Annotated in this window: 63 protein-coding genes, 3 tRNA genes, 2 pseudogenes and 1 other annotated feature (1 of these 69 cut by a window edge); of the genes and pseudogenes, 8 read left to right on the plus strand and 60 right to left on the minus strand. The window is 48.8% G+C overall.

Going from position 1 to position 54,781, the window contains the following annotated elements:
- The first annotated feature begins 182 nt into the window (after window positions 1–182).
- The gene (locus B5E77_RS04925; protein ID WP_087164272.1) at window positions 183–845 is read left to right on the plus strand and encodes a sigma-70 family RNA polymerase sigma factor; all 663 of its coding nucleotides are present in this window, start codon (window positions 183–185) and stop codon (window positions 843–845) included.
- A 28-nt stretch (window positions 846–873) separates the two neighbouring features.
- Here B5E77_RS04925 and B5E77_RS17610 read toward each other — a convergent pair.
- The 3 genes and pseudogenes from B5E77_RS17610 to B5E77_RS04940 form a co-directional block, all read right to left on the minus strand.
- Window positions 874–1,047 (minus strand): annotated as a pseudogene (locus B5E77_RS17610) (sigma-70 family RNA polymerase sigma factor); the annotation flags it as partial.
- A 102-nt stretch (window positions 1,048–1,149) separates the two neighbouring features.
- Window positions 1,150–2,520, minus strand: coding sequence for an MATE family efflux transporter (locus B5E77_RS04935; RefSeq protein WP_087164273.1), 1,371 nt, complete (start codon window positions 2,518–2,520; stop codon window positions 1,150–1,152).
- Window positions 2,513–2,962 (minus strand): MarR family winged helix-turn-helix transcriptional regulator, encoded by a 450-nt coding sequence (locus B5E77_RS04940; protein WP_008980718.1) that lies wholly within the window; start codon window positions 2,960–2,962, stop codon window positions 2,513–2,515. Before B5E77_RS04940 ends, B5E77_RS04935 begins: the two co-directional genes overlap by 8 nt.
- Before the next feature lie 427 nt (window positions 2,963–3,389).
- Here B5E77_RS04940 and B5E77_RS04945 point away from each other — a divergent pair, with 427 nt between their 5' ends.
- Window positions 3,390–4,142, plus strand: coding sequence for a hypothetical protein (locus tag B5E77_RS04945; RefSeq protein WP_204248020.1), 753 nt, complete (start codon window positions 3,390–3,392; stop codon window positions 4,140–4,142).
- Window positions 4,143–4,941: 799 nt separating this feature from the next.
- Here the strand turns inward: B5E77_RS04945 and B5E77_RS04955 are convergent.
- The 25 genes and pseudogenes from B5E77_RS04955 to B5E77_RS05060 all read right to left on the minus strand — a co-directional run bounded on the left by B5E77_RS04955 (window position 4,942) and on the right by B5E77_RS05060 (window position 19,560).
- Window positions 4,942–5,337 (minus strand): class I SAM-dependent methyltransferase, encoded by a 396-nt coding sequence (locus B5E77_RS04955; RefSeq protein WP_087308378.1) that lies wholly within the window; start codon window positions 5,335–5,337, stop codon window positions 4,942–4,944.
- Window positions 5,312–5,965, minus strand: coding sequence for an ABC-2 transporter permease (locus B5E77_RS04960; protein ID WP_087164275.1), 654 nt, complete (start codon window positions 5,963–5,965; stop codon window positions 5,312–5,314). Before B5E77_RS04960 ends, B5E77_RS04955 begins: the two co-directional genes overlap by 26 nt.
- Entirely contained in the window at window positions 5,962–6,681 is a 720-nt protein-coding gene (locus B5E77_RS04965) for an ABC transporter ATP-binding protein (protein ID WP_087164276.1), read from the minus strand. The genes B5E77_RS04960 and B5E77_RS04965 overlap by 4 nt, the downstream gene beginning before the upstream one ends.
- On the minus strand, window positions 6,682–6,897 hold the full coding sequence (locus B5E77_RS04970; RefSeq protein WP_087164277.1) for an AbrB/MazE/SpoVT family DNA-binding domain-containing protein: 216 nt from the start codon (window positions 6,895–6,897) through the stop codon (window positions 6,682–6,684).
- 154 nt (window positions 6,898–7,051) lie between these two features.
- Window positions 7,052–7,264, minus strand: a pseudogene (locus tag B5E77_RS04975) (23S rRNA (uracil-5-)-methyltransferase RumA); the annotation flags it as partial.
- An 821-nt stretch (window positions 7,265–8,085) separates the two neighbouring features.
- Window positions 8,086–8,394: a hypothetical protein gene (locus tag B5E77_RS04980; protein ID WP_087164279.1), complete on the minus strand. Its 309-nt coding sequence runs from the start codon at window positions 8,392–8,394 to the stop codon at window positions 8,086–8,088.
- An 18-nt stretch (window positions 8,395–8,412) separates the two neighbouring features.
- Window positions 8,413–11,151, minus strand: coding sequence for a hypothetical protein (locus B5E77_RS04985; RefSeq protein WP_242963619.1), 2,739 nt, complete (start codon window positions 11,149–11,151; stop codon window positions 8,413–8,415).
- Between the two features lie 88 nt (window positions 11,152–11,239).
- The gene (locus B5E77_RS17395) at window positions 11,240–11,374 is read right to left on the minus strand and encodes a hypothetical protein (protein ID WP_275532752.1); all 135 of its coding nucleotides are present in this window, start codon (window positions 11,372–11,374) and stop codon (window positions 11,240–11,242) included.
- Complete coding sequence (locus B5E77_RS04990) at window positions 11,371–11,880, minus strand: hypothetical protein (RefSeq protein ID WP_087164280.1); 510 nt, start codon at window positions 11,878–11,880, stop codon at window positions 11,371–11,373. The genes B5E77_RS17395 and B5E77_RS04990 overlap by 4 nt, the downstream gene beginning before the upstream one ends.
- Window positions 11,867–12,079 (minus strand): hypothetical protein, encoded by a 213-nt coding sequence (locus B5E77_RS04995; protein WP_087164281.1) that lies wholly within the window; start codon window positions 12,077–12,079, stop codon window positions 11,867–11,869. The genes B5E77_RS04990 and B5E77_RS04995 overlap by 14 nt, the downstream gene beginning before the upstream one ends.
- A gap of 88 nt (window positions 12,080–12,167) precedes the next feature.
- Window positions 12,168–13,064: a hypothetical protein gene (locus tag B5E77_RS05000; RefSeq protein ID WP_087164282.1), complete on the minus strand. Its 897-nt coding sequence runs from the start codon at window positions 13,062–13,064 to the stop codon at window positions 12,168–12,170.
- Entirely contained in the window at window positions 13,061–13,273 is a 213-nt protein-coding gene (locus B5E77_RS05005) for a hypothetical protein (RefSeq protein ID WP_087164283.1), read from the minus strand. The genes B5E77_RS05000 and B5E77_RS05005 overlap by 4 nt, the downstream gene beginning before the upstream one ends.
- 10 nt (window positions 13,274–13,283) lie before the next feature.
- Window positions 13,284–13,727: a hypothetical protein gene (locus tag B5E77_RS05010; RefSeq protein ID WP_087164284.1), complete on the minus strand. Its 444-nt coding sequence runs from the start codon at window positions 13,725–13,727 to the stop codon at window positions 13,284–13,286.
- Complete coding sequence (locus B5E77_RS05015) at window positions 13,724–13,975, minus strand: hypothetical protein (protein ID WP_087164285.1); 252 nt, start codon at window positions 13,973–13,975, stop codon at window positions 13,724–13,726. The genes B5E77_RS05010 and B5E77_RS05015 overlap by 4 nt, the downstream gene beginning before the upstream one ends.
- Before the next feature lie 23 nt (window positions 13,976–13,998).
- Window positions 13,999–14,367 carry a hypothetical protein gene (locus B5E77_RS05020; protein ID WP_087164286.1) on the minus strand — a complete coding sequence of 123 codons (369 nt, stop codon included), beginning with the start codon at window positions 14,365–14,367 and terminating at the stop codon, window positions 13,999–14,001.
- 4 nt (window positions 14,368–14,371) lie between these two features.
- Window positions 14,372–14,545 (minus strand): DUF1492 domain-containing protein, encoded by a 174-nt coding sequence (locus B5E77_RS16975; RefSeq protein ID WP_162609647.1) that lies wholly within the window; start codon window positions 14,543–14,545, stop codon window positions 14,372–14,374.
- A 381-nt stretch (window positions 14,546–14,926) separates the two neighbouring features.
- A complete protein-coding gene (locus B5E77_RS05025) occupies window positions 14,927–15,742 on the minus strand; it encodes a hypothetical protein (protein ID WP_087164287.1) in 816 nt (271 codons plus the stop codon).
- A gap of 24 nt (window positions 15,743–15,766) precedes the next feature.
- Window positions 15,767–16,012, minus strand: coding sequence for a hypothetical protein (locus tag B5E77_RS05030; RefSeq protein WP_087164288.1), 246 nt, complete (start codon window positions 16,010–16,012; stop codon window positions 15,767–15,769).
- Entirely contained in the window at window positions 16,009–16,170 is a 162-nt protein-coding gene (locus B5E77_RS16980) for a hypothetical protein (protein ID WP_162609648.1), read from the minus strand. Before B5E77_RS16980 ends, B5E77_RS05030 begins: the two co-directional genes overlap by 4 nt.
- Window positions 16,171–16,278: 108 nt before the next feature.
- Window positions 16,279–16,518, minus strand: a complete 240-nt coding sequence (locus tag B5E77_RS05035; protein ID WP_087164289.1) for a hypothetical protein — start codon at window positions 16,516–16,518, stop codon at window positions 16,279–16,281.
- A gap of 34 nt (window positions 16,519–16,552) precedes the next feature.
- Window positions 16,553–16,774, minus strand: a complete 222-nt coding sequence (locus B5E77_RS05040; RefSeq protein WP_087164290.1) for a hypothetical protein — start codon at window positions 16,772–16,774, stop codon at window positions 16,553–16,555.
- A gap of 209 nt (window positions 16,775–16,983) precedes the next feature.
- The gene (locus tag B5E77_RS05045) at window positions 16,984–18,846 is read right to left on the minus strand and encodes a bifunctional DNA primase/polymerase (protein WP_087164291.1); all 1,863 of its coding nucleotides are present in this window, start codon (window positions 18,844–18,846) and stop codon (window positions 16,984–16,986) included.
- Between the two features lie 2 nt (window positions 18,847–18,848).
- The gene (locus tag B5E77_RS05050) at window positions 18,849–19,061 is read right to left on the minus strand and encodes a helix-turn-helix domain-containing protein (protein WP_087164292.1); all 213 of its coding nucleotides are present in this window, start codon (window positions 19,059–19,061) and stop codon (window positions 18,849–18,851) included.
- Window positions 19,062–19,093: 32 nt separating this feature from the next.
- Window positions 19,094–19,300, minus strand: coding sequence for a hypothetical protein (locus B5E77_RS05055; protein WP_143468582.1), 207 nt, complete (start codon window positions 19,298–19,300; stop codon window positions 19,094–19,096).
- 65 nt (window positions 19,301–19,365) lie between these two features.
- Window positions 19,366–19,560, minus strand: a complete 195-nt coding sequence (locus tag B5E77_RS05060) for a helix-turn-helix transcriptional regulator (RefSeq protein ID WP_087164294.1) — start codon at window positions 19,558–19,560, stop codon at window positions 19,366–19,368.
- 158 nt (window positions 19,561–19,718) lie between these two features.
- Here B5E77_RS05060 and B5E77_RS05065 point away from each other — a divergent pair, with 158 nt between their 5' ends.
- From B5E77_RS05065 to B5E77_RS05075, 3 genes are all read left to right on the plus strand, one after another.
- Window positions 19,719–20,213 (plus strand): helix-turn-helix domain-containing protein, encoded by a 495-nt coding sequence (locus tag B5E77_RS05065; protein WP_087164295.1) that lies wholly within the window; start codon window positions 19,719–19,721, stop codon window positions 20,211–20,213.
- Window positions 20,214–20,304: 91 nt separating this feature from the next.
- Window positions 20,305–21,156: a hypothetical protein gene (locus tag B5E77_RS05070; protein ID WP_087164296.1), complete on the plus strand. Its 852-nt coding sequence runs from the start codon at window positions 20,305–20,307 to the stop codon at window positions 21,154–21,156.
- Window positions 21,157–21,276: 120 nt separating this feature from the next.
- A complete protein-coding gene (locus tag B5E77_RS05075; RefSeq protein ID WP_087164297.1) occupies window positions 21,277–22,485 on the plus strand; it encodes a tyrosine-type recombinase/integrase in 1,209 nt (402 codons plus the stop codon).
- Between the two features lie 79 nt (window positions 22,486–22,564).
- Here B5E77_RS05075 and rlmD read toward each other — a convergent pair whose 3' ends face one another.
- The 7 genes from rlmD to B5E77_RS05110 form a co-directional block, all read right to left on the minus strand.
- Complete coding sequence (rlmD, locus tag B5E77_RS17230) at window positions 22,565–24,064, minus strand: 23S rRNA (uracil(1939)-C(5))-methyltransferase RlmD (RefSeq protein ID WP_242963620.1); 1,500 nt, start codon at window positions 24,062–24,064, stop codon at window positions 22,565–22,567.
- Between the two features lie 33 nt (window positions 24,065–24,097).
- Window positions 24,098–24,490, minus strand: coding sequence for a hypothetical protein (locus B5E77_RS05085; protein WP_087164298.1), 393 nt, complete (start codon window positions 24,488–24,490; stop codon window positions 24,098–24,100).
- Window positions 24,491–24,604: 114 nt separating this feature from the next.
- On the minus strand, window positions 24,605–24,850 hold the full coding sequence (locus tag B5E77_RS05090) for a DUF4366 domain-containing protein (protein ID WP_087164299.1): 246 nt from the start codon (window positions 24,848–24,850) through the stop codon (window positions 24,605–24,607).
- An 89-nt stretch (window positions 24,851–24,939) separates the two neighbouring features.
- Window positions 24,940–27,180, minus strand: coding sequence for a DNA helicase PcrA (pcrA, locus tag B5E77_RS05095; RefSeq protein ID WP_087164300.1), 2,241 nt, complete (start codon window positions 27,178–27,180; stop codon window positions 24,940–24,942).
- A 54-nt stretch (window positions 27,181–27,234) separates the two neighbouring features.
- Window positions 27,235–28,218, minus strand: a complete 984-nt coding sequence (locus B5E77_RS05100; protein ID WP_087164301.1) for an SPFH domain-containing protein — start codon at window positions 28,216–28,218, stop codon at window positions 27,235–27,237.
- Window positions 28,185–29,354, minus strand: a complete 1,170-nt coding sequence (locus tag B5E77_RS05105; RefSeq protein WP_204248021.1) for a hypothetical protein — start codon at window positions 29,352–29,354, stop codon at window positions 28,185–28,187. Before B5E77_RS05105 ends, B5E77_RS05100 begins: the two co-directional genes overlap by 34 nt.
- A 28-nt stretch (window positions 29,355–29,382) precedes the next feature.
- Window positions 29,383–30,063, minus strand: a complete 681-nt coding sequence (locus B5E77_RS05110) for a PspA/IM30 family protein (RefSeq protein WP_087164302.1) — start codon at window positions 30,061–30,063, stop codon at window positions 29,383–29,385.
- Between the two features lie 292 nt (window positions 30,064–30,355).
- Between B5E77_RS05110 and B5E77_RS05115 the strand changes: the two genes are divergently transcribed.
- A complete protein-coding gene (locus B5E77_RS05115; RefSeq protein WP_087164303.1) occupies window positions 30,356–30,988 on the plus strand; it encodes a DUF1836 domain-containing protein in 633 nt (210 codons plus the stop codon).
- A 163-nt stretch (window positions 30,989–31,151) separates the two neighbouring features.
- On the opposite strand, the gene B5E77_RS05120 is transcribed toward B5E77_RS05115, so the two are convergent.
- A complete protein-coding gene (locus B5E77_RS05120) occupies window positions 31,152–32,240 on the minus strand; it encodes a PucR family transcriptional regulator (protein ID WP_087164304.1) in 1,089 nt (362 codons plus the stop codon).
- A gap of 233 nt (window positions 32,241–32,473) precedes the next feature.
- On the opposite strand from B5E77_RS05120, the gene B5E77_RS05125 reads away from it, so the two are divergent.
- Window positions 32,474–32,965, plus strand: coding sequence for a dual specificity protein phosphatase family protein (locus tag B5E77_RS05125; RefSeq protein ID WP_087164305.1), 492 nt, complete (start codon window positions 32,474–32,476; stop codon window positions 32,963–32,965).
- A gap of 75 nt (window positions 32,966–33,040) precedes the next feature.
- Here B5E77_RS05125 and B5E77_RS05130 read toward each other — a convergent pair.
- Both B5E77_RS05130 and B5E77_RS05135 read right to left on the minus strand, forming a co-directional pair.
- Window positions 33,041–33,113, minus strand: a tRNA-Thr gene (locus B5E77_RS05130).
- An 89-nt stretch (window positions 33,114–33,202) separates the two neighbouring features.
- On the minus strand, window positions 33,203–34,417 hold the full coding sequence (locus B5E77_RS05135) for a S1C family serine protease (protein WP_242963621.1): 1,215 nt from the start codon (window positions 34,415–34,417) through the stop codon (window positions 33,203–33,205).
- Window positions 34,418–34,585: 168 nt separating this feature from the next.
- On the opposite strand from B5E77_RS05135, the gene B5E77_RS05140 reads away from it, so the two are divergent.
- The gene (locus B5E77_RS05140; RefSeq protein ID WP_242963623.1) at window positions 34,586–34,822 is read left to right on the plus strand and encodes a hypothetical protein; all 237 of its coding nucleotides are present in this window, start codon (window positions 34,586–34,588) and stop codon (window positions 34,820–34,822) included.
- Window positions 34,823–34,963: 141 nt separating this feature from the next.
- On the opposite strand, the gene B5E77_RS05145 is transcribed toward B5E77_RS05140, so the two are convergent.
- The 22 genes from B5E77_RS05145 to B5E77_RS05250 all read right to left on the minus strand — a co-directional run.
- The gene (locus B5E77_RS05145) at window positions 34,964–36,601 is read right to left on the minus strand and encodes a VanZ family protein (protein ID WP_162609649.1); all 1,638 of its coding nucleotides are present in this window, start codon (window positions 36,599–36,601) and stop codon (window positions 34,964–34,966) included.
- An 87-nt stretch (window positions 36,602–36,688) separates the two neighbouring features.
- Window positions 36,689–37,270, minus strand: coding sequence for an RNA polymerase sporulation sigma factor SigH (sigH, locus tag B5E77_RS05150; protein ID WP_087164308.1), 582 nt, complete (start codon window positions 37,268–37,270; stop codon window positions 36,689–36,691).
- The gene (gene rlmB, locus B5E77_RS05155; RefSeq protein WP_087164309.1) at window positions 37,263–38,021 is read right to left on the minus strand and encodes a 23S rRNA (guanosine(2251)-2'-O)-methyltransferase RlmB; all 759 of its coding nucleotides are present in this window, start codon (window positions 38,019–38,021) and stop codon (window positions 37,263–37,265) included. Before rlmB ends, sigH begins: the two co-directional genes overlap by 8 nt.
- A 55-nt stretch (window positions 38,022–38,076) precedes the next feature.
- Window positions 38,077–38,517 (minus strand): Mini-ribonuclease 3, encoded by a 441-nt coding sequence (locus B5E77_RS05160; protein WP_087164310.1) that lies wholly within the window; start codon window positions 38,515–38,517, stop codon window positions 38,077–38,079.
- Window positions 38,502–39,908, minus strand: a complete 1,407-nt coding sequence (gene cysS, locus B5E77_RS05165; protein WP_087164311.1) for a cysteine--tRNA ligase — start codon at window positions 39,906–39,908, stop codon at window positions 38,502–38,504. The genes B5E77_RS05160 and cysS overlap by 16 nt, the downstream gene beginning before the upstream one ends.
- Window positions 39,895–40,611, minus strand: coding sequence for a serine O-acetyltransferase EpsC (gene epsC, locus B5E77_RS05170; RefSeq protein WP_087164312.1), 717 nt, complete (start codon window positions 40,609–40,611; stop codon window positions 39,895–39,897). Before epsC ends, cysS begins: the two co-directional genes overlap by 14 nt.
- 102 nt (window positions 40,612–40,713) lie before the next feature.
- Window positions 40,714–40,940, minus strand: a binding site (T-box leader).
- A 67-nt stretch (window positions 40,941–41,007) separates the two neighbouring features.
- Window positions 41,008–41,853 (minus strand): GNAT family N-acetyltransferase, encoded by an 846-nt coding sequence (locus tag B5E77_RS05175; protein WP_087164313.1) that lies wholly within the window; start codon window positions 41,851–41,853, stop codon window positions 41,008–41,010.
- Between the two features lie 12 nt (window positions 41,854–41,865).
- Window positions 41,866–42,420, minus strand: coding sequence for a 2-C-methyl-D-erythritol 2,4-cyclodiphosphate synthase (ispF, locus tag B5E77_RS05180; protein WP_087164314.1), 555 nt, complete (start codon window positions 42,418–42,420; stop codon window positions 41,866–41,868).
- 94 nt (window positions 42,421–42,514) lie between these two features.
- Entirely contained in the window at window positions 42,515–43,009 is a 495-nt protein-coding gene (locus B5E77_RS05185) for a DNA-deoxyinosine glycosylase (protein ID WP_087164315.1), read from the minus strand.
- Window positions 43,010–43,227: 218 nt separating this feature from the next.
- Window positions 43,228–43,301: transfer RNA gene (locus B5E77_RS05190), tRNA-Met, on the minus strand.
- Between the two features lie 4 nt (window positions 43,302–43,305).
- Window positions 43,306–43,378: transfer RNA gene (locus B5E77_RS05195), tRNA-Val, on the minus strand.
- Window positions 43,379–43,528: 150 nt separating this feature from the next.
- A complete protein-coding gene (nudC, locus tag B5E77_RS05200) occupies window positions 43,529–44,368 on the minus strand; it encodes an NAD(+) diphosphatase (RefSeq protein ID WP_087164316.1) in 840 nt (279 codons plus the stop codon).
- 114 nt (window positions 44,369–44,482) lie between these two features.
- Entirely contained in the window at window positions 44,483–45,544 is a 1,062-nt protein-coding gene (gene hydE / locus B5E77_RS05205) for a [FeFe] hydrogenase H-cluster radical SAM maturase HydE (RefSeq protein ID WP_087164317.1), read from the minus strand.
- A gap of 87 nt (window positions 45,545–45,631) precedes the next feature.
- Complete coding sequence (locus tag B5E77_RS05210) at window positions 45,632–46,045, minus strand: VOC family protein (protein ID WP_087164318.1); 414 nt, start codon at window positions 46,043–46,045, stop codon at window positions 45,632–45,634.
- 3 nt (window positions 46,046–46,048) lie between these two features.
- Window positions 46,049–47,956, minus strand: a complete 1,908-nt coding sequence (gene thrS / locus B5E77_RS05215; protein WP_087164319.1) for a threonine--tRNA ligase — start codon at window positions 47,954–47,956, stop codon at window positions 46,049–46,051.
- Window positions 47,953–48,156 carry a hypothetical protein gene (locus B5E77_RS05220; protein ID WP_087164320.1) on the minus strand — a complete coding sequence of 68 codons (204 nt, stop codon included), beginning with the start codon at window positions 48,154–48,156 and terminating at the stop codon, window positions 47,953–47,955. Before B5E77_RS05220 ends, thrS begins: the two co-directional genes overlap by 4 nt.
- Before the next feature lie 388 nt (window positions 48,157–48,544).
- Entirely contained in the window at window positions 48,545–49,336 is a 792-nt protein-coding gene (locus tag B5E77_RS05225) for a nitroreductase family protein (protein ID WP_087164449.1), read from the minus strand.
- A 201-nt stretch (window positions 49,337–49,537) separates the two neighbouring features.
- The gene (gene ppdK, locus B5E77_RS05230; protein WP_087164321.1) at window positions 49,538–52,162 is read right to left on the minus strand and encodes a pyruvate, phosphate dikinase; all 2,625 of its coding nucleotides are present in this window, start codon (window positions 52,160–52,162) and stop codon (window positions 49,538–49,540) included.
- A gap of 399 nt (window positions 52,163–52,561) precedes the next feature.
- Window positions 52,562–52,786, minus strand: coding sequence for a hypothetical protein (locus B5E77_RS05235; protein ID WP_087164322.1), 225 nt, complete (start codon window positions 52,784–52,786; stop codon window positions 52,562–52,564).
- Between the two features lie 41 nt (window positions 52,787–52,827).
- The gene (locus tag B5E77_RS05240; protein WP_087164323.1) at window positions 52,828–53,505 is read right to left on the minus strand and encodes an ATP-binding cassette domain-containing protein; all 678 of its coding nucleotides are present in this window, start codon (window positions 53,503–53,505) and stop codon (window positions 52,828–52,830) included.
- Window positions 53,493–54,158, minus strand: a complete 666-nt coding sequence (locus B5E77_RS05245; RefSeq protein ID WP_087164324.1) for a hypothetical protein — start codon at window positions 54,156–54,158, stop codon at window positions 53,493–53,495. Before B5E77_RS05245 ends, B5E77_RS05240 begins: the two co-directional genes overlap by 13 nt.
- A 7-nt stretch (window positions 54,159–54,165) precedes the next feature.
- On the minus strand, window positions 54,166–54,781 hold the 3' portion of the coding sequence (locus B5E77_RS05250) for a hypothetical protein (protein ID WP_087164325.1). 233 nt of this gene lie beyond the right edge of the window; the window shows 616 of its 849 coding nt (coding positions 234–849); the start codon falls outside the window, past its right edge — the gene reads right to left on this strand; the stop codon is at window positions 54,166–54,168.

Genomic DNA, 54,781 nt, shown 5'->3' on the forward strand with positions numbered 1-54,781 from the left:
GATGAACAGCTGGCAGAGCTGGCACCTTGGAGTGAAAAACTCCAATCTATCAAAAATCGCATGTGAATTATAGTGAATTACTCCAACTCGCAAAGGGCTGGGGTAATTTTAAATTTTACCGCGGTATTATTTGGCGGTTACGATATATGGTATAGCACAGGGGGCAAAACAGGAGAACAAGAATGAAGACCCGGAGCAATGAGCGGCTTTGCGCTCAGGCTCAAAAAGGGGACGAAAATGCCCGCAGCCTTCTTCTGGAAAAGAATTATGGATTTATTCGGCAGACTGCCGCTGAACTCTATCAGAGCATGAATCTGGGAGAAAGTGACCTTGGAATTGAGATGGATGATCTGACGCAGGAGGGCTGCATCGGCCTGCTGGATGCCATCTCACGCTTTGACAGCAGCAAGGGCATTAAGTTTCTGACCTATGCTGCGCCCTCCATCAAAAACACCATGACTGACCTGGTGCGCTCTGCCTTTGCACAGTATGAACAGCGAATGACCGACAAGAAAAACGGGCCGGGACTTCAGAAAGTCCTGCTGGATGAAATCCTGCCTGACGATGAACGGATGCTGCGGATTGAAGCCATTGCCAATCCCACAGCCAAATCCCCGGAGCAGATTTATCTTGACTGGGAGACAATGCGGGAGCTATATGAGGGATTGGAAAAGCTATCTGAGCGGGAGCAGACATATCTTCTGTATCGCTATGGCTTTACAGACGATACAGAGCATACGCTGATTGGGACGGCAATCCATTTCAGTCTCCGGGAGAGCCGGGCAAAGAAGCTGGAGGAAGAAGCCATGGACAATCTCTGGCTGGAGCTGCCGTGGTGGTTTTAGGGCGTGACGCTGTGGCGGGACAAGGTGCTGATGTACTGAATGGGTAAAATTTTTCTTCTGTGAGGTATTCAAAGGATATTTCCCTTTGCCGCCGCCTGCTCCGTTCCCGCCATGCGTTGATAGCCGCATAGCGTATCACGACTTTGCAAAAGCCGTTAAAAGTATACATGATGTGTTCCTTGTATGCTTTTGTGTAAGCCATAGAAAACTCCTCCTTTCTCCCACAAAGAGCATTGTGACTGGTTGATATTGCCTAAAAGCAAAGACAGGCGGGGCTGTCAATAGCGGACGTAGCCCGTTCATTTTACTGTGGACTAATATGTGTTGCATTTTTTTGCTTTCTTAATTCTGTTCCCACTAACACAATAGATAGCACAAACGCTGAAAAATCAGCAACAGGCCCCGCTAGCAATACTCCCATAATTCCGAAACGGAGCGGGAGCAGCAGGGTAAGCGGAATCAAGAAAAAGGTCTGCCTTGTTAATGCCAACAGAGCACCTTTTAACGCTTTTCCTATTGCGGTAAAAAAGCTGGAAGAAAGCAACTGCACACCATTTACCAACACCATGAAAAGATAGGTACGCATGAACAAAACAGCAAATTCAAAATACAGCTCGTCCCCGTCTCCGAATAGTGAAATGATAGATTGCGGGAAAAATTGAAATGCGATAAAAGCAATAATGGAAACAACGAGATTCCACTTTACTGCAAGCAGGTAAGCCTCCCGTACCCGATGATATTGCCTTGCTCCATAGTTGAAACCGATAATCGGCTGTGTCCCTTGCGAGATTCCTACAACAATCGCAAGGATTATGGCATTTGTTTTCATAACAATTCCGCAAGCTGCCAAGGGAATATCCGTTCCATATTTTGTTAATGCGCCGTAATAAGTCAACGAATTGTACTGAATGATTTGAATCACGGTAACTGCAATCTGATTTGAGCTGCTGCTTATCCCCATGCTGCAAATTTTCAGGCTTTCTTTAATGTCCAATAAAAACGACTCTTTTTCAAAATGGATTGTTTGGAAACGCCATAGATAACGGAGTGCGAGTATGAAAGAAAAAATTTGCCCAATAACCGTTGCCCAAGCTCCGCCGGCAATTCCCCAATCGCAAACAAAAATAAAAATGGGGTCAAGAATGGTATTGATAATAGCTCCCGCAACCATGCAGACCATTGAATACTTTGGTTTTCCATCTGCTCGAATCAAATTGCTCATACCATTCGTTACAATGAGAAACGGCATTCCAATCAATGTTATGCTGGCATACTGCTTTGCATATGGAAATACATCTGTCGTTGCCCCAAATGCCTTTAGGAGCAAAGACAGAAAAGTTTCTCCAACCAGCAAATAAATAATTCCGAAAATTCCCATCAGAACAATACCATTTCCCGCTGCTTTGGCGGCAGCTTTCGGCTCTTTGCGTCCAAGACAGAGGGAAACACGGGAAGCACTGCCAATTCCGACCAGTAGTGCAATGGCAAGGCAGATGGTAGAAAACGGGTAGGCAACATTGGTTGCTGCATTTCCCAAATAACCGACCCCTTGACCAATAAAAATCTGATCCACAATATTGTAGATTGAGCCGACAAGAGACGCCACAATACTGGGAACAGCAAAATTTTTCAACAGCTTTGAAATTTTTTCATAGCCTAGCGGATTTTCAGTCATTGAACTCCTCCCCCTTTCTCTCTATATGGAGTTCCGATGTGATATTTTTGCCCGCCTGTATTAAGAAATCCATAAAAAGATTCTGATCGGATTCGCTCATGCCCTGCAATAAAAGAGCTTCTGTCTTTTCGCATATCGTCTGTATCTCGTCAATAATAGACAATGCTCTTTCTGTAGGATACAATTTACATGTCCGCTTATCCTTATCATTGGGAGAGCGTGTAATCATTCCCTGCTTTTCCAATGTCGCAACCGTCCGTACAATATTGCTTGGATGAACATAGAACATATTCAACAAAGAATCTTGTAGAATACCGGGCGAACGACAGATTTTGATTAAGAACATATATTGACTGTTGTTGATTCCATAGGGGGCAAGCTGTTTGTCCAAATAGATTTTGTAAAATCGGTCTGTTACGGAAAGCCATTTTAATAGTTGCATAGATATATACCTCCAATCAGAAAGCATTATAGATCAATATGCTTGCGCACGCAAGTATTTTTTGAAAGTGCAAATATCAATACTTTTTCGGTCAACAAATATTTCCAAATTAAGGTATTGAATCCTTATCATGTTTTTGCAGATAAGTATGAGAGGGATTCCGCAGTAGTCGGCATTGTGGGAATGTGTATAACTGGCTGGCTTATGGAGTTGTGGGTAACTCTGTTTGCAGAATGTGGGAAAGCTGCACTTTAGCTTTTCCATGTTCTGTGAACAGAGTTATCCATGACGGAATAGCCTGTTATGCACATTTCCATAATGCTTTTCTTTTGGTCTTGCTCTTTGATTCTTTTGTTCGGAATAGTGTGGTGCTGGCGGTCTATCTCTTATTTTCGATTTCTTGCTTCTTTACCGTACATGAGCACTGGTGCTGGGCACAAAACAGCAGAAAACCACTGAACAGGGGCTTTATGACAAAGGCGAGCGCCCCAATGCCCTCATCGACTGGCCGGTGGATGCCCTGGACTACGAGCTGGTGGACATCTTCAACTGGCAGGAAGAAGCCGCCGGAATGATCTCCCAGATGGAGTTTGTCCGCCGGGTGGATGTGCAGACAGAGACCATCGAGCGGTATGTCCGGGACGGAATGCTGGTGCCCGATCTGGTGGTGCCCATGAGTGAGCACCGGACCTTCAAGTATTTCAAGGAGGAAACTTTACAGAAGTATGCGGAACAGTACGGCTGGACGCTGATCGACGACTCCAACCGCAAGGATTTGTTTTTGGATATGGTGCGGCAGATGGATATGAGCTACTCCTACAAACCGGTACTCCTCAAGGCGGTGCTGCTGTTTGCCGATGACAAGGGCCGGGTAAAACTCAGCGACATTGTCACCTACTTCCGGGAGTTCTACGAGGCCCGTCGGGCTGCTGGTCTGGTGGTGGAGAAGGCCAACAGCATCTACGCCAAGGGCAGCTACACCGATGCCCAGGCTCAGCGGAATATCCTGTCCAACCCTTTCAAGCGGTTTGAGGATATGCAGATGCTCCATCACACCAAGACCCTGGGCGTGATCCAGGTGGACGAGTCCGTCTGGAAGAAGCTGACCCGGGAGGAAAAGCAGGAGATTGAGCGGATCTGCGATGAGAAGCTGGAAGACTATTACCGGCGGTTTGAGTAATGCAAAGAGAGGGAATGAGCGATGAATGTCATCTGCTATGTATGGCGACTCCTTCACCTACGGCTATGACCCACGGAGCTATTTCGGTGGACGCTATGATGCAGACAGCCGGTGGGATGACATCTTGGCTACGAAAATCAGCTGGATAATCTACCGAGAGGGAAGATTCCGCCCATCTCTCCCGCCTTTCTTACCGGTACAGATCTGCTGATTGCACGGCAGCCGATAATCCGGGATATACACATGGTCAGCCGCCATCTCAATTTTTGGGTGTTGAGATGGCGGCCTTTTTGTGCCGAGAGATTTGGTTGTTATTGCAAAGCTATGTTTTAGTGAGCAGATTATATATCCCTTTTGCTCCCTCCGGCGGCACGAGAAAATCCTGCGCTTCACTTCGGATTTCCTCTCACCGCCTACATACGGACAGGCAGATTTCGCTCATGCTTCATTCAGCTTTTGCGTATTCAATTCGGCAAAATCCGCCTGTCCTGCTGTCACTGGAAAGTGTCTGTGCGGCCACAAACGCAGCCCCTTTCCAGCGCCAGCGGGAGCAAAAGGTATAACACACTAGACTTTCCGTGGAAAGTCGTGTGCCAACAGGGATGCTCTCGCCCCTATTGGAAACCCAGAGCCAAAGGAGCTGCGCCCCTCTGGACACCCGCATATTTTCCTCGCAAATGGTACCCAAACTGTAAAAATGCAGTTTGACGCCCTTGCTCAGAAAATACAAAACCGCTGCAACTTCATCCTGCATGGGGATGAAATTGCAGCGGTTTTTCTTTGTTGCAGATATCACTTCTTAATATTCACTGCAACATTTTCTGTAATACCTTCTTCGCCGGGCGATGACCTCCGGAAAATCCAGATCATACCAGAGCACACCAGATGCCCCGACACGATGTACACGGCTGTCCAGGCCGCACTCAATATGCAATACGAGAACCTCGGAATCCATTGCAATCAGCTTTCTGACCCATTCGTCAAAAACCCTTGCCCGCATTGCCATAAAGTAAGCCAGCCATTTTGACTTTGATTTTCTTCCCAACTGTACCGCATTTTCCGCCCATATCTTTTCAGCAGTCCTATCCTCAAGAATAATCCCCATTTGGCTGACCTTTGCCTTGCCGTACAGCGGAATATATAAAGTTTTATTTACATGATCCATATTGTCACAGGTTAATCCTTTCAAAATCACGCATTGCCCTCTGCATGGACATCAAGGTAAGTGCGGCATACAAACTCGCTCCAAGCAAAAGAACGCATATCTGCAAGTCAATATATGCAAATCCGAACGCATTCAGAGCCTCCATCCCTGGAATATGAAACAGCGTCTCTGCAATTCCTACAACCAAAAAGGCCGCAACAATAAAGATAACAAAGGGCTTTGCCAGTCGATAGGCGGTTTTGAAAAAGCCTCCAACAAAAATCCCGTTGAACAGCCCCAGAATCAGCAGCACGAAGCCAAGGTAAACTAGATTGGCATTCATCAGCGGATTGCTCCTGTAAACCGCCGCTTCAGATAGTACAGTCATACGAATCAGAGTGACAGCGGCAGTCAGCGCAAAATAGCAAAGTTGGACAAATCCGCAAAAGAGGTATTTCGCTCTGACCACATCTGCCTTGGCCACTGGCAGGAGCGCCGTATAAGTGATATCGTTTGCTTCTCTCGCCGCCTGGAAAGACTGGAACAGGCCGAGGCATAGGAAAAAGGCGCTGACCAGGATGGGATAACCAGGAACAAACGCCATCAAGCCAAAGATAATAAAAAGATAGGAAAGCGGCGAAGCTGCCAGCTTCATTTCTTTCTTCAACAGTCGTATCATACGCTGGCACCCCTTTCCATTCGCAAAATCGCTTGCTCTATGGTTTCGCCTGCTTCACAGCAGTTTTTCCGAAAATCCTCTTTTGGGTAGTTGGCTACAAGTTTTCCATCCCGAATATACAGAATATCGTCAGCACATTTCTCAATATCCGAGGTAATATGGGTGGAAAACAGGATAGAAACGCCCCGCTTTTTTAATTCTTCAAATATGTCAAGCAACTCATCACGGGAGAAAGGGTCAAGGCCGCTGGTTGGCTCATCCAAAATGAGAATCTCCGATTTATGAGATAGCGCCAGCAGCAGATTAAACTTCACCCGCATCCCTTCGGAGAGCTCAGCGGGCATCTTGTTCTCGTCCAGCGCAAACAAGGAGAGATATTCCCGATAGGTTTCTTCGTTCCATGTGTCAAAGAACATCCTTGTAACAGCAACGATGTCTTTTATTTTTCTCTTTGGATAGTAGTTGACTGCTCCCGTAGAATACCCGATCTGCTGCTTGATCTGCTTCTCGTGCCGGGCAAATGGCAGCCCGAAGTAACGAATCTCGCCGCCATCCGGATGGACAAGGCCCAGCATAGATTTGATGGTTGTGGTCTTACCGGCTCCATTTCGGCCAATGAATCCCACAATCCGTCCAGCATTCAACTGAAAAGACAGGTCAGACAGGGTAAAAGAAGGATAGGTTTTTCTCAGATTATTGATCTCACACAGAGGCATCTAATCTACCTCCTGTTCCGTTTCAAATACGGCTGTGGCAAATTGTGAAAACATGGTTTTTGGAGGGATGGCAATCCCCCGTTTTTCATCCCCCAGAAGCACCAGTGTATCTCCCGGATGAATATCAAATACTTCTCGTGCCTGTTTCGGTATCACAATCTGCCCCTTTTCTCCCACTGTGGCCGTCCAGGCGTATTTTCCTTTTGGCTTACCCATTATATTTCCTCCTCAAAAGTATGATTTGTATAACAAATTATACTTTACAGTCATGGCAGTGTCAACAGGCAACATAGCGTTTTCTCCACATGACAGAGAGGGCGAAGACACCTCACAAAGCGTCTTCACCCTCTCTGTCATAATATTCATATTCTCAAATCATCCCAAAATGCTTTAGCGCATCCATAATCGCCGCTTCCTTTTCCGGCGGACATTTTGGCACTTTGCCGTTTTCTTTCTTTGACAGGTTATAGTTCTGCCCCACATCCAGCCCGCATTTCCGCTTGACCTGGGAGATGTATAGGGAAGATACCTTCAGACCGGTATGCTCCAGCACATACGTCTTAATTTGCTCATAAGTCGCACCTTTCTGGAACCCGGACATATCCATATCTTCCAGAGAGAACTCTACACGAACCTTCTTCGAGTCGATTTCTCCCTTGGAAAGCAAGACAACCGTCTCCACATGCCCCGTTTCCAGGATGAATTTTTGTAGACATATCTACTTTTCCTTGGTAATCACACAGAATACAAGAAATAAAGGCTTTCCTGTGGTTTATATGCAGAAATTATATCATATTTTCACTCAGATTCCTATATATTATCCTATCCACGGTTGACAAATGGTTGACAGCGTCTACTCCTCTTACAATGTGTCACCCAGTTGGCAGCTACTCCCGGCCATTCGTCTTACATGCTGAACCGGCTGACAGTCCAATATTAGAAGGATTGGAAGGTCAGGTGACGAAATTCTTTCATCAGGTAAGGCGCAGATGCAAAGGCCGAGTGCTCAAAGTTGAGCCGTCCACTTCTAAAAATCGAGGAATCCCCCTTGCACCCCACCGCCAGATGTGCTATATTGATAATAGAAAAGGGAAAGCCAGAGACACACGGCCTACCCTCAAATAATTACGACAACTGTTTTACACAGCCGTTCACTATTGCGAGTAGTGGGCGGCTATTTTCTTCCCTTGAATATCTGATAAAGCAGACTTACAAGGGCTACAATGAATATTCCAATCTGAACCAAGTCCTGATATGTAACATACATTGGCTTGCCCTCCTTTCTTTCGTCTGGAGGGTTAGCCCCTCCGAAAATGGGAGGGTAGGCCGCCTTTATGCGCTCTGACTTTCCGTATTGCCAGTATAGCACATCTGTTCGGACTTCTCAATCATATTATTGGATTTTTACACTCCTGCAGTTCTTTCTGCTTCCCGGCCCTTCAGCAACAGTTTAAAGATATACAATGCCCTGCGACGGTAAGCATAGAAATCATCTTCTTTTATCGGAATATATCTGCCTTTCTTCATCATCCCTCTGTATCCGTATCCTGTTGTGAGAGAGGTAAATAACGCATCAGACAGGCCAGGATTGCTTTCTTCTGCGGAAAGCCTCACCAAGGCTGCGTTATCCGGATCGCCTGCCAGCTCTATCAATCTATCTGCTTCCTCTTTGGTAATGCCATAATCAAGCAACTTTAGACTTCTGGTACTCATATTATATCCCTCCTGTTTCTATGTTGTGCCTCCCGTCACAAGCCGGACGCCCACTCGCTTTTCTTCTGACTGCATATAAGGCAATGCCAATCGTGCAAATGTCTTTCCGTCAATCTGAAGATATACGTCACCAGAAGAACCGCTGTTTCCTGTCATTCCAGCTTCCAGAAGGGCTTCTTTCAACGCCTGCTTCATTGTAGACAGCGGCGAAACAATCTCTGTTTCCCGGTTATTGTCACCCAGGATTGCCGCAAATTCTCCGGCACGTGGAGGAACTACGGTTCCGGTTGCAAGGCGCGGTATGCTGTATGTCACGGCAGAGTAAGCAGCAGGTGGATAGGATACGGAATATACATTGCTGATATTTCTTTGCTGTGATGAGGTGCTGAACTTTGTTCCAAAAATGGAATCTATCGTTTTCTTTATTCCTTCAACAATATCCTCGATTATATTTACCGCTCCTTCTATAACCGAAACAATGCTTTCCCATATCCCTGAGAAAATATCTTTTACTCCTGTCCACGCCTTTTCCCAGTTTCCTGTGAAAACACCTGTAATAAAATCAATAAGCCCACTTAAAATATCAAACACTGTCCCGATAATCTCTGCTATAGTACCAAAAACATCCAAAAATATATTGCCTATTGTTTCTAAAACCGGAGCCACCACGGGATATACTTTTTCTGCTATCCATGACAGAAACGGCTGAAGGACTTCTTCCCACAATAATTTTATCGCATCAACCACCTTGCCGATGAACCTTAATGCCTTGTCAATCATTTCCCCAATCGGCCCGTTCATGACCTCTTTAAATTGATTGGCCAGCCTATCAAACACAGGTACGATATATTCATTATAACCATCCAGCAGCTTTTCCAAGATTTCAGTAAGCCCATTTTTTATAGATTCATATAACGGATGTATATGTTCATCATAAAGCTGAACAAAGCCATCCACTACCTTTCTTACTGTATCTGCAATGCTATCAATGACTGTTTTCACAGAACTGAGAAGATTGCTGATAATCAGCTTGATTCTGTCTGCATTCTCTGTAAAAGGTGTCAAAATCACTGCTAAAATATCTCTGGTATACTTTGCTGTCAGCTCAACAATGCCTCCGAAGACATCCATAAATATTTGTATAATTGAGCCTGTAATATCCTGAGCTGTTTGGGAAGAAAACACACTGAATACATCTGCAAAAGCAGCAAAGAACTTACCAAGTATATTGTTAATTTCATCCCCAATATCAAACATCCGGGACAGCCATGTTTTCAAACGCTCAGCATTGTTAGACAGGTAGCTTTCCATTCCTCCAACAAGATTTGCCGCTATCGTCAGCCCTATACTGGCTATTGAACCAGTCAGCTTTCCCATCATTTCAGCAAACGAATCAACAAACCGATTAGCAGAAGCCAGCACATCGGCATCTGTAAAAATGTCTTTGAAATGTGCCCCAATGCTTTGAAGATCCCGCGCCAGTTCATCCAAAACAGGCTTATAATTCCCCATTCCTTCCCAAAATCCTGTCTTAAAGATTTCTCCTATTTCAACAAGGCGATTTTTAATGTCATCTAAAGTTTCAGCGACATTATTCAATAGCGGGGATTCCGTCTTTCCTTCTTCCTGAAATACGCCAGATGAAACTCCACCACTCTCCGCTATAGCATTCGCGTTTTCCTCAGTCTCAAACTGAAGCACATTCAGCTCATCAAATGGAGCCAGAGCCCCTTTTACCTCTTTATTTGCATTTTTTACGCTATCTGCAAATTCCTCAGCGCCTTCTGCCGCTCCCTCATATCCCGCCTGAACGTTTGAAAGCTCCTCTGTATTTTGGAGGATACCCACATCGGCAGGCTTTTGCACACTTGCTCCCGCAGACTTTTTCCCCATAATCAATTCCGTAAAATCTTTAAAAGCCGTTGTCGCCACAGAGAGTTTTTCAAGAAATACATTGATAGCTTTAATAATAGGCGTAAACAAATTTATAAGGCCTTGTCCTATTGTAGCCTTCAGTGACTGGATCCTTAGCTCAAATATTCTCGTCTGATTGGCCCAGGAATCTGATGTTCTGGCAAAATCCCCGCTGGCTGCTGAAAGCTGATCCTGCACAAACCGAAAACGCAGAGCCACTTTCTCCTGCTCCGTCATCTCATCTGTAGTTTTTCCGATTCCATTGGCCAAAGCATATTGATCCAGAGCAGCCTGCGTCATAACAACGCCCAGGTCCTTTAAAGTTTCTGTTTCCCCAGTAAATACGCTTTTTAACTTGGTGTAAGCTTCTTCCTGCGATAAATTATAAAAAGATGCCACATCTCCCGTCAGGCCCGTTAAAGCTGTTGCCATATCATAGGCAGCTTCTTCTGAATATCCAAAGGATTTTGCCATACTTCCAAATGTACCAACGTATCTCTTTGCCATTGTTTCAGACAACCCAAAGGAATCCGCCGCTTTCCTTGCAAACTCCTCAATCTGCTTGGTCATCGCCGGAAATGTAACATCCACAACGTTCTGCACTTCCTGCAAATCCGATCCAAGTTCCAGGCATTCTTTTCCAAACTGCACCACCTGTTTAACCGCAAATACTGCCGCTATCGCAGCACCTACTTTCTTTGCAGTTCCACCCAGTTTAGATATAGAATTCTGTACCTCCCCGACCTTTCTTGTCATGGAAGTTTTCAGATTGTTTATTCCGGCTTCTACGCCGTCTGAATTAATTCTGGTATCGATAACGATACTTCCATCAGATTTCATCATTCCGTCATATTCCTATCTGCAAAAATAAGAGCCGCTAACCTGCATTCAGCAAGCTAACGGCTCCACTCAGCCCTTAATAAGTACCATTTTACTTATCGTCTTGATATGTAATTTTTTTGTTTACCTCAAGAACTATTATTCCGTCCTTCCTTTGTTTAACTTCCGCAGTATTCCCCCGCTTTAATATTTCCCGAATGGCCTTAAGCATAAGTTCATCCTTCATACTCTTGTTTGCCCCTCCAGGAACGGGTATTTCTTCCCCTTTAATGCCGCTTCTTTATAGGCTCCAGTATATTTTTCAGTTCTTTTCTCTATGCTTTTTGCTGCTTCATTCAGCTTTTCTTTTACAGCCTCCAATGCTGCTTCTAAAAATACTTCAAATAAAAAGCGATTGTCCTTACCAACTAAAGACAAAGGAGACTGTCTGCCAAATGCCGCCTCCGCTACATCAGCGTTGAAAATATAGTTCAGCTTTTGATTGATGGATTCATTAAATTCCTGCAGTCTCTTTACGCTTTCTGCCAGGGAAAACTCCTGCGTTTCTACCGGACTTCCATCTGCTCTGACCTCAATTCCTGAAATACCAGCGCTTTCCTCTCTTAATTCTTTCATGCTTTTCTCAAAGCGTGCCAAGATATTTCCGTCTTTAGGATTAATACGGATAACCCGCTCTGGATCATTATTAATTGTAAATACCTCAAATCCATCCTCAAAACTAATATTGGCCATTTTCAGCATTCCTCCTCATCATTTTATATTGATCTCGTATTGCCGATAGTCTCTTTTCCTCCTCAGCCATACTTCCGCACATAACATCCAATCCAGAATGCATGATTTCTCTTTGCTGTTTTGCTATACCTGGCAAAATCTCCAATGCCTTCTCACATTTACATATACAGTCCTTAATCACGGATATCTGTCTTTTCATTCTCTATTTCTCCTAACTTTTCACAAATCGCCGCCAGCTCACACACAACCACAAATAATAAAATCCCTACAACTATCATACTGTCCTCCTAATCTGCATTAGGACGCACCAGAAGAGCCTGGAGGCTTGCTATAGCCTTTTCTGCCATCTCATCAAATCTGGCCTGATATGACGGAATCACACCTTTGTCACGAATAGCCAAGACCGCCAATTCCCGGATGCTCTTGAAATATTCCAACTCCTTCCGGCCGCGCTGGTTAGCATAGTGTCCTAATACTGACACCAATTCAGAACGCAGATTATTATTTTCAGCATACTGAGCGAGCATCCGGAGCATAGTGGGATTGTCCGTATATCCGGAAATCAGGCGGTCAAACTCAGCTTCATTAAATGGGAAACCAGCATCAAGCAGTTTCATCGTAGTATCGTCAATCCTGCTTCCGTTAGGGCCGTAGAAATCGTCCAAATGCTCCTGAAGCTGTTCCTGCACCTTGTCCAATGCCTCATTCATTTCGGTATGCAAATCTGCAATGGCCGTTTTAAAATCTTCCTCAGCTCGCAGATATGAAGCTTTCCACTCAGCTCTACCCAACTCGCTGATGCTTTTATCATTTGTTACTCGTTTCCAATCATTTCGCGCTTTCTCCACAGTCCCACGAAGGTTCTGAGCCTTATTGCCCATGTCCCCCTGGATCTTTCTCAAATCATCCACATATCCGGTAAAATCCTGATGTTTCATAGTTTTGTATTCCTTTCTGCCGTCTTTGGCTGAATAATATTTCTTAATTTCCTCTTTTACTTGCTCTACAATTTCCCGACACTTCTTCTGCCATTCTGGATGCTTTGCATAATCCTTTGAATCAGCGGCTATTTCCACCGCTTTAAACGACGCGTTTTTCCAGTCCGGTGCAATGTCATATCGCCGCGCAGTGATCTTTTCATATAATTCTTCATCTACCACAATCCCTGCCAGTATTCTGTTCATAAAATATGTTCTCCTTTTTCGTTGATTCTCGGCAAATCATTAACGATAGCCACCTTCGCACCACACTGGCGCATATACGCTCCCAGGTCCGCAATAAGTTCTCCGCCGATATAATACTGTCCATTGTAGAATCGAGGAAAGACAACAAATTTCCGTTTTTTCTGTTCCTCTGCATCTTCCAGCTTTCTTATTCTTTGTTCTAAATTCATTCTGTCTCCTCTAAATACCGCGGAAGCTCCATGTCTGAGGTAAACGGGCCAACACCTTTGCCATTTCCCGGCCCTCATCCGTTTGATATAACCAGGCAATCTCCGGATATTGCTCCATGTCCCGACTTCTAAACCTTTCTTTTTGCTCCTGCGTGTACAATTTGCCTGTCTGCGTGAAAACATGCATCCATTCAACGCACATTCCCATACTAACCTGAACATACAATTTCTTTTTAAATTCTTCATCCGCCAGATCAACAGCTTCTCTCAAAGGCAAATACTCTAAGACTTTTGGCGACTGATAAAGCCCTTCCGGATAATACTTTATAATCGTTTCATCTTTTGCCATCGACCAGGGAGCCAGAACCATAAAAGGCTCATGCCGTTTCTTTTCTTTTTGGCGAAGTGCCATTCGACTTTCTAACAATTTAATTCTCTTTTCAAGTCCAGTCATAATTCCCTCATCGGTACATATCCATCCAGCAAGGCATCCAGGTCTTTCAAACTATTCCCCTGTACTATGCGAAATGGAAATATACATTCTCTGTCTTTCACCGGATCTGCAAGCTCATCCGGAGCACAAGTCAGAAATTCTTTTACATTCATTTTTCTCTCAGTCCCATCAGCCATAGGAACTGCTAAAATTAAACTTTGAGGAGCCTGTTTCTCCAGCGCCTCGATTCTTGCATATAAAGACTTCATATCACACCCCTGAAATCAGTCAATTATTCCTCTTTGCTCTGCCTTTCCAGTGCCTCAACCCGCTCTGCCAGGTCCGCTGTCTCTGTCCAGGACTTACACTGCGACATCATAATCTGAATAGCGTTTACCCTTATCTGAGGCGAAATATCATCATTATTGATGATGCGGTTCAGTACATTCACACAGTCTGTCAAAGACTGCTGCATCTTCTGGACACTCCGACGGATTATCTGCACTCTACGCTGATTCAGTATATCCTGAAATTGTGGATCGTCCCGGTACCTTGTGACCGTATTCCTGCTGAGGCCTGTTGCCCGCATAATATCAGAAATCTTATCATACTCCAGAAAAGCCGCTATGAGGTCTTCTGTAAACACTCGTTTTCTTGCCACTCAATCAACCTGCTTTCACCTTTCCAATAGCCGCCAGGACTTCATTTCTACGTTTTTCCGGAAGTTCATGACGCATCATCCGATAAAATGTACTTTCCGCCACTCCCAATTTATCAGCCACCTGCCAACAATAAATACCGCACCTTTTCATTTCCCGGCGAATCATTTCATTACACATAGCCTGTCTCCTTCCTTCAACTTCTGCAACTGCTTCTACTATTATTTATTTTACACCAAATTTTTCAGCCACCTCTCCCCACATTTAACGCAAAAACAGAGCCAGATTTCCACTACTCTAAGTAGGTTCTGGCTCTGCGTCTTGCGTCCGGCTCTATAATATTTACTTTCCCTGATATGCCGCCGGGTTCGGGTGTTGGCGCACCGTTCCCCGGCTCATAAAAGGTTATTTTCTGCAGATAAACTGGATCACGTTCAATATCAGGCTGGCTATTGCCACCACCATCCAGGCATTCCGTTGTCTCTTTATTTGGCTGATTACATCTGAAGCAAGCATAGCATCACTTCCTTTCCGTGGTTATTACGATTTTCACAAGAATAACTACAATCCCCATTTGCTCTTCAGACTGTTCAATACCTTCATTTCCTCGGAGGTATCTTTATCCGGATTACTGTCTGGATGGAACGCTTTGGACAAAGTACGATAAAATTTTTTCAGGATGGCCTTGTCATCCGTTGTGTAGCCCCCAAACACTTCATTATCATATCCCCCGTAGTTATCGCTGTTATTTTCCCAATACCTACGGCTGTTTTCACGGCTCTGGCGTTCATACTCAGCCTGTTCCTTTCTCCTGGTCTGTATCTTTTGTAAATATTCTGGATTCCTCAGCTTTCCAAAAACATCAAAGCAGCGGTCATACACATCGCGGCTCACACCATATTCCTCTGCAAACGCTTCTTTCTGCTTCCTATATTCATCAATAACTCGTCGATGCTTCTCTCTGGCCACATATTCCTCTGTATTTGAATATTCTTCCATCACCCGGTCAATAATTGGCTGGAACTTTTTATAAACCATATCCACCAATTCATTTTCCGATATCCCCAAGGCCACCGCTTTATCATTCAGAGAGCAACAGTCACCAATCCATCCTCCTAAATCAACAATGTCATAATACCTAACAGTACAGATAACCGTCTGCTTCTTCCTGACTTTTCCGGCCTCCCTATAGCTTTGATGAATACTGATCCGGAATGAATTTTTCACAGGGCGCTCAAATCGTTCACTGCTATAATTATAGCCGTAAAATATGTATTCCTCGCCGTTTAATGTGAGCCTCGTCTCATGGACTTCTATGGTCCGTGGCTCCCCTTTGGAAGCCTTACGGACAGCTACTTCTTGTATCACGCAAAACATTATTTTTCTCCTGTGGTTACTACATTATCTTAATTGATAACCACAATTCCGTTTTTCTTGTGTCAATCGTTTGTACTTCTCGTCCGACATCATCTTGACGCCCAAATGAGGAACCATATTACCTTCTCCATCTTTCTCATATCCTACAATCGGGAAGCGCAGCGGCTTAGAACTTCCTTTCGGAGCCAGACCCACGACCTCCGCAACGCTGGGACAATACATTTCCATAAACTGCATTCCGTTTTCTTCAATAAGATTAAAGTTCATCATGCCATCGTGCCTTTCTTTCCCTTCAGATTACAAAGCATTTCCGTTGCTTGCTTAATTTCTGCTTCACTCAAATTAACAGCCATCTTCATAAACTCAAATAAGTGGGGCTTTCCTTTAAGTTCACACTCAATATTATTATTCTTTATAAAGTTCCTCATTTCATATTCCTTCCTGCCGGAATATATGCTACTATGTAAGTGGTTTTATTGTGTAGCTCCGGCTATGCCGCCCCTGCCAGTGTTGGCGCACTGGCAAGGGCATTTTTCTTATTTCCCATTCTTTCCTGCTTCTCTTTCCATGCACCGCCGCACTGACCGGGCGTTCTGTACGGCCATCCAGTCATACTTTTCCACGTATCCACCAATGAGCAGCCTCGGCTTCCCTTCATCATCGTCCACACAGCCCGCCAGAGCCTCCAGATTCTCCGAAATGCTCTCCAGATTCCCATTCATACAGGACAGCTCCTGTATCAGCTCGTCCAGCTTCTCTAAAAGTTTCTCGTCCATAAAAATCTCCTTTCCGGCCGCAGATAACGCGGCATTATATAACTTCTTTGCTGTCCAGCCATTCTCTCTGCCAGCGGAACGCTTCTTCCAGACTCTCCGGTTCATGGTCATTTTCACGAATGTAATTTTCTACTGCGCCTTCTGCCGCAATCCGCTGCCATTCTTCATCTGACATCCATGCAATTCCCAGAAGCGGGACATCAACTCCCAACTTCTGTGAATGCACCGTTCCGATTACTTCACAATTCTCAAACATTTTCTTTTTCCTCCTGTAAATTTTAATGAAAGCCTGAAGAAATTTCCCGCTTACTCGGGGATAGCTCTTATACATACTGAGAAAATCCACCAGTACGGTGTGAACCCTGATAAATACTGGCTTTATCGTACTCGTTGGCATCCCCTAGTACGTACTATTCGTTCTATCGTACTCGTTGATGAGCCTCTATTACGCTCAACCCCTATAAATTAAGGGATTTTAACGTACTCGTTGATTTTCTCAGGGGCTTTAAGAGACATAAAATATTTTTTAGGATTAAATCCTACAGACCAAACATGTGTTAAATTGTCTTTTTTAAGAACCGCCTTTGCATTCTTTAAAGCGTTTTCGCTAATTCCGTTTGCAACGGCTAATCCATCTAACTCAGGAATCTCTATCTGCTTCCGCTCCCTAAGTGTATCAATAATAAAATCCTTTGCATCTTCAATCACTGGCCTTATATTCCGTTCCCTCGCTTCAGCCTGAATAAATTCCCTATCTCTCTTGGTTGAATAACATTTAAAGGTCGGTACGCATTCATCAAGCGAAAATAAGACAGTATCACTCAGTTTCCCGTAATTTGATTTTTCCTGAGATATGTACCGGATACCTTCATCTGGTGTAGTTCCCACCATAAGAACAGATCTGGACGCATCCCAAATATCGGAGCTGTCTGCAATCCTCTTTCTTCCCCATACTCCTGACTGTTTATTTGCATGAGCGATAATAATTGACGTGACCTTGTACTGTCCACCATATCCAATTAATGGAGAAAAGCATTTTCTCATAGCATTCCTATCACCCATTTTCAAATTAGCCGGAATGAATGCCTGCAAAGGGTCAAACACAATAACGCTCGGTCGATTCTCCTCGATAATCCCTTTCAATAAGTCACCATTAAAATTCAGATCAACAAATCTTTCATCCTCTGGTGACAGAAAACTGATTTTGTCAAGGTCTGCACCATTGGCTTCAAGCCGGGCCCTAAGAACATATGACCAGGAATCTTCTGCCGACAACACCAAAACATCTTCCGGCGGGCTGGTGAATGGGATCTGCTCACTCAAAAGAAATGAATTCCTCCCTGAAGTGATATTGGCTACAATCGAACACCAGATAGAGGTCTTTCCAACTCCACCCTCTCCGGCTATTGTGGTTATTCCGTATCTGGGAATATATCCTGGAATCAGCCATTCTGGATTTTTTATAATAACGCTACTTGCTTTTTCCAGACTAAACTTCATCGGCTGTTTTGCCACCCTGAATTCACCTTTGTCAAGGACTGCCTTGTATGGCGCAGTTCCTTTCTGATACCGCTTCAAAGCCGGGAAAACCGTCTTTTCCATTTCTTCATCTGTAAGCGGCGGCACACAGCGCGTATTATTTTCTGCCTGGACTGCGGCGCGTATAGCTTCATCAGAAAGCCCTTTGGCCTGCTGGCTGCATACCAGCCTAACGAGAGTGTCTGTCCTCTGCCCCTCCGGTATTGCCTCCGGCATCTGAAAGCCTACCGCTTTTGATTCAGAGGGTGGACCAGAAAGGAATTCCTTCACTTTATCATCAGCCTGTGCGATCTGATACTCGTCCGGCCCCTGCTCCCATTCGTATCTCTTTCCGCTTTCATGTAAAGATGGCGGCGCTACAATATAGCCATTTTCACCCCTAATATCAACACCATCATATAATCCGGCTCTATTAGAGTGCTTTTCGGAATCCCGAAAGAAGATATGATATCCACCGCGCCCTGTTATGCTTTGCAGAGTATCAGGAAGATTTCCATGCTCCCTCTGCCAGTCTTTCAGCATTTCATAGCCATTAATGCCTCTGTCTTCATCAATGTCCAGATCTACAACCACAAGGCCGCCGGATCTGCTTCCTGTGGCTATTCCAATGTTCGCATCCGGACAGCTATCCCACCACTGGTTAATCATCTCTGCATTCGTTGTAGCATCCAGAACGCCGTGAGCTGTCATAGGTTCTTTCCCTGGCTTTTTCTGACCGGGCAGGCGCGGAGGTTTTAATGGAATTACTGCAAAACCCTGAGCTGCGTAATAAAGCGCCCATTCTTTCATTGTCACGCTCTGCGTTCCTCCTGTTCAGTTGCATTTTCTACCGGATAGGTCTCAATAAACCTCTCCAGATCACTCCCCCTTACCTTCTTCGCACCTATTTGCAAATAAGGGAGTTTTCCCCTGTTCATCAGGTCATACACTGAGTTTATGCTCACCTGAAGAATCTTTGACACTTCTTTTACCGTATAAAGCGGCTTATATGTCTGTACTGCCATACTTGTCCACCCCCCGTTTTCCTGGTAATTTCTCAATGCTCATTCCAGCTGTCCTTTCCAAACCTGATGTTATGCTCCTTCAGGAGCCGGTCATAATCCTCATTAGAAACTATTCCCAAGCGCTTCGCAAAGCAAAGCGCCCCAAATCCCCAGGCGTGCACCTGATCACATACAGGCATAGTCTCTCTCAGCTCCAGAAGATAATCCTCTATCTGTGCCACATATGACCTATTACCCATGATTCACCAGCCTTTCTGTTGCGACGTCGCAACAGTTCATTTCCTGATCCAGCCCGCCAGCTTTCTCAATTTTCTAATAACGACTCAATTGGTACTTTCAATGTGTCCGCAATTTTGATTGCTGTAACATTGGAACAAGAACGACCATTTTGTACGCCACTAATAGTCGTCCTTGATAAACCAGATTGCTCCGCAAGCTGTAACTGTGTTATTCCTTGGCGTGCCATTTCTGTTACCAGCTTAATCCTGTTGATTCTCATTTTTTGCCCCTTTCTTGCGCAATATTGGTACAAATGCACCTTATATTTGCATTATAATCAATACACGGTCTACTGTCAATGTTTTTTTGCATATGTATTTATTTTTATTTGCAAATGCAAAAAAATTGTGCTTTAATAATAATTAAGGAGGGACTTTCATGGGTGAAGGAAAAAGATTACAAGAATATTTGAAAAATAAAAATATTAAAATAGCTCAGCTTTCAAGAGATTCTGGTATTTCACAAAATACATTATACGCAACTATAAAAAGAGATAGTTCCATCAGTGCCGAAACTTTAAGCAAATTAGCAAAAGCGCTTGATATGGAAACATCTGAGCTATCTGATATTATAACAAATGCTCCCGACAAAAACACTGCCACATTTAAGCCACGTATTCTAGATAATGAATTAAAACAAACTCTATTAGATACTAGGGATTTAATTAATAAATTAAATCGATTGACGCAAGAATATGAAGGCGCTTTAGGAAAAAGGACACAGTTAACTGCAATAATCTCTGATTCTAAAAAAAGAATCTCTGATTTGCAAATGCGAATACAGGAATGTGAATCCGAATTAGCCGTTATAGATGCTGATATCGCCAATCGACAATTAGAGCTAAAAATGTTACGTGAAAAATTAACTGAATAAGTATTACAATTTTGTTGATTTTTCCTTAAATATCCTCACTAAATGAGTAAGGAAAAAAATCCTGAAGAATAACCTAATAGTAACTAAAACGATGCACAGGAGGCGATATACTATCAATAATTTACTTCTTGATGAACACCCTCTACAGGTCCTTCCAACACTGGCAGCCATTATAGGGTTAAACCAATCTATCATATTACAGCAAGTACATTATTGGCTTAAAATCAAAGAAAAGGGCAAACAAGACTATATAGACGGCCATTATTGGGTATATAACAGTTATAAACAATGGCAGGAACAATTCCCTTTCTGGCATCGTAACACTATACAGCGTGCTTTTTCCGATTTAGAAAAGAAAGGACTTTTAATTTCTGGAAATTACAATCAAGCTGGATTTGATAAAACCAAATGGTATACTATTGATTACAGCATGCTGAATAAAGTCATTTCGTCACATCAAAATAGTGTTTCTATTACACCAAATAGGTGTGATGGAGTACATCAAAACAGTGTATCCAATACCATAGAATACACAGAGAATACTACAAAGACTTCTGTATTAAAAGGTGCGACGCCAAAGCGTAGCACACCTAGCACACCTTTTGACTGGTCTATTCTGGAAAAACAGATCATAGGTGCTTGCAATCGAGCAAACGCAGAAGATCCACAACCATACATAGACATCATTGAATACTATTACCAAGCCTACATGAATGCTTTCAATGAAGAACACCCGCGCTTATCTTCTAAAGCAATGGATAGTGTTATTTCCGCTATTCAATGCGGTACTGATCTGATAGAAGATGACCTGCTAAATATTGATATGTATCGCGCTATGATTGACAAACATTTTCAGACGCAGTATAAAAACTGCGATTATAGTATTTGCCATTTTATGACTGAAGGAGTCCGCAATAATCGCTTTTATGAGACGTGTTATTAACCACATCTTACAGGAAATACATTTATGCTCATTTTAGCGGCATACAGATTACTGGTAGCTATTCCGAATTATCCCCAGCTCATTCCCTGATCCAGCCCGCCAGCGGAAGGGAGAATGAAAATGGGAGAATTACGAACACGAAAACGCGGGAAGACTTGGGAATGGTCCTTTGAGGCTGCCAGGGTAGGCGGCAAACGCCAGTCTGTATCCAAGGGCGGCTACAGGACGAAAGCTGACGCCGTGGCAGCAGGAACCCAGGCAAAAGCCGAGTATGAGAACGCCGGCCGCATCTTCCGGCCGTCAGAGCTGAGCGTCTCTGACTACATGGACTACTGGCTGGAGAATTATGTGCAGCGGCATCTTGCCTATAACACGTATGCAGATTATGAGAGTAAGACACGGAACCATATCAAGCCGGAGCTGGGAAGCTACCGCCTCGCCTCTCTGGAGCCCGATATCATCCAGAAGTGGATTGATGGTAAAAAGGATCGGGGATATTCCCAGAGTATGATCAAGAATATCCTGGCCTGCCTGCAGGGTGCTCTTAACTATGCTGTGCAGCCCTGCCAGTATATAAAGGCCAATCCTTGCTTTTATGTAAAAGTCCCGAAAGTGCCGGTCTCAAAGCAGACAAAAGCTCATACAGAGTATATCTGCGTTCCGGAAGATTATGCTGCCATTCTGCAGCGGTTTCCGCAGGGCAGTATCTTCTATCTTCCTATCGTTACCGGATATCACTGCGGTACGCGCATCGGGGAGACCTATGGAATTGACCTGGGCAATGATGTGGACTTTAAAACCCATACCCTTCATATCAGGCACCAACTGAAGAAAGAGCATGGCGTCTGGGTATATCGGCAGCCCAAGTATAATTCTATCCGGTCAATCAAAATAGATCCGGATTACGAGGCCGCACTGAAGGCTGAGCTTCACACCAGGAAGGAAAACCGGCTGCGGTACGGAGAATACTTCATAAAGAGCTATCTGCTGCCTGATGGGCGTGTGGAGCAGGCCCGCGCAGACATCCTGCTGCCGTATCCGGAAATCATGCCGCTATCCGTCCGGGAGAATGGAGAACTGCTCACCCCGGAATCCTTTAAATACTGTGCTCGTGTCGTGCATCATGAGCTGAACAATCCGCTGTTTCACAGCCACAGCCTGCGGCATACACACGGAACCATCCTGGCAGAGAATGGAGCGCAGCCAAAAACTGTTATGGAGCGCCTGGGGCACAAAGACATCAAGACCACTATGGAGCGTTACGTCTTCAATACTGAGAAGATGCAGGATGACGCTGTCCGGCTCTTCATGCAGGCTATATCCTCATAAAGAAAATGCCTCTTGTCTACTTCCTCAAAAAAGGGTAGACAAGAGGTCGACAAAATCCTATATTTTATCTGTTCAATTCTTAAGATTCCTTGATTTTACGGGAAAGTTTGCACACTGTCTCCACATGCCCCGTCCCCGGAAACATATCCACCCCAACAGCCTTCTCCACCTGATACCCCCTGCCCTGCAGCATCTCCAGATCTCTTACCAGGCTCGTGGGCTTACAGCTGATATACACAATCCGCTCCACCCCAAAATCAATAATCTTCTGCAGCGCCTTGGGATGAATTCCGTCCCGGGGCGGATCCAGCACAATCAGATCCGGTTTGTCCTGAAGCTCGTCCACGACCTTCAGCACATCACCGGCGATAAAGGAGCAGTTGGCAAGTCCATTCAGCTGCGCGTTTACACGCGCAGCTTCTACGGCCTCCTCCACAATCTCCACGCCGACCACCTTCTGAGCCACCGGCGCAAGAATCTGTGCGATCGTGCCGGTACCGCTGTAAAGGTCGAAAATCACACGGTCCTTCGTATCGCCGACATAATCCCTGGCTGTGCTGTAAAGGACCTCGGCCCCCAGAGAATTCGTCTGGAAAAAGGAAAACGGGGAAATCTTAAAACGCAGTCCCAGAAGTTCTTCATAGAAATAGTCCCGCCCATATAGAACCTCTGTCCGGTCATTCTGAACCACATCAGCCAGACTGTCGTTGTATGTATGAAGGATGCCTGCGATGGTTCCATCCAGCTCCAGGGCGCGCAGCAGCTCTGACCAGTCGGCATCCATCCGCTGAATCTGCTGTATCTGCCGAGGGTTGGCTGCATCTGCCGATCGAGCAGCTGAAAATCCATCCTCTTGCTGCACAGCCGCTGCTCCCTGTGGCTGCATGTTTTCTGCCTTTGCTTCTGCTCCCCAAGGCAGCGAAAGCTGCGTCGTCGTTACCAAATCTACCAAAATCTCGCCGGTTTTCGCGCCCTTTCTTACCAGCAGGTGGCGCAGATATCCGGTATGGCGCAGTCTGTGATAGAAAGGCAGCCCCTGCTCCTGAAAATATTGAAGGGTACAGGACAGGATTTTGCGGTAATCCTCATCTACAATCTGGCACTGGTCCGTCGTAACGATATCATAAAAGCCGCCGCGTTTATGCATGCCGAGGGCCAGAGGCCCGTCCTTTACCTCATCGCCAAAGGAAAATTCCATCTTATTGCGGTAGGCGAGGCGGCGGGGGCTTTCTTTTACTCCTTCAAACATATAGGGTTTCCAAACTGCTCCGTCAAGAAGCTCCCGCAGCTGGCTCTCCTTCAGCCGGAGCTGTTCCTCATAGGGCAGGTTCTGATAGGTACAGCCGCCGCACTGTCCAAAATGCGGACAGGCCGGCTCTGTCTCCAGGGGCGACGGCTCCAGTACCTCCAAAAGCTGGCCTTCGCCGGTTCCTTTCCGCAGCTTGCGGATCCGATAGCGGATCTTCTGGCCCGGAATCGTATTCTTTACTATGATGCGGCGTTCCTCCGCCTTTATAATTCCACGGTTCGGGAACTCTGTCTTTTCTACGGTTCCCTCGTAAATTTCTCCCTTTTTCATAAATACTCCTGTCTGTGCGCGGCGTCTGCGCTTTTATTTTTTCCTTCCGTCCTTATCCTTCGGACCGCCAAGCAGCACCTGGCCCACCAGAGCTGCTCCTCCAAAGATAAGGATCAGCATAATCAGATACACATAGAGGCTCGTAGCGCGGAACACGAAACGAATATTTGAAATAATAGAAGCCAGTATTATCACGACTCCCAATATTGTCAGCAGCTTCGCTCCTACAGAATCCACATTCAGAAACAGCCATATAATTCCCGCAATAAAGGGAACGACCACCAGTCCGGCTCCAAAGTGAAAGCCCCAGAGCCTGAAGCCGAAGTGTGTGCTGACTGTTACGTTGGACATAAACCAGTAAAGTCCTGCCGCCAGCATTATCAGTCCAATCAGAAACTGAGCCAATGGATTGCGCCTTTTTTTCATTTGCTTCCCCCTCCTGTTTCTCTCTTCTGTTTTCCCTGTCGGAAAACCTGAAGGTTCCCAAAAAGGGCGCCTCAAAACATTCCACGTCTTGAGGCGCCCTTTTTTCATCAAGTGCTACTCTTCTTCTCCATCCTCAAAAAAGTCATCGTCGAAATCGTCATCGAAATCATCTTCAAATTCCTCCGGATAAGACGGAGTCAGGAAGCGGTACACAGCGTACGCGATTCCTGCGATAGCCGCTACGGCACCGATAATCGCAAGAACCCAAAGCAGTGTGTTCTTATTCTTTTCGTCTTCTTCCTTCTTGTGAATCAGTTCGTTCAGTCTGGTCGCTGCCAGAAAATCTTCCATCTTGTTCATGCCTCATACTTCCTTTCTGCGTCATGGGACATCCACGCCTGCTAACTGCTCATATTATACCACACAGCAGTCAAAATTACTATCGTTTCCTAGATTTTTTTCAGTTTTGCAAAGGAAGCAAAGAGCTTTTTTACGCCAGCCGTATCGAACTCTACCTTGACCTCGTAATCCTTCCGGCCTTCGGTAATCTCCAGCACAGTACCCTCTCCAAATCGCAGATGGCGGACCCGGTCGCCTACGCTGTAATCCAGATGGTCTGCTTTTGTCACTGTGACAGGCGCTGTCTCGAAGGGCTTGGAGCGCAGGCTTCTGCGGGCTTCCATGTAAGCCTCTCTGCGTTTCTCCCGGCGCACCTCCCATTCTTCCTTTGCCCGCTGGCCCGGCGTTTCATTTTTGACATCCAGATACTCCTCCGGAATCTCCCGGATAAAGCGGGAAACCTGATTATACTGAATCTCACCACGGATCATGCGCTGCCTCGCCGCTGTCAGCGTCAATTCCTTCTTCGCCCGGGTGATGCCTACATAGCAGAGACGGCGTTCCTCCTCGATCTCCTCCCTGGGATCTTCAGCCATAATTGACATATAGCTGGGAAACAGGCCTTCCTCCATGCCTGCCATATAGACATAAGGAAATTCCAGGCCTTTCGCGCTGTGAAGGGTCATAAGCACCACATGGTTGCTGTTTTCCTCCAGATTGTCAATGTCGGCGACAAGGGCTACCTCCTCCAGAAATCCGCTTAAGGAAGGCTCTTCCGCGTTGTCGTCGTAGTCGCGGACCTTGCTGAGCAGCTCGTCAATGTTTTCGATTCTGGCCCTGGACTCCTCTGTGTCCTCCAGCTCCAGCTCCTTCACATAGCCGGTCTCTTCAATCACTGCCTCGAGAAGCTCACTGACGCTCAGCTGCTCCTGCTTTGCACGAAGGGTCTGAATCAGCACCGTAAAGGGCAGAACCTTGGCGCTTCCCCGGCCGATTCCGGGAATATCTGCTGCCTGAAGAAGGGCGTCGTAGAAGCTGATTCCATACGCGGCCGCGTAGTCTCCCACCCGGGTCAGCGTCGTGGCTCCGATTCCCCGTTTGGGGACGTTAATGATACGACGGACTGCCAGCTCGTCCCGGCCGTTGTCAATCGTTTTCAGGTAGGCCAGCAGATCCTTGATTTCCTTGCGGGCATAGAAATTTACGCCGCCGATCAGCTTATAGGGAATGCTGGCATAAATCAGCTTTTCCTCAAAAAGACGGGACTGGGCATTGGTCCGGTAAAGGATTGCGTGATCCTGGTAATCCGCCTCTTCCTTTTCCACATGGCTTCTGATATTTCCAATTACGTATTCCGCTTCCTCAAACCCATTCTGAAACTGCCGGAAATGTACCGGAGCTCCGTCTCCGTTATCCGTCCAGAGGCGCTTGTCCTTGCGGCCCACGTTATTCCGAATCACATCGTTCGCCGTATTCAGAATGTTTCCGGTGGAACGGTAATTCTGCTCCAGCTTAATGACCTTTGCATCCGGAAACACATTTTCAAAATTTAAAATATTCCGGATATTGGCTCCCCGGAACCGGTAGATAGACTGGTCATCGTCACCCACCACGCAGAGATTCCGGTATTTGGAGGCCAGAAGGCTCACCAGGCGGAACTGGGCCGTATTCGTATCCTGGTACTCGTCCACCATAATATAACGAAACCGCTCCTGATAATTGTCCAGCACATCCGGACAGTTCTGAAACAGCTCCACGGTTTTCATAATCAAATCATCAAAATCCAGCGCGTTATTCCGGTGCAGCTGATCCTGGTATTCTTTATATACCGCCGCCGTACGCTGCGCCCGGAAGTCCTGTCCCGCATTCAGCGCCATCTCCGCCGGACTGATCAGCTCATCCTTGGCCCTGGAAATAGCAGACAGCAGCGTGCGCTCTTTCATGATCTTGGTATCAATATCCAGCTTCCTGCAGACATCCTTCATCACGCTTTTCTGATCATCCGTATCATAGATGGAAAAGGAGGTATCGAAGCCCAGCCTGTCTATAAAACAGCGCAGAATCCGCACACAGGTCGAGTGAAAGGTGCTGACCCAGATGCTCTCGCTGCCCATGCCTACAATCTGATTGATGCGTTCCCGCATCTCCCCGGCCGCCTTGTTCGTAAAGGTAATGGCCAGGATATTCCAGGGATTTACTCCCTGCTCAATGAGATATGCCGCCCGGTGCGTGAGCACGCGGGTCTTTCCGGAGCCGGCTCCCGCCAAAATCAGAAGCGGCCCTTCTGTATGAAGCACCGCTTCCTGCTGCTCCGGATTTAACGTAACCTGATTCAGGGTATTACTGTTCATAATCCGTTGTCTCTTTTCTATTACATCTCTTATTCTATCGTGTTGAAATACATGCTAGACAAGCTTCTGGCCGCAATTGGGGCAGAAGTTTGCTCCGTTCGTCTTCGTCCCGCAGTTGGGACAGAAATTCGGGGCCGAGCCTCCTGCTGGAACTGCGCCTCCCGCGTTCTGATTCATCTGGCCTCCCTGGCCTGGCATACTCTGGTGCATCTGAGACGCCATCTGCTGTCCCATCGCCATTCCCATGGCCATTCCTGCCATTTCCGAAGCCGTGCCGCCTCCCTGGCCGTTTGCCATAGCCTCGCCCATAGCCACCTGCTGGAAACGTCCGACGTCGCCAATCATACTCTGGGCCGCAGCCTTCTCCGCCATTTTCTGAACCTCGGGCGGATAGTTGAAGCTGGAAACGGCAAAGCTCGAGATACCGATTCCAATCTTCTGCATCTCCATGTCCAGATCCTCCTGGATGCCCTGCCCGATCTCATGGGCATTCACCTGAAGATTGAACATATCCTTTCCTTCTTTTGAAATCCATTTCATCAGGAGCTGATCCAGCATGCCGGTAATCCGTTCCTTGACGTCCTCTACCGTAAACTGCTGCCGGATTCCGGCCACCTTTTCAATCAGCGCGTCATAATCCGCCACCTTGCAGGCAAAGGTTCCAAAAGCCCGGATAGGCATGCCGCCCGGAAGGCCCGGAGCAGGCATCAGCACAGGATTTTTGGTTCCCCATTTCACCAGAACCTCCTTCGTGTTGATAAACAGCACCTCTGCCCGTATTCCACTGTTGAAACCAAACTTGAAGCCCTTCAGCGTAGACAGGAAGGGAATGATGTCTGACTCAATATCATAGCTTCCCTCATCCCGGAAGATTCCCTCTACCTTGCCGTTGTAGAGGAAAATGGCGTCCTGCCCGGGCCGGATAATCAGGCGGCTTCCTTTCTTGATTTCTTTATTGCTCCATTTCCAGAACAGCATATCGTCCCGGAATTCCTGCCATTCGACTACGTTGGCAAACTGTCCTCCAAATAATCCCATGGAATTTCCTCCTCATCTCCCAGCTCTGTCGCCGCTTCTGCCGTCCAGGTATTCTGAATGTCCGCGTATCCTCTGTCGTCGTCTCTGCTGAACCAGTAAAGAGACGCCACTATGATCAGAATCACTGCTACAATTCCCGCGATTTTTACCGGACTCTTCGGGTAATCGCCCTCCACGCGGCCGCTTTGCCCATTGATCAGCACGTGATACTGCTTTCCCTTATAACTATATGCAGTCGTATAAACCGGCATCATCACATGCTTATAGGTCTCATCCCGGTAATCGGCCCGGACCCGGACGTCGCGCACTTCATCAAACCGGCGCAGGACATCCTGTCTGGCCATGCTTTCCAGCTCCTGCCCCATAGCCTGAAGCGCCTCTCCATGAGCGTCATCCAGATCCACAGTATAGCATTCAGCGCCGTAGCCCGAAAAGTACTCCGGGGCATAGGAAGCCATCTGCTGCGTGCCAAAAACCCCTGTCCTCCTCAAAAGCTCCTCATCCAGCTTGTGAGAAGCCGGCACGAGCACATCGTCAAAGGCCTTTCGCAGTGAACCGGAGGTAGGATACCAGTCCGTCACGACGCGATGGGTAGTCTTTCCGTCAGAGCTTCTGTGCGTAACCGTCCTGTGACGCCCGCCCATCGCTGTATATCTGGCGTCAGCCTTCGCATCAAAGGTCCAGTAGGGCAGATACACTCCCTGCAGCCGCTCCCTCTGGTACAGATGCTTTAGCTCGCCGGGAGCCAGCCAGCGCCCCTTCATCCAGTGGCGGAACAGCTCACCTACCCGCTCCCTGTCAATCTGAAACGGAATCACGCCGTCCGGAATAATAGCATCCTCCTGCTTCTCCGCCAGCACGTAGCTGGAACCGCAGTACGGACACTCCACCGCAGTGCTCGTAGGGTCTACCTCGATTTTCGCTCCGCAGCCCTTACACTCCATAGTCTGCGTCGTTTTCTCTTCCGCACGTATCGTCTGCATGGCATGCCGCGTCAGGCTGTGCTCCACGATGCGCTCCTTCTCGTTCAAAATCGGAACCACCGTATCACAGTTCGGACATTTGAGGCTCTGGGTCTCCACATCAAATTCCATGACGCCGCCGCAGTTTTCACAATAGTATATTTGGTTTTCCATCTCGTCCCCTGTTATTGCTGATTATGTACTATAAGCCCATCTTTGCCTTAAGCGCCGCCAGCTCGTCGTCTACAGAGGAAGAACTGTCGTCCGAATCATATTTTCTCGCCAGATCGTCGATGCTGTCTCCGGAATCATTGAGCTGGGACATGGCGTTTGCCTCGTCCAGCATACGGTTTGCCTTCTCCTCCATACGGTCAAAGGCTGCCATGGCCTCTCCCGCTCCGGCAATGCTGGATCCCATTTTATTCATCCTTTCCTGTGTCTTCGCTACCGCCACCTTGGCCTTAATCGCGTCGCGCTTCGCCTGCAGGTTATCCAAATCCTTCACCAGCTTATCATGCATTTCACGCATTTTCGCCGCATTTGCCGCAGCCGCATCATATGCCTGCTTTAAGCTCTCCTGCTGAGCTGTAAGCTGAGCCTTCTTCTCCAGAAACTGGCGCGCGTCATTGTCATTCCCGGCCATCAAAGCCTTTTCCGCATACCGCTGCATCTTCGCAATGTCCTGAGTGCACTCGTCAAGCTCTCTTTTCGCCTTCGTCTCAGACGCCATCACTGCCGCCGTCTCAGCCTTCACCTTGCCCAGATCGCTCTCGATATCACGCAGATACTCATCAATCATCTTCTCCGGGTCCTCCGCCCTGTCCAGAAGCGCGTTGATATTCGCCGACATGATATCCCCAAACCTCTTTAAAATATTTGCCATTGCTTTCCTCCTTATATAAAGACGGCTGAGTTCCCGTTCAGCCTGTCTGAACTGTACACGGCCGGACGCTGCCGCCGGTTTGATTCTTAAGTCCTATTATATTACATCTCCCCGCCTCTGCACAAGAGGAAATCCTTCCGGGGCCTTCTTTCGTGTACAGCTGCAAAGTGCGCATTTTCCGGTCGAAACAGCCATTCTGCCTTTCTGGGAAAACAAATTAAAATAAAATTAAGATTTGACTCTTGTCATATAGTTTTGAATACTATATAATGAAATTCTGGGGGTGAATGATATGACCATCGACAGTCAAAACCTTCTGGAGAGCATTTTACAGAGCCTGGATCGCATCGACTATATCAAACCGGAAGACATTCCCGGAATTGACCTTTACATGGATCAGGTGACCACCTTTATGGACAGCCATCTGAGCGCGTCCAGGCGTTACGAAGACGATAAGATTCTTACAAAAACCATGATCAACAATTATGCAAAGAATCATCTGCTTCCCCCTCCGGAAAAGAAAAAATATTCCAGGGAGCATATGCTGCTTCTGATTTTTATTTATTATTTTAAAAATATCCTTTCCATCAATGATATTCAGAGCCTGCTCGCTCCGCTGACGGAACGTTACTTTCACACAGAGCATGAGCTGCAGCTCGATCGCATTTACTCCGAGGTATTCAGCCTGGAAAAAAGCCAAATCGAGGTCATGAAGGAGGATCTGATCCAAAAATACCAGACCTCAAAAGACACCTTTTCCGGCGCGCCGGAGGAAGACAGTGATTTTCTTCAGCTCTTTGCCTTTATCTGTATGCTGAGTTTCGACGTATATATGAAAAAACAGGTGATTGAAAAGCTGATCGACCAGTTTCCCGGCCAGGACAGACCTTCCGGAAAAAACCGCAAAGAAAAAGAAAACGATTAAAAATTCAGATTAAGCTTAAGAAGCCACAGAAGGCAGTGGGCAGGCTCTCAGATTCGAGAAAGCCTGCCCATTTTGACGCATATATAAAAATATGCAAAATCATCCGGCTTTTATTCCTCACAGCCTCGTGAGCCTTGCCCTGTACGGATGAAGCCCCTTTCTCTTACTGGGAAAGCCTGTCCAGGTATTTCATATAGCTGGCCACCATAAGAGCAATCTTAAAGGTCAGCGCGTCCTCAAACACACGGATATCCAGGCCTGTGGTTTTCTGAAGCTTCTCCAGACGATACACCAGTGTATTTCGGTGCACAAAAAGCTGGCGGGCTGTCTCCGACACATTCAGGTTGTTTTCAAAAAACTTCTCAATCGTCGTCAACGTCTCCTCATCGAAGGTATCCGGCAGATTCTCTCCGAAAATCTCCTTCATAAACATCTCGCACAGCGGCAGCGGCAGCTGATAAATCAGACGCCCGATTCCCAGCGTATGGTAGGCAGTCACGGTCTTTTCCGGATAAAAAATTCTGCCCACCTCCATGGCCATCTTCGCTTCCTTATAGGACTTAGACACATCCTTAAGCTGGCCGACCATGGTTCCGTAGGACACGCGAACCCTCTCCGCATCTTCCGTATTCAGCATGTTAGCCAGCATACCTGCGATCTCTTCCAGCGTCTCATAGGTATCCTGCTCTCCCACAGCCTTCACAACCACAATATTTTTTTGATCCACCGCCGTGATCACATCCTGAGAACGGGGCGCAAATACACTTCTCACTGCTTCCAGAGCCATGGCGTCCTTCTCATCCCTGGTCTCCACCAGATAAACGACACGCACAGCCTCTGTCTCAATATGCAGCTTCTTAGCCTGGCTGTAAATATCTACGAGCAGCAGATTATCCAGCAGCAGATTCTGAATGAAATTGTTCCGGTCAAAGCGCTCTTTGTATGCCACAATCAGGTTTTGAAGCTCACTGACAGCCACCTTTCCGATCATATAAGCGTCCTCGCCGCTTCCCTTCGCCAGCAGTATGTACGCAAGAACCCCTTCATCATATACCTTGAAAAAGTGGCATCCCTGCAGGCTCTGCCCTTCCGCGGGCGACTGCGCAAAGGTCCGAATCATCTCCTGAGAAATATTTTCCAGCTCAAATGTCGAAGCAGCCGTATTCCCATCCGTCTCCGTCACGCAGAGATCGATTTTTGTAATCGACCGCAATTCTTCTATTGTTGCCTGTATCACCTGATTGGAAATCATGACATTCTCCTCCTCCAGCGCTTATTGTTTTTATTATAGCACGCTTTTTAAGATAATGACTATAGTTTTATTTACTTTTTACAAATAATGAATGCTTTCTGATGGAAATTCAGCATTTTCCCGGCTTCCATTTCTTGACTAAGCATATGCGCAGGCTGTATGCTGATTACAGAAAGCAGCGCCAGGTACTCCTGCACACTGCATATTTTCAAAACTAATAAGGGAGAAAGGAAATGAAAATCTCTATCATGAGCCGCTCCATGGCCGTCCAGGCAATGCAGTCGAATCTGCATGGAGAAAAAACTGTTATTATCTCTATCACAGAGCCAGGCTTTGACATCCCGGATTTCAGGAATAAGGATTTGCTGGCCGTATACCCCATGCATTTCTGGGATATCGAAGAGCCGCTGGGTGACTGGCTTCCCGCATCCAGAGAAGATGTCCGCGGAATCAGGGAATTTATCGACAGATACCGTGACGCTGCACAGCACATCCTTGTCCATTGTGCCGCAGGTATCTCAAGAAGCTCCGCAGCAGCCGCCGCGATATCTGAATATCTGGGCATAGAGCATCAAATTTTTTCCATACGCAGATACCGTCCCAATATGCATGTCTACCGGCTGATGTGTGAAGAATTTGGAATTGTGAAAACACAGGAAGATTATGAGGCGCTGGCTAAAAACCGAAGGAAAAGTCTGTTTGAGGGGCAGGATAGAGGGGGATAACCAAAAGCGGCTTGCTAAAAACAGAAAAAAGCACGTAAACCTTATATTTACGTGCTTTCTGCTCTATTTCTGAAAAGCTGCTGACGGGAATCGGACCCGTGACCTCCGCACTACCAATGCGACGCTCTACCGACTGAGCCACAGCAGCATCTAGCGCAACGCGCTAGATTATATTAGCATTAACAGCTAAAAATGTCAAGAAAGAAATTAAACTTTTTCAAATTATTTTTTGTTCCTTTATTCGTTAGATGCCGTGCTGGTATTTGTGTTTGTACCCAGAGTCACTTCAACCGTCTGCTCCACATACTCTCCATCTGAAACGGCGCTGTAGGTAATCTCCACCGTCTCGCCTGAACGGTAATAGGAAATCAGATTCTGCAGGTCAGACATCGAAGAAACACTGGTTCCATCAAATTTTGTAATAATATTTCCCTGCTGCAGTCCTGCTGCCGCTGCTGCGGAGCCTTCCGTTACAGAAGTGATGTAAACGCCCCTGGGCATACCATAAGCTTCCGAAACCTCACTGGTTACATCCTGGCCTGTGATGCCCAGAAAGCCACGCTCAGCCTCAGCCACCTGCTCTGTACGCGCGGTGCGGTTCATCAGACTCTCAATGATATCGGTTACGTCATCTACCGGAATCGCATAGCCCATTCCTTCGACCGTCGTGTCGGAATACTTTGCCGAGTTAATACCTACCAGCTGGCCCGACATGTTCAGCAGAGCTCCGCCGCTGTTGCCGGGATTGATCGCAGCGTCTGTCTGAATCAGCTCGTTCGTAACACCGTCAATCGTTACCGAACGGTTCAGAGCACTGACGATTCCTGTAGTCACAGACTGACCATAGCCAAGAGCGTTTCCGATAGCCACGACCTGCTCGCCTACCTGAAGGTCCGATGAGCTTCCTATCTCAATGACCTTTATCTTGGAAAGCGTATCTTCGGAAAGATCGCTCTTATTTACGGAAATCACCGCAATATCATGATCTGCATCCGTACCGTTAATATGGCCCTCTGCCGCAGTCTCGTCCACAAAGCCTACGCTCAGTGTCTGCGCGCCTTCCACAACATGGTTGTTGGTGACTATCAAAAGCTCTGTATCTGTCTGTCCTACGATGATACCGGAGCCGCTGCTCTCGCTCTCATATACCTGGCTCTGTCCAAACCAGTTCATCATTTCCTGTACACTCTGATTGGTAATCGCTACCAGAGAGGGCATTGCTGCGTCGGCAATTGCTGAAACCGACGAAGTTTCGGAAGAACTGCTGGAGTCTGATGCATCAGCGGATGTACTCACCGCATTTGCCATATTCAGCTCCGCAGTCTGCTCCTCCTCTGAGCCTGTGCCCAGCTGGTTAAATAAATAATTCGTTCCCTGAAACGCTGCGCTCGCCATTACGCCAAACGTAAGCGCTACCGCTACAAATTTTGCTCCTTTTTTAATCTTCCACATATCTATGACCTCCTTAAAGAGTTTACTTTTTTCTTTTGACAAAGTCATTATACGGAAGGTCTGTGATACAATTGTGGTATTTGTATGGAGAATTTGTGGTATTCCTGTGTTTTTTCTGTGTCCTCTGCGCATACTGAAACTATCACCGTAATATCAGGAGGAGCTTGTATGAAACAGCAGAACGATTCAAAAAACCGAGAAAAAGCATCCGAAGGCAGAATTGTCCAAAACCGGGCTGGCCGCGACGATGTGGACGGCTACGATTACCTTGGGAAATCCTGCTCCGCTTCAGACTGTACCGGCCTGATCCCCAGCGAACCACAGAATAAGGCGGAACAGGATTCCTATGAGGAGCTCTATCATTACCAGCCGAAGCCCGTTGCAAAGAATACTTCAAAAAGCTGACCGAAGGGCCAGACTTATCACGCAAAAGCTGCATACCGCAAAAGTGGAGGGCCTTCCCCTGCCGCATGGGAAAGCCCTCCGCCTTTATCTTCGTACCATCCTGCCTTTTCTGCAGAAACGATTTCCTGTGATCTAAATCCTTTATTCTTCCGCAGACTCTCCTTCACCGGAAGTCTCTCCGGAGGTATCTACAGAAGCCGTATCGGCCCCTGCTTCTCCTGCCACATAATCGAAAAGTGTCTTTGCATCTGTATAGCGTCCTGCGTCGCTGTCCTCCATAACAGCTGCCACATAACGCTTTCCGCCGATTTCCGCTGATGCGACCAGGCATTTCACGTCATTATAGCTGCCGGTCTTCATACCTGTGGCGCCCTCGTAATAATTGTCGTCAGAGGGCTGAATCAGCAGATTCGTGTTCCGGTAGGTCACATCCATGTTATCAAACAGCGCCCGGTAGGTGCTGGCTCCGCAAAGCCTCATAATCGCCTCATTTTCCATGCAGGCTCTGGCAATCCGTACCATATCACGGGCTGTCGTGTACTGGCCGTCTGACTGATCGCCGTCCGGAGTCTCAAAATTGGAATTCTCCAGATTCAGCTCTGCCGCCATATCTCCTACCGCGCCCATAAACGCTTCAATGGCATCCGCCACGGACGCCTCGTCATTGCCGAGGATTTTATGTCCTGTATAATTTGCCAGCGCATACGCGGCGTCATTGCCGGAAGGCACCAGCATCGCCCCAAGGAAGGTCTCCACTTTACCGCTGGTCCCCACCTTCAGGCTGGCCGTCGACGCGCCCTCGCTGATCAGATTGATTTCCTCGCCTGCCGTCATCGTCTCGTCCAGGCTGCAGTACCGAAGCACCGTCAGGGCCGTCATCAGCTTCGTCGTGCTGGCCGGCGTCACTTGCTCCGTACCGTTCTTTTCATATAAAATCAAATCATCGTCAATCGAAAACAGGCAGGCCGCCCCCGCTTCAATCGAAAGCTCCGGCATACTCTCAGAAGTCTTAAGCTTTTTCGCCTCTTCCTCCGCAAGCCTCTGCGCCTCCGCCTCCGCTGCCGCCTGCGCAGCAGCTGCCTCTTCCGCCGCCTGCTTCTCCTGAGCAGCCTTTACCTCTCTGACGCGGGCCGCCTCCAGCTGGGTTCCCCGTCCAATCACGCAGAGGAGCATCAAAAGCACCAGAAACTCCAGCTCCATCCGCACCGGAAATGGAACGCTGTGTCTTCTGGAGCGCTTTACAGTTCCCATACGCTCAGCCTCCCGGAAATACCGGCAGAGAAGGCAAAACAGAAAATATCCGATAAAGGTTCCAAGCAAGGCCAGAATCACATCATCAAGACGGCAGTCCACAGTCTGCAGAAACAGCTGGAATATCTCGATAAAAAGAGCGATTCCTCCGCAGAGAGCCAGAACCTTCGTAAAATGACGGTATCTCCGAAACAGAAATGGAATCAGGAAACCGAGAGGCACAAATTTGAATACTGCTCCTAATACTGCCCCAAAGCCCTGCGCAGAGGCCAAATCAATCATTCCCTTTACAGGAATCAGATCGGTCCCCGGGAACGTAGGTTTTATGGAAAATTCAAGCGTCGGAGTGACGGATGAAGAAAAAAGCGTCAAAAGCCAGAATGCCAGCAGGAGGAATCCCGCCTCGTGCAGAATCGGAACCCGCATCTGCCCTCTGTAGTACATAATCCAGATAAGCGCCCGAAAAATCAGATATACGATAACTCCAATCAGAAGATACGGAACAGCGCTTCCAAAATAATTCGACAAGAAATTCCCTCCTTCCCCTTCTTCCATGCCACATAGCGCGGTATAATATCTATCGACATTATACCATGATTAAAGCGAAAAGTGGATCTAATTCGCCAAAAATTTCTTTAATTTTCTCCGAATTCGCTGAAGCGCGTTATCGACAGATTTCGGGGAACGGTTCAGCCCCGCTGCAATCTCCGTATAGCTCTCGCCCTCCAGGTAAAACTGAAGAATCTTTTTCTCCATGGGACTTAAGACCTTCCAGATCTCCTTCCGAAGCCCCTCGATGTTCTCTCTGTCAATCAGCAGCTCCTCCGGACTCTTCCCCTGAGGCCCATCCTCCTGCGTGTCCAGCTGATCTGAGAGCTCCACATAGCTATTCAGCGGCGCATGCTTCTGCCGCCCCGCCGCCTGTACCGCGCTGTACAGCTGCCGGGAAATGCATAGCCTGGCGAAGGCTTCAAAGGAGGCCTCCTTCTCCGGCCTGTAATCCCGGATAGCCTTAAAAAGCCCCAGCATTCCTTCCTGAATCAGATCATCATTATCGCCGCCCATCAGATACAGAGCTCTCGCCTGATTGCGCACCTGGCGCTTATACCGCTCAATCAGGATGTCCATACAGGTGGAATCTCCTCCGCGGATCCGCTCCACGAGCTCTTCGTCTGTCAGTTGTCTCAATTTACACATCTGTCCCCTGTCTCACCATTCTCTGCCTTACAATCTCATAGGACAGCACTCCCGCCGCCACAGAGGCATTCAGAGAATCTATATTTCCTTTCATGGGAATCGAAGCCGTAAAATCACAGGCCTCTCTGACCAGCCGGCTCACTCCCTCGCCCTCATTTCCGATGACGAGGCCCACCGGGCCTGTGAGATTCAGATCATACATGAGCTCCCCGCCCATGTCAGCGCACACGAACCAGAGCCCCTTCTCCTTCAGCTCCCGGATCGTGTTCGTCAGATTTGTCACCTTAGCCACCGGCGTATAATTGATCGCCCCTGCCGAAGCCCTTGCCACCACTGCGGTCAGCCCTGCCGCCCGCCTTTTCGGAATAATGACGCCGTGGGCTCCTGCAAGATTTGCTGTCCGGATGATTGCCCCCAGATTATGGGGATCCTCAATGTCGTCCAGAAGAATCAGGAAGGGATCCTCTCCCTTCTCCCGGGCATTTTCCAGCATTTCCTCCACAGAAGCATAGGCATAAGCCGCTGCCTGGGCAATCACTCCCTGATGGCGGCCCGTGGAAGAGAGCTGGTCCAGCCGCTCCTTCGTAACGAAGTTGATGATGGTATCATTCTTTCTCGCTTCCCGTTTGATGCTGTTGATGCTGCCGTCCTGGCAGCCGTCCAGAATGTAGAGCTTATCTATGGTTTTCCCGGAGCGGAAAGCCTCCAGAACCGCATTTCTTCCCTCTATGGTCTGTTCCTTATATCTCATATTTCCTCCTTGCGGCCTTCCTGAAGCCTGTTCAGGCAAATGAAGCCGCGGCTTCTCAGAATTCTGCGCCGTCCTCCAGTCCGAGGCGTACCAGCTCCAGAAGGCGGCCGGTCTGCCCAGTCAGGTAAAGCCATCCCATCAGGGCCTCAAAGCCTGTGGCCTTCCGGTAATCCGTCATCGTCGCATGCTTTGCCATCGTTGCAGAGTTGGCGTTGCGCCCCCGCCGGAACACATGCAGCTCCTCCTCTGTCAGCGCCTCCCGGATCCGCTCCAGCGAATCAGACTGGGCTCCTGCATTCACCAGGCTGCTGGCCCTTTTATGAAGCCGGTTTACCTGAGCATTTCCCTTTCCGGCAAGCAAAGAGCGGATGATCAGCTCGTAAACCGCATCGCCTACATAGGCCAGCGTCAGCGGGGAATACGTGCGGATATCCGTCTCCTCCAGGCCGAAGTCCTTCCGGATCTCAGCCATGAAATCCATTACGCCCGTCTCCATTTTACACCCTCACGCGTATCCTCCAGCACAATGCCCTTCTCCAGAAGCTCGGCGCGGATCTCGTCCGCCCGGGCAAAATTCTTTTCCTTTCTGGCCTGCTGCCGTTCCGCAATCAGAGCCTCTACGTCCGCATCCAGAAGCTCCTCCTTCTTCTCAATCACAAGGCCCAGAATATCGCAGAGCGTCTTCAGGCGATCCAGGCATTTCTGCAGATATTCCCTGGAATTGTCCGCGCCTGTATGCGTGTTCAGATATTTTACCAGCTCAAAAATAGCGGAGATAGCGTCAGCAGTATTGAAATCGTCGTCCATCGCCTCTTCAAACTTCTTTACATACTCCTCGGAAGCGTCGTAATGCGCCAGCTCACTCTCGGACATTCCTTCGTTCTTTGCGTTTTCTATCAGATGCTTCAGATTGTCAGCCGCCGTCACAATGCGGTCCAGGCTGGACTTGGAGGACTGCATCAGCTCTGCGCTGAAGTTTAAAGGGCTTCTGTAATGAGCGTTCAGCATGAAGAAGCGCAGCACCTGCAGATCGTATTTCTCGCTGATCTCCCGCACCGTAAAGAAGTTGCCGAGAGATTTGGACATTTTCTTATTGTCAATATTCAGGAATGCGTTATGCATCCAGTACTTTGCAAATTCCTTGCCGTTGCAGGCTTCACTCTGGGCAATCTCATTTTCATGATGAGGAAAGACCAGATCCTCTCCGCCCGCATGAATATCAATCTGCTCTCCAAGATATTTTTTCGACATCTCAGAGCACTCGATATGCCATCCCGGACGACCCTCGCTCCAGGGAGAAGCCCAGGCCGGCTCGCCCTCCTTTTTCGGCTTCCAGAGCACGAAATCCAGCGGATCCTCCTTCTCATCCTCTCCGGACACCAGAAGAGAACGGTTTCCGCTTCTTAAGTCGTCCAGATTCTTGTGGGACAGCTTGCCATAGGGCTCAAATTTTCTTGTGCGGAAATACACGGTTCCATTGACCTCATAGGCATAGCCCTTGTCAATCAGCGTCTTAATCATCTCGATCATGCCGGGGATTTCCTGCGTCGCCAGCGGATGAGTCGTAGCCGGCTTCACATTCATCATTTCCATGTCCTTCCTGCACTCGGCAATATAGCGTTCTGAAATCTCCTGCGCAGACACGCCCTCCTCAATCGCTTTCTTGATAATCTTGTCGTCTACATCTGTGAAATTGGATACGTAATTCACGTCATAGCCCTTATACTCCAGGTACCGGCGCACCGTGTCAAAGACGATCATGGGGCGCGCGTTTCCGATATGAATAAAATTGTATACGGTCGGGCCGCAGACATACATCTTTACCTTTCCCTCTTCCAGGGGAACGAATTCTTCTTTTCTCTTTGTCAGCGTATTATAGATTTTCATGAGTTTTCTCCTTTTTCTCCTTATTCTCTCTGCCTTCTTTTTTCTCTTTCTTATTCTTTTTTGTCTTCTCAAGCTCCAGCACCTGGGCCCGCAGCATATCGTTTTCCTGCTGGAGCTTCGTCAGGCACTCCATAACCGGATCGGGCAGATCTACCTGGTTCATATCGCTGCGCGGCACCTTTACATCGTTCCGCTTTACGATACGCCCCGGAACGCCCACCACCGTACAATTGGGAGGCACTTCCTTGAGTACGACCGAACCGGCCCCAATCTTTGAATTTTCTCCAATGGTGAAGGAGCCCAAAATCTTGGCGCCGGCGCTCACCATGACATTGTCCTTCAGGGTCGGATGCCGCTTTCCCTTTTCCTTCCCGGTTCCGCCCAGCGTCACGCCCTGATAAAGCGTCACATTGTCGCCGATGATTGCCGTCTCGCCGATGATGACTCCGGAGCCGTGGTCGATAAACAGCCCTTTGCCAATGGTGGCTCCCGGATGAATCTCGATTCCTGTTTTGCGCACTGTCCTCTGTGACAGCCACCTGGCCCAGAAATAATGTCCCTTCAGATACCACCTGTGAGCCAGCCGGTAGCTTAAGATCGCCCGGAAGCTGGGATACAGAAGCACCTCCGCCGGCGTCTTGATTGCCGGATCCCGTTCCGTGATGACCTGAAATTCCTCCTTGATATATTTGATAATTCCCATACCTACTCCCCTTTATTTTAAGCTAAGAATCCCTCAGGCAAAAGGAGCGTTCTTCCGAAGTGAGACGCCCTTTCTGCCATATAAAAACGGATACCTTCCTCTCCAAGAGACGAAAGTACCCGCGGTTCCACTCTTCTTAAAGGGCCAAAGCCCCCTCACTCTGCCGCGTAACGTGCGCTCTACGGATTCGGCTGACAGGCCTTTTTGCCCTTCACCGAACCAGCTCCCGGATGCACTTCGTCTGTCCCTTCACCGAAACGGCTTTCAGCCAGCGGCCGTTCCTCTCTGCTGCTTCAGGATCAGATTACTCTTCCGTTCTCTGCCTTTTCTTTATAACCAAAAACAACGATTTACCTTTATAGAATATGCAAAATCAGGGATTTTGTCAAGTGCTGTCTACACTGTCTCGTTGATGTAAATGCCGTCTATCACCTGGACCCGGCCCAGCCTTTCAATCACAGACTGCGGATTTTCCGCATCTTTAAGCCCGGGCAGCTCCTCCGGCCCCAGCATACCGCAGAGAAAGCTTCCCAGATCCGCAATGGATACCCGTATCTCCGGCTTTGAAGCCGTAGCAGACAGAGTGCTTCCCTCTTCTGAGAAATCCCATCGAAAGACGCCGTTGTTTCCGGGCAGAATTCTGTCCTCTATCTCTATATTCAGGCTCTGCTCCTGCTCTGCCCCGATTCTCCGCACAAAGGACGGAAGATGCAGCAGACGAATCATCATAGGGGTGGATTCCCAGCCCGGCCAGTCAATATGGCGCCTGGCATAGGCCTCGTCCTTTTCCGTGTACAGATCATAATCCTCTGAAAGCTCTTCCTGGCTAAGCTCAGACAAGCCTTCTTCATCGTCATTTCCCATCAGCCGGAAGTCAAAGGGCGTATAGATAGCCTCGTCCGCAGGCATCAGAAATGTAAAAGGATATTTCTGCTCTTCCATATCCCGAAGCGCCTTTGTAAGAAGCGCACTCATCAGTCCCCTGCGCCGGAATGCAAACCTCGTGGCCACGGCCACCAGGTAATCTGCCGGAACGCTTTCTCCCCGGAAACGGAAGGTGTAGGGATTGCGGTGCAGCATGGACACAATCTCTCCGTTTTCCTCTGCCGCAAGGATTTCGTTGTCCACTGCCTTTACCTGATAATAAGCGTCCACAAAGGCCTGCTCATCCTCTACAAATACTTCCTCGTAAAGCTTTCTGGAGCGCTCATGCTCCTGCCTGTCCAGATAACGAATCTCCATCCTGCTCACCTCTTACTGATTTCCGGAAGAGCCCGGGCACCCGGCACAGCCGCCGCAGCCCTGCTGCGGCTCCATCACATCGTCATACACATATTCTGCCGGGAACAGCAGGCACACCGCCTGGGAGGAAATCCCCTCTCCGGATCCGGTGAAGCCCAGCCCCTCCTCCGTCGTCGCCTTGATATTGATCTGGCTCTCTTCGATTCGGAGAACCTCCGCAATATTTTTCCTCATAACCGATATATGCGGCGCCATCTTCGGCCTCTGCGCGATAATAGTGGCGTCGATATTTCCGACTGTGTAGCCCTCCTTCTCCAAAAGCTCTCCCACATGCTCCAGGAGCTTCAGGCTGGAAATTCCTTTGTAAGCCGGATCCGAATCCGGGAAATGCTTTCCGATATCTCCAAGAGCCGCCGCTCCCAAAAGCGCATCCATCACCGCATGCAGCAGCACATCTGCATCCGAATGGCCCAGAAGTCCCTTTTCATAAGGAATCTTCACTCCGCCGAGGATCAGATCTCTTCCTTCTGTCAGCCTGTGCACATCATAACCCATTCCTATCCGCATTTTTGCACCTCTTTCTTTTCGCGGCAGCTGCCGCAGAAATCTGCCGGTTTCCCTTTGTTCTATAGAATCTGTTCCTGCTGCCTCTGGCTGTATTTTAGTCCCCGAGAAGCTCTCGAATCACCTTCCACTGCTCAATCAAAGCCTCCAGAGAGCTGGCCGCATTCGCCGGACTCGTGGAAGGCAGCCGGATGGCCGTGCAGCCGGTCACCGGATACAGATATTTCTGATACAGCTTGTAGGCCGTGCCTCCGTTTGTATAGATCTGGCGGATTTGAGCCGCCTCCAGGATCCTGCTTAAGTCATTTGGAACTACATCCCGGATACTGCTGTCGCTGGAGCCCTGAATCTCACAGCTTGCTATCACATCCCAGAGCGCAATTCTGTTCCTCAAAAGGAACTCCTTCTTCTCCGGGATGCTTCCAGGGGTCTCCTGCCCCGTCACTGCCGCCAGCGTCCTCCAAAACCGATTCTGCGGATGATGATAAAAAAATCCGGCTTCTCTCGATTTCACTGACGGAAAGCTCCCCAGAATCAGAATTCTGGAATGCCTGTCAAAAACCGGCTCAATCTCATGAAGCTCATGCCCCATCCATCTTCCCTCCGTATTGCCCTGCCGGAAGCACTTTTTGTGCTCCCGGTTACTATTCACAGCCGATTCAGAAATGTGAATAGTAACCGTCCCCGGCCTGTCTACCCACAGTTTACAGGGATACCTCCCCTTTGTCAACAGCAAAGCAGTATCCCCAGGCAGACAAAAAGAAAAGCTCAAAAACATTGCATTCGCAATATCTTTGAGCTGTTTATCAGTAGCGAGGAAGGGACTTGAACCCCCGACACTGCGGGTATGAACCGCATGCTCTAGCCAGCTGAGCTACCTCGCCGTAATGGGACCTATAGGGCTCGAACCTATGACCCTCTGCTTGTAAGGCAGATGCTCTCCCAGCTGAGCTAAGATCCCATTCGTGTGGGCCGTTATCTCCGACCCGCTTTGCTATTATACTATTATGTTCCGACAAAAGTCAAGAACTTTTTTTATAAATTTTCAAAAATTTTTTTTCACTGATTTCCTCTTTTGTGACTCATACCTTCCCCCCTTATTTCCAAGAACCTAAACTTCTCCGTTCTTAAACCTCCAGATCATTTCACTGGTCAGGCTGATGTTTAAAGGCTGCGCCGGCGCTTCCTCTCTGGTAAACCAGCCTGCTGTAGCCAGCTCATCCGTGTCCAGGGTGATCGTATCCTCCCCGTCCAGCTCCGCAAAGAAGCCCATGAGCAGCGTCTCTGAGAATGACCAGGGCTGGCTCTTATAATACCGCAGGTTCTTCACATGCAGCCCAACTTCCTCATAGACCTCTCTTTTCACAGTCTCCTCCACAGTCTCCCCTATCTCGGTAAAACCGGCAATCAGCGCATAATAGGGGACGTCTCCTCTGCCCGCGTACTTGGACATCAGAAGCTTGTCGTTATGAATGACGCCTATGATGACTGCCGGGGAAATTTTCGGGTATTCCGTCTGTCCGCAGTCCGGGCACTGCAGCATTCTCTCCTTATCTGAATGAACCATAGGGCATCCGCAGTGGCCGCAGAATACATGGCTGTCATACCAGTGCCAGAGCTGATATGCCGTAATGCCTGCGAAAGAAAGCCACTGGGGCGCAGCTGACCTGAAATTCCGGATGCTGTCCAGACGATAGGCTTTTCTCTCAGGCGCCTGCAGCTCTTTTACCAGATAGAAATTCTGATCATCGATGGAAAACAGGTAAATCACACGGTCAGAGAGTCTTCTCTCCACCTCCGGATAATCCTGGAACCTTGGAAATGCAAGCTCCGGTGTGTCCCAGGCTGCCAGAGCCTTTCTTTCCTCAAAATACAGAAGAAAGCTGTCCTCCTTCGGCGGTACCGGCCTGTATTCATTATGGTATGTATGAGGTGCTATATCCTGAATCATCTTCTTATCCTCCTGCTACTCTAAATATTCTGTCTGTTGTTCGATGTTCCTTTTATCAAGCTCTCCAGTATAAATCTCTTCAGGCTTCTCTGATTGGGCCTTTCCGCTCCGTAATCACGCCTTCTGCGCCTCTTCCAGCTCTTCCGCCGCGTCTCCGCGCTCCATGCTCAGCCTCCATCCGGCGGCCTCCACCCGCTTTTTCAGGTCTGCCAGGCTCTCCGCCGCCTCGTCCCCGGTGCAGAGCTTGTTGTCATACAGCTCATACTGCTTTCTGTTTGCCGCCGGAGACAGGTTCGGCATTACCACGTTTGCCCCCGCTGCAAATCCCTTTTCCCGTCCCATGGGATCCATCGTTCCGAGAGCCGTCGTAGCCGGAAGCAATACCCTTGGCAGAAGAATCCGGACAATAGACAACAGCCGGAGCGTCAGCTCCACACTCCCTGCAGGCTCATCCCTGAAGGGCGTACTGTGGTGAGGAATAAAGGGGCCGATCCCGGCCATCTGGGGCTTAAGCTCTCTCAGAAACAGGAGATCCTCCGCCAGCTCAGCATAGGTCTGTCCCGGAGAGCCTGCCATAAACCCAGCTCCTACCTGGTAGCCCAAATCCTTCAGCTGATACAGACACTGCTTCCTGTGGACGAGGCTCATCTCGGCGGGATGAAGCCTCCGGTAGTGCTCCTCGGAGGCCGTCTCATGGCGCAGCAGATAACGGTCGGCTCCGGCCTCCCGAAGCCTCCGGTAGCTTTCATAAGAGCGTTCCCCGACAGACAGGGTAACCGCGCAGTCCGGGTACTGCTCCTTAATAGAACGGATGATCCTCTCCAGGCGCTCGTCGGTATACCAGGGATCCTCGCCGCCCTGAAGCACATAGGTCTGAAAGCCCAGCCGGCTCCCCTCTTCACAGCAGGAAAGAATCTCTTCCTCTGTCAGCCGGTAACGTTCCAGTCCCCGGCTGCTTCTGCGGATTCCGCAATAAAAGCAGTCGTTTCTGCAGTAATTTGTAAATTCAATCAATCCGCGCACGTAGACCGCATTCCCATAGTATTTCTTTCTGAGGCGTACCGCCTCCTCCGCCAGCCTGTGTGCAGCCTGCCGGTCTTCGGAAGCCCTCAGAAGCTCTACATACTCTGTTTTCCCAAGCTCAGGATTCCGGATAAAGCGTTCTATGATGTCCATAACCTTCCAGCCTTTTTTCAGAAGGGGCCGCGAGAAAACAACTTCTTCTGCTCCCGCGGCCCCGCCTTATTACAATCCTTACAATTCTTACAGATACTGGTTAAACTCTACCCTCTCGCCGTTCGGTCCAAGCACGGTAAACCAGGCCACTCCATTCTCATAGAACGGCAGGGACTGAATCTCCTGATCCAGCATCGTACAGCCGGAGGCCTTCATCTCTTCAAAAGCCGCCTTCACATCCTGTACATTGAGAGCCAGATGATCGATATGGCCATCCTTTCTGGCTGCTGCCTCTTTCACAGCCTCCGGATCATTCTGGTAAAGCTCAATGACCAGATTTCCCTTCTTTACAAAGACCGCATGGCAGCCCGCCTCCGGCAGATTCTTTTCCTCGATTACCTCAAATCCCAGAAGCTCTGTGTACCATCTGATGCTTTCCTGCAGGTCTGCCGCCGGGATTCCCAGATGCTGCAGTCCCGTCACATTCTCTTTGATCGTCATCGCTTACCTCTCCTTATTCTCGATTTCCTTTAAAATTCCCCCGATAAACTCATCCAGCTTTTTCGCTCCCTGATCTCCGCCTGCACGGGTTCTCACAGAGACGGTTCCCTCTTCCTCTTCCTTCTGGCCTACTACCAGCATATAAGGAATCTTGGCAGTCTGGGCCTCACGGATCTTATAGCCAATCTTCTCGGAACGCTCGTCAAGCTCTGTGCGGATTCCCGCATCCTGGAGCTTCTGCTCCACCGCCTTCGCGTAATCCATGTATTTCTCAGAAATCGGCAGCACACGCACCTGTACCGGAGCCAGCCAGGTCGGGAAGGCTCCCGCAAAATGCTCGATCAGGATACCGATAAAACGCTCGATAGATCCGAATACTACACGGTGAATCATAATCGGGCGGTGCTTCTCTCCGTCAGCTCCCACATACTCCAGCTCAAAGCGCTGGGGCAGCTGGAAATCAAGCTGGATTGTTCCGCACTGCCAGGTACGGCCGATGCAGTCTACCAGGTGGAAGTCAATCTTCGGCCCGTAGAACGCTCCGTCTCCCTCGTTAATTACATAGGGCAGTCCAAGCTCGTCCAGAGCTCCCTGCAGGGCAGAGGTCGCCATCTCCCAATCCTCATCACTTCCCATAGAATCCTCAGGACGGGTAGAAAGCTCCACATGGTACTGGAAGCCAAACAGAGAATAGGTGTCGTTGATCAGCGCTACGACGCCCTTGATCTCATCCTTGATCTGCTCCGGAGTCATAAAGATATGCGCGTCGTCCTGCGTAAAGCAGCGCACACGCATCAGGCCGTGCAGCTGACCGGATTTCTCATGACGGTGCACCAGACCCAGCTCACCCATGCGGATCGGCAGATCACGGTAGGAACGGGGCTCGGAAGCATATACCAGCACGCCGCCCGGGCAGTTCATCGGCTTAATTGCGAAATCTTCCCCATCGATCTCTGTCGTATACATGTTGTTCTTATAGTGATCCCAGTGTCCGGAGGTCTCCCAGAGACTGCGGTTCAGAATCACCGGTGTGGATACCTCCACATAGCCTGCCTTCTTATGAATCTCTCTCCAGTAATCGAGAAGGGTATTCTTCAGAACCATTCCCTTGGGCAGGAAGAACGGGAATCCCGGGCCTGCCTCATGCATCATAAAGAGTCCCAGCTCCTTGCCAAGCTTTCTGTGATCGCGCTTCTTGGCTTCCTCCATCATGGTGATGTAGGCTTCCAGCTCTTCCTTCTTCGGGAATGCTGTCGCATAGAGACGGGTCAGCATCTTGTTGTGCTCGTCGCCTCTCCAGTATGCGCCTGCCAGACTCATGATCTTGAAGGCCTTTCCTACCTCCTTCGTGCTCTTCAGATGCGGTCCCGCACAGAGATCCACAAACTCTCCCTGCTGATAAAAGCTGATCTCCTCACCCTCAGGCAGATCCTCAATCAGCTCCACCTTGTAGGGCTCGCCCTTCTCCTTCATGAAGGCGATGGCTTCGTCACGGGGCTTTGTAAAGCGCACAATCTCCAGATTCTCTTTGATAATTTTCTTCATCTCCGCCTCAATCTTGTCGAAATCATCGGAGGTGAGCGGCGTCTCAAAATCCATATCGTAATAAAAGCCGTCCGCAATGGAAGGCCCAATGGCCAGCTTCACGCCCGGATACAGACGCTTCACTGCCTGCGCCATCACATGGCTGGCTGTATGGCGCAGCACCGGCAGCGCCTTCTCATCCTTCAGGGTCAGGATATTCAGCTGGCAGTCCTTATCCACGATGGTCCGGATGTCCACAACCTCTCCGTCAATCTCGCCGGCGCAGGCTGCGCGGGCCAGACCCTCGCTCAGATCAAGAGCAATGTCGTATACGGATTTGCTTTCTGCGTACTCCTTTACGGAGCCGTCTTTCAAAGTAATCTTCATGTTTGGGTTCTCTCCTTTTTTGATTTTCTTTTTACTCTTTTCTTTGTTTTCCTGCTGGCAGCGGCAAAACGCCATGCTTTTGCACGGCTTGCAATCCTTTTACCCATGAGCCGTGCGCGCAAAAAAGCCCCTTTCTGCCGCTGCCGACAGAAAGGGACGATATTTTTCATTTTATCGCGGTTCCACCCTCTTTGCTTCATCCTCCGGCTGCTGCCGGCGACGAAACCACTTCATTCAGACGATAACGGGGTCACCGGGCCGTATTGGGGCCGCTCTGAGCTGGTCTTCGGTCCGGATTCCTTCAGGCCGTTTTCCGCGCTTCCGGCGCTTCTGTACGTCCCTCTCTGTATCCTTCTGCTTCCTATGAGGATGCTCTCAGCCTGCACATCCCTCTCTGGCATATTCCACAGCCTACTCGTCTCATCATCGCTTTATTCTGTATGGTTGTTCTGACCGGAATCCTCTTCTTTTCCCGGGTTCCGTCTGAAATTCATTATAGCATTGAAATAAGTTTTGTCAACCGGAAATCCTTCCAATCTTGCCTTTCCTTCCGATATTTTCCCTGCAGCCCAAAAGGAATACACCGGCCTATTTCCAAATCACATCTGCCTGCCGCCTTGGCGCTGTCCGCCTGTAGGATACGGCCGGATACCCCGCCAGCATGCAGCAGACTATCCTTTTTTCTCCTGTCCCCAGCCATTCGCGAAGCCTGGGACTTGCCGAAAGCGCTCCTGCCAGATATCCGCTGTAGAGAACGCCCGCACCCTCAGCTACAGCCTGATTTTCCATATTTGCAGCCGCAAGGCCCCCGTCCAGAGGATTCTCTGCCGCAATCATCAGAAAGCAGGGCGAATTGAAGAAAAACGTGTCATCTTTCGGATTTCTCTTCCACAGATGGTAAAAATACCGGAAGGGACTCACGTAGGCAGGCGCATGCTCCTTCAAATTCTCCAGAATCTCCGGAAGCTCTTCCCAGAAAAGCTTTTTAAATTCCTCCAGCCTTTCCTGCACGACTACAAAGGTACAGGCCTGTGCATTCTTCGCCGTCGCAGTATAGCGGCCCGCGCTCAAAATTCTGTCCAGCTTCTCCTTCTCCAGAGGCTTCTCTTTGAAATTCCGAATGCTTCTGCGAAATTTCACTGCGTGAAGATAGTTTTCCGGCGAAATCCGGAAGGTATCCGGCTCATACTCCTCTACATCCTCCATATCATACTCAGGGATCGCCACAGCCCGTACCGGGCAGATGGCCACACAGTGCCCGCACTGAATACAGGGCCGAACCGCCTCTGCTTTTTCCTCTTTTATTTCAATGGCGTGTCCAGGACAGTCCTTCACACAGGCTCCGCACCCGATACACAATTCCCGATCAATCGTTACCATATCCTTTTCCTCCTGTTCCTTCCGGCAGACCGGCAAGATAATCCCCCTCACGGTTGTCTTAATGTATAATAAACGCGGTTGCTTTTACTTTTTATATTATGAAAACAGAATACATGAAAGCCCCCGCACATTGCCCAGACAGGCATTGTGCGGGGGGCTGCATTTAGATATAAGCCTCAGCGGTCAAATATGACAGACCTCTTATTTGCTGGCGATAGCTGCCTGCGCTGCTGCCAGTCTTGCAACCGGTACGCGGAACGGTGAGCAGGATACATAGTCCAGTCCGATGGAGTTGCAGAACTCTACAGAGCTGGGATCTCCGCCGTGCTCGCCGCAGATTCCCACGTGCAGCTTCGGATTAGCCGCCTTGCCTGCCTCGACAGCCATCTTCATCAGCTTGCCCACGCCGTTCTGATCCAGCTTCGCAAACGGGTCATTCTCCATGATCTTCGCCTCATAGTAAGCAACCAGGAACTTGCCTGCGTCGTCACGGGAGAAGCCATACGTCATCTGGGTCAGGTCGTTGGTACCGAAGCAGAAGAAGTCCGCTTCCCCGGCAAGCTCGTCCGCCATAAGAGCGGCTCTCGGGATCTCGATCATCGTACCTACTTCATACTTCAGATCGCTGTCTGCCGCCGCAATCTCAGCGTCCGCAGTCTCAACCACAAATTTCTTTACATATTTCAGCTCCTTCACATCTCCCACCAGCGGGATCATGATCTCCGGCACAAGATTCCAGTCCGGATGAGCCTTTTTCACCTTGATAGCCGCGCGGATGACAGCCTTTGTCTGCATCTTTGCAATCTCGGGATAGGTCACAGACAGACGGCAGCCGCGGTGTCCCATCATCGGGTTGAACTCATGGAGGCTGTCAATAATCGCCTTGATATGCTCCACTGTCTTGCCCTGAGCTTCCGCCAGCTTCCTGATATCCTCTTCCTCTGTGGGAACGAACTCATGAAGAGGCGGGTCCAGGAAACGGATGGTAACCGGATTTCCTTCCAGAGCCTCATACAGCTCTTCGAAGTCTCCCTGCTGATAAGGAAGAACCTTCTCCAGGGCTTTTTCTCTCTCTTCCTCTGTCTCCGCGCAGATCATCTCACGGAACGCGTCGATTCTTCCCTCGCCGAAGAACATGTGCTCTGTACGGCACAGTCCGATTCCTTCTGCTCCCAGCTCTACCGCTTTCTTTGCGTCAGCCGGCGTATCTGCGTTTGTGCGGACCTTCATGGTTCTGAACTTGTCCGCCCAGCTCATAATACGTCCAAATTCGCCTGCAATCGTAGCGTCTACCGTCGGAATAATTCCGTCATAGATATTTCCTGTAGTACCGTCGATGGAAATGGGATCTCCTTCGTGGAATTCCTTGCCGCCGAGAGTGAATTTCTTATTTGCCTCATCCATGACAATATCGCCGCATCCGGATACGCAGCACTCACCCATACCGCGGGCAACTACAGCTGCGTGGGAAGTCATTCCTCCGCGGACAGTCAGAATACCCTGAGCGGACTTCATGCCCGTGATATCTTCCGGAGAGGTCTCAAGACGTACCAGAACTACCTTTTCGCCTCTCTCTGCCCATGCTACCGCATCGTCTGCCGTAAATACAATCTTGCCGCAGGCAGCTCCCGGAGAAGCTCCAAGACCCTTGCCCATAGGCGTGGCTGCCTTCAGAGCGGCTGCGTCAAACTGGGGATGAAGAAGCGTGTCCAGGTTACGGGGATCGATCATCGCCACTGCCTCTTCCTCGGTTCTCATGCCCTCATCTACCAGATCGCAGGCAATCTTCAGAGCCGCCTGAGCGGTTCTCTTTCCGTTACGTGTCTGAAGCATATACAGCTTTCCATGCTCTACGGTAAACTCCATGTCCTGCATGTCTCTGTAGTGCTTCTCCAGAATATCACATACTTCCTTAAATTGCTTGAATGCCTCCGGGAATTTCTCTTCCATCTCGGAAATGTGCATCGGAGTCCGGACGCCTGCAACCACGTCCTCGCCCTGCGCATTTGTAAGGAATTCGCCGAACAGTCCCTTCTCACCTGTAGCCGGGTCACGGGTAAATGCCACGCCGGTACCACAGTCGTCGCCCATGTTTCCAAATGCCATCATCTGTACGTTGACAGCGGTTCCCCAGGAATAGGGGATATCATTGTCACGACGGTATACGTTCGCTCTGGGGTTGTCCCAGGAACGGAATACGGCCTTCACAGCGCCTACCAGCTGCTCTTTTGCGTCAGACGGGAAATCAGAGCCGATCTTTGCCTTGTACTCAGCCTTGAACTGGCCTGCCAGCTCCTTCAGATCCTCTGCGGTCAGCTCGACGTCCTGCTTCACGCCCTTTTCCGCTTTCATCTTGTCAATCAGTTCTTCAAAATATTTCTTTCCGACTTCCATCACCACGTCGGAATACATCTGGATAAATCTGCGGTAGCAGTCCCAGGCCCAGCGGGGATTGCCGGATGCTTCTGCCAGGGTCTCCACTACTTCCTCATTCAGTCCAAGATTCAGGATGGTATCCATCATACCGGGCATGGATGCTCTCGCGCCGGAACGTACAGAAACCAGAAGCGGATTTTCCTTATCTCCGAACTTCTTTCCTGTCATCTCTTCCAGTTTTGCCATGGCCTCCATAATCTGGCCCATGATCTCATCGTTAATCTGTCTTCCGTCCTCATAATACTGGGTACACGCCTCTGTCGTCACTGTGAACCCCTGCGGCACCGGAAGTCCCAGGCCTGTCATCTCGGCCAGATTCGCTCCCTTGCCTCCGAGAAGGTTGCGCATGCCAGCGTTTCCTTCCTTAAACAAATACACCCATTTCGCCATTGCAATGTTCCTCCTGTTAAATAGTTTCTCTCTCCCCGGCGCTCTTACGTCCTGCAGGGCCGTCCCTCGCGCACAAGTGCGCTCCTGCCGCCTTCTGCGGCTTCTGCAGGGCTCTGCTTTTTTCAGGCATGAGCCCTGCAGCTCGACTCCACTCTGTTCCGTCTCGCTCGCGGGCTTCGCCCTATAGAATCCGCTTCAGCCGTCCCTCGCGCACGAGTGCGCTCCTGCCGTCTTCTGCGGCTTCTGCAGGGCTCATGCCTGAACGTAAAATATGCGCCGGATATGTGGTCAACGACCAAACCCTGCGCACATTTCTAGTGTAGCATATTTGTAATATTTGTCAAGGCTTCTTTGGTAAATTTGTTGTAAAAAACCACCGTAATGCCGGTTACTTTTTGTTTATTTTTTAACTAACTTCCGGCTTTTTCTGCATTCTCTTCCGGAAAACTGCCATAAATATTTTCCGACCGCCCGCGCAAAGGCACAGATATACCGGCTGACCTTTTCTCTGCTTCCGAAGATGGAGAACATCCCTTCTTCTCCGTCTTCATAGACATAATCTGCAAAAGCATCGCCGATTTCTCTTATTTCCTGCTCTGTCATTTCCGTAATCGGAGTTAGCATACCTGTGTTTCTCCCCACCGCTGTTTTCTGTCAAGTTTCTGTCATTCAGTTCCGTAGCAATTAGCATTGTCTAACGCCATTATGCTTTTCCGGATCACTCCGTGCTCCATCTCATACACCTCGTCGCAGAGGATTTCGATATCCTCCCTGCTATGGCTGGCCAGCAGAATCGTCTTTCCCTCCACCCGAAGCCCCAGCAGAAGCTCCCGGACGTCCTCCACGCCCTGCCGGTCCAGGCCGTTCATGGGCTCGTCCAGGATCAGAATATGGGGATTTTCCATGATGGCCTGGGCGATTCCAAGCCGCTGGCGCATTCCCAGAGAATATTTTCTCACCTTCTTCGGGTTCTGCGGATCAAGCCCCACCCGCTTCATGCTTTCCATTATCTCCTTTTTCCCGATCTTCTTTCGGATTCCCGCCAGGTATTCCAGGTTCCTGTATCCGCTGTACCCGCCCAGAAAGCCGGGATTTTCAATGATAATTCCTATATTTTCAGCGAAATCCACATCCTTTCCGATCTCCCTTTCTTCCACCAGCACCCGTCCGGAGGTTGGTCTGATAAAACCTGCAATCACCTTAAAAAGGACTGTCTTGCCGGAACCGTTTCTTCCGACGAAGCCATAGATCGCTCCCTTACGGAACCTGAGGCAGATATCCTCCAGAACCGTTTCACCGCCAAACTTTTTCGTCACATGCTCTACCTTAATCACACTTGCCATAAATAATCGGTCTCCTTCTCTCTTCCCGCCAAAAAGCCATATCCCAGCAGGCAGCAGCCCGCGATACAGGCCGCTTCCGCGGCCAGAACCGGCACAATCCGGTATCCAGCTCCATCACACAGGCTGCTCTGCGTATACATCCCCCAGCTTCCAAACAGAAAGCGGGCGGCCTCCCTGTGGTAATGTCCATACAGGAAGCTCATCCCCTCCAAAAGCAGCAGAGCCGGGGGAATCAGATTTCTTTGTTCTGCCGTTTTCATAAACAGCTCCATGAAGAAAAACAATGCCAGAAGCGTCATCATGTGGACTATCCATAGTATGCAGACTGCCGCCATCGCTTCCATGCCCTGTCTGTCCGGCTGTGTCCCGGTCAGCAGCAGCTGAACCAGAAGACCGGACGCCAGAAGCGCCGCCCCAGTCAGAACGCCGTACAGCAAATGCCTGCAGAAATGAGCCGTCCACCATTTTCCTCTTTTCCCATAGCGAATCGCTGCAAAGAGACGGCTGGCCCTGCTTCTCTCCATGCGGAACCCGACTGCCAGAAGGCAGATACCCAGCGGAAAAAGCCAGCGTCCCAGGGGATACAGCGGGAAGCCTCCGGTATCCTCTGCGGGAATTCCTGCGAAAAACAGAAAAAACAGTTCTCTTCCCATCTACTATCTACTCCTCCTCTGTCTTCAACTGAAAATCCACACGTCCGATAAAGCACAGGGAAATCCCTGTCAGAATCAGCAGAATTCCCACAAACAGGAGCGCGGTTTTCCATTCTCCCCCATTCCCGTCTACGGAATATCCCAGTACGGATTTCGACAAAAGGGAAAACTGGGGGCTCATCCCCTCCTGCAGCAGAAATCCGCCTATCTGTACTCCAAATGCGGCCAGAATTGCAAATATTTCCTTCATAAGCAGTGTGCATACATAAAGCAGCATCCCAAGCATCATCAGATACAGCCACAGAAAAAGGAGAGTGAGGAAAAATGCCTCCGGAACATGCATGGCTTCCAGAATATTCGGCCACGAAAAATCGATTCCTGCCTCCATCGCCGCACTCTCCGCCCACCCCATCGCCAGATCATAGACCGGACTGCTCCACATATTTCCCGCGAATCCCAGAGGCGAGCTTGCAAGCACCGAGACCAGTGCCAGGCACGCTGCGTAAAGGAAGGCCTGCACTGCGATATAGAGCAGCATGCCCAGATTCCAGACCTTGCGCCCGCACCGGTGAAGGACGAGATACGCATTTCCCTTTACAAAGGGAGCATCCGCCACGAGCAGA

Source organism: Lachnoclostridium sp. An131 (genome assembly GCF_002160825.1).
In the GTDB taxonomy this organism is placed as follows: Bacteria; Bacillota; Clostridia; order Lachnospirales; family Lachnospiraceae; genus Laedolimicola.

What these genes read in the sequence shown, in the direction of transcription:
- B5E77_RS17395 (WP_275532752.1), bottom strand. Translation starts at nt 11,374, where the DNA reads ATGAAGGATGAACTTATGCTTAAGGCCATTCGGGAAATATTAAAGCGG.
- B5E77_RS05015 (WP_087164285.1), bottom strand. Translation starts at nt 13,975, where the DNA reads ATGAAGTCTTTATATGCAAGAATCGAGGCGCTGGAGAAACAGGCTCCT.
- B5E77_RS05120 (WP_087164304.1), bottom strand. Translation starts at nt 32,240, where the DNA reads ATGATTTCCAATCAGGTGATACAGGCAACAATAGAAGAATTGCGGTCG.
- B5E77_RS05055 (WP_143468582.1), bottom strand. Translation starts at nt 19,300, where the DNA reads ATGGGTAATAGGTCATATGTGGCACAGATAGAGGATTATCTTCTGGAG.
- B5E77_RS04925 (WP_087164272.1), top strand. Translation starts at nt 183, where the DNA reads ATGAAGACCCGGAGCAATGAGCGGCTTTGCGCTCAGGCTCAAAAAGGG.
- cysS (WP_087164311.1), bottom strand. Translation starts at nt 39,908, where the DNA reads ATGAAAATCTATAATACGCTGACAAAGAGAAAAGAAGAATTCGTTCCC.
- B5E77_RS04985 (WP_242963619.1), bottom strand. Translation starts at nt 11,151, where the DNA reads ATGATGAAATCTGATGGAAGTATCGTTATCGATACCAGAATTAATTCA.
- B5E77_RS04935 (WP_087164273.1), bottom strand. Translation starts at nt 2,520, where the DNA reads ATGACTGAAAATCCGCTAGGCTATGAAAAAATTTCAAAGCTGTTGAAA.
- B5E77_RS05070 (WP_087164296.1), top strand. Translation starts at nt 20,305, where the DNA reads ATGCACAGGAGGCGATATACTATCAATAATTTACTTCTTGATGAACAC.
- B5E77_RS05075 (WP_087164297.1), top strand. Translation starts at nt 21,277, where the DNA reads ATGGGAGAATTACGAACACGAAAACGCGGGAAGACTTGGGAATGGTCC.
- B5E77_RS05115 (WP_087164303.1), top strand. Translation starts at nt 30,356, where the DNA reads ATGACCATCGACAGTCAAAACCTTCTGGAGAGCATTTTACAGAGCCTG.
- epsC (WP_087164312.1), bottom strand. Translation starts at nt 40,611, where the DNA reads ATGGGAATTATCAAATATATCAAGGAGGAATTTCAGGTCATCACGGAA.
- B5E77_RS05175 (WP_087164313.1), bottom strand. Translation starts at nt 41,853, where the DNA reads ATGGAGATTCGTTATCTGGACAGGCAGGAGCATGAGCGCTCCAGAAAG.
- rlmB (WP_087164309.1), bottom strand. Translation starts at nt 38,021, where the DNA reads ATGAGATATAAGGAACAGACCATAGAGGGAAGAAATGCGGTTCTGGAG.
- B5E77_RS05065 (WP_087164295.1), top strand. Translation starts at nt 19,719, where the DNA reads ATGGGTGAAGGAAAAAGATTACAAGAATATTTGAAAAATAAAAATATT.
- B5E77_RS04965 (WP_087164276.1), bottom strand. Translation starts at nt 6,681, where the DNA reads ATGCCTCTGTGTGAGATCAATAATCTGAGAAAAACCTATCCTTCTTTT.
- B5E77_RS05030 (WP_087164288.1), bottom strand. Translation starts at nt 16,012, where the DNA reads ATGATGAACTTTAATCTTATTGAAGAAAACGGAATGCAGTTTATGGAA.
- B5E77_RS05035 (WP_087164289.1), bottom strand. Translation starts at nt 16,518, where the DNA reads ATGGACGAGAAACTTTTAGAGAAGCTGGACGAGCTGATACAGGAGCTG.
- B5E77_RS05050 (WP_087164292.1), bottom strand. Translation starts at nt 19,061, where the DNA reads ATGGCAGTACAGACATATAAGCCGCTTTATACGGTAAAAGAAGTGTCA.
- ppdK (WP_087164321.1), bottom strand. Translation starts at nt 52,162, where the DNA reads ATGGCGAAATGGGTGTATTTGTTTAAGGAAGGAAACGCTGGCATGCGC.
- B5E77_RS05040 (WP_087164290.1), bottom strand. Translation starts at nt 16,774, where the DNA reads ATGTTTGAGAATTGTGAAGTAATCGGAACGGTGCATTCACAGAAGTTG.
- B5E77_RS04980 (WP_087164279.1), bottom strand. Translation starts at nt 8,394, where the DNA reads ATGAGTACCAGAAGTCTAAAGTTGCTTGATTATGGCATTACCAAAGAG.
- B5E77_RS05025 (WP_087164287.1), bottom strand. Translation starts at nt 15,742, where the DNA reads ATGTTTTGCGTGATACAAGAAGTAGCTGTCCGTAAGGCTTCCAAAGGG.
- B5E77_RS04970 (WP_087164277.1), bottom strand. Translation starts at nt 6,897, where the DNA reads ATGGGTAAGCCAAAAGGAAAATACGCCTGGACGGCCACAGTGGGAGAA.
- hydE (WP_087164317.1), bottom strand. Translation starts at nt 45,544, where the DNA reads ATGGACATCATAGAACGCTTTATCCGGAATCCTGAGCTTGGGAAAACA.
- B5E77_RS04940 (WP_008980718.1), bottom strand. Translation starts at nt 2,962, where the DNA reads ATGCAACTATTAAAATGGCTTTCCGTAACAGACCGATTTTACAAAATC.
- B5E77_RS05225 (WP_087164449.1), bottom strand. Translation starts at nt 49,336, where the DNA reads ATGGTAACGATTGATCGGGAATTGTGTATCGGGTGCGGAGCCTGTGTG.
- B5E77_RS05140 (WP_242963623.1), top strand. Translation starts at nt 34,586, where the DNA reads ATGAAACAGCAGAACGATTCAAAAAACCGAGAAAAAGCATCCGAAGGC.
- B5E77_RS05210 (WP_087164318.1), bottom strand. Translation starts at nt 46,045, where the DNA reads ATGACGATCAAAGAGAATGTGACGGGACTGCAGCATCTGGGAATCCCG.
- B5E77_RS04960 (WP_087164275.1), bottom strand. Translation starts at nt 5,965, where the DNA reads ATGATACGACTGTTGAAGAAAGAAATGAAGCTGGCAGCTTCGCCGCTT.
- B5E77_RS16975 (WP_162609647.1), bottom strand. Translation starts at nt 14,545, where the DNA reads ATGTGTAATGAAATGATTCGCCGGGAAATGAAAAGGTGCGGTATTTAT.
- thrS (WP_087164319.1), bottom strand. Translation starts at nt 47,956, where the DNA reads ATGAAGATTACTTTGAAAGACGGCTCCGTAAAGGAGTACGCAGAAAGC.
- B5E77_RS05110 (WP_087164302.1), bottom strand. Translation starts at nt 30,063, where the DNA reads ATGGCAAATATTTTAAAGAGGTTTGGGGATATCATGTCGGCGAATATC.
- nudC (WP_087164316.1), bottom strand. Translation starts at nt 44,368, where the DNA reads ATGATTCAGGATATAGCACCTCATACATACCATAATGAATACAGGCCG.
- B5E77_RS05000 (WP_087164282.1), bottom strand. Translation starts at nt 13,064, where the DNA reads ATGAACAGAATACTGGCAGGGATTGTGGTAGATGAAGAATTATATGAA.
- B5E77_RS05090 (WP_087164299.1), bottom strand. Translation starts at nt 24,850, where the DNA reads ATGAACAAGATGGAAGATTTTCTGGCAGCGACCAGACTGAACGAACTG.
- B5E77_RS05235 (WP_087164322.1), bottom strand. Translation starts at nt 52,786, where the DNA reads ATGCTAACTCCGATTACGGAAATGACAGAGCAGGAAATAAGAGAAATC.
- B5E77_RS05045 (WP_087164291.1), bottom strand. Translation starts at nt 18,846, where the DNA reads ATGAAAGAATGGGCGCTTTATTACGCAGCTCAGGGTTTTGCAGTAATT.
- B5E77_RS05005 (WP_087164283.1), bottom strand. Translation starts at nt 13,273, where the DNA reads ATGAATTTAGAACAAAGAATAAGAAAGCTGGAAGATGCAGAGGAACAG.
- B5E77_RS05100 (WP_087164301.1), bottom strand. Translation starts at nt 28,218, where the DNA reads ATGGGATTATTTGGAGGACAGTTTGCCAACGTAGTCGAATGGCAGGAA.
- B5E77_RS05185 (WP_087164315.1), bottom strand. Translation starts at nt 43,009, where the DNA reads ATGGGGCATGAGCTTCATGAGATTGAGCCGGTTTTTGACAGGCATTCC.
- B5E77_RS16980 (WP_162609648.1), bottom strand. Translation starts at nt 16,170, where the DNA reads ATGAGGAACTTTATAAAGAATAATAATATTGAGTGTGAACTTAAAGGA.
- rlmD (WP_242963620.1), bottom strand. Translation starts at nt 24,064, where the DNA reads ATGAAAAAGGGAGAAATTTACGAGGGAACCGTAGAAAAGACAGAGTTC.
- B5E77_RS04995 (WP_087164281.1), bottom strand. Translation starts at nt 12,079, where the DNA reads ATGAAAAGACAGATATCCGTGATTAAGGACTGTATATGTAAATGTGAG.
- B5E77_RS05160 (WP_087164310.1), bottom strand. Translation starts at nt 38,517, where the DNA reads ATGGAGACGGGCGTAATGGATTTCATGGCTGAGATCCGGAAGGACTTC.
- B5E77_RS05105 (WP_204248021.1), bottom strand. Translation starts at nt 29,354, where the DNA reads ATGGAAAACCAAATATACTATTGTGAAAACTGCGGCGGCGTCATGGAA.
- sigH (WP_087164308.1), bottom strand. Translation starts at nt 37,270, where the DNA reads ATGTGTAAATTGAGACAACTGACAGACGAAGAGCTCGTGGAGCGGATC.
- pcrA (WP_087164300.1), bottom strand. Translation starts at nt 27,180, where the DNA reads ATGAACAGTAATACCCTGAATCAGGTTACGTTAAATCCGGAGCAGCAG.
- B5E77_RS04990 (WP_087164280.1), bottom strand. Translation starts at nt 11,880, where the DNA reads ATGGCCAATATTAGTTTTGAGGATGGATTTGAGGTATTTACAATTAAT.
- B5E77_RS05240 (WP_087164323.1), bottom strand. Translation starts at nt 53,505, where the DNA reads ATGGCAAGTGTGATTAAGGTAGAGCATGTGACGAAAAAGTTTGGCGGT.
- B5E77_RS05220 (WP_087164320.1), bottom strand. Translation starts at nt 48,156, where the DNA reads ATGAAGCAAAGAGGGTGGAACCGCGATAAAATGAAAAATATCGTCCCT.
- B5E77_RS05135 (WP_242963621.1), bottom strand. Translation starts at nt 34,417, where the DNA reads ATGTGGAAGATTAAAAAAGGAGCAAAATTTGTAGCGGTAGCGCTTACG.
- B5E77_RS05010 (WP_087164284.1), bottom strand. Translation starts at nt 13,727, where the DNA reads ATGACTGGACTTGAAAAGAGAATTAAATTGTTAGAAAGTCGAATGGCA.
- B5E77_RS05060 (WP_087164294.1), bottom strand. Translation starts at nt 19,560, where the DNA reads ATGAGAATCAACAGGATTAAGCTGGTAACAGAAATGGCACGCCAAGGA.
- B5E77_RS05245 (WP_087164324.1), bottom strand. Translation starts at nt 54,158, where the DNA reads ATGGGAAGAGAACTGTTTTTTCTGTTTTTCGCAGGAATTCCCGCAGAG.
- ispF (WP_087164314.1), bottom strand. Translation starts at nt 42,420, where the DNA reads ATGCGGATAGGAATGGGTTATGATGTGCACAGGCTGACAGAAGGAAGA.
- B5E77_RS05125 (WP_087164305.1), top strand. Translation starts at nt 32,474, where the DNA reads ATGAAAATCTCTATCATGAGCCGCTCCATGGCCGTCCAGGCAATGCAG.
- B5E77_RS05085 (WP_087164298.1), bottom strand. Translation starts at nt 24,490, where the DNA reads ATGAAAAAAAGGCGCAATCCATTGGCTCAGTTTCTGATTGGACTGATA.